General features: G+C 59.9%; 40 protein-coding genes, 1 tRNA gene and 12 pseudogenes. 27 read left to right on the top strand and 26 right to left on the bottom strand.

Annotation, left to right across the window (positions count from 1 at the left end):
• Window positions 1–154 precede the first annotated feature (154 nt).
• A pseudogene (locus GWG65_RS34085) lies at window positions 155–1135 on the bottom strand (IS91 family transposase); the annotation flags it as partial.
• Between the two features lie 969 nt (window positions 1136–2104).
• On the opposite strand from GWG65_RS34085, the pseudogene GWG65_RS34080 reads away from it, so the two are divergent.
• Together GWG65_RS34080 and GWG65_RS34075 are read left to right on the top strand one after the other, a co-directional pair.
• Window positions 2105–3349, top strand: a pseudogene (locus GWG65_RS34080) (tyrosine-type recombinase/integrase); the annotation flags it as partial.
• Between the two features lie 31 nt (window positions 3350–3380).
• Window positions 3381–4415, top strand: a complete 1035-nt coding sequence (locus tag GWG65_RS34075) for a tyrosine-type recombinase/integrase (protein WP_342760695.1) — start codon at window positions 3381–3383, stop codon at window positions 4413–4415.
• Window positions 4416–4496: 81 nt separating this feature from the next.
• On the opposite strand, the pseudogene GWG65_RS34070 reads toward GWG65_RS34075, so the two are convergent.
• Window positions 4497–4691: pseudogene (locus GWG65_RS34070) on the bottom strand (transposase zinc-binding domain-containing protein); the annotation flags it as partial.
• Between the two features lie 9 nt (window positions 4692–4700).
• Window positions 4701–5139: pseudogene (locus tag GWG65_RS34065) on the bottom strand (tyrosine-type recombinase/integrase); the annotation flags it as partial.
• A gap of 184 nt (window positions 5140–5323) precedes the next feature.
• Between GWG65_RS34065 and istA the strand changes: the two are divergent.
• Both istA and GWG65_RS34055 read left to right on the top strand, forming a co-directional pair.
• On the top strand, window positions 5324–6862 hold the full coding sequence (istA, locus tag GWG65_RS34060) for an IS21 family transposase (RefSeq protein WP_275199830.1): 1539 nt from the start codon (window positions 5324–5326) through the stop codon (window positions 6860–6862).
• A gap of 15 nt (window positions 6863–6877) precedes the next feature.
• Window positions 6878–7225 carry a hypothetical protein gene (locus tag GWG65_RS34055; RefSeq protein WP_187436163.1) on the top strand — a complete coding sequence of 116 codons (348 nt, stop codon included), beginning with the start codon at window positions 6878–6880 and terminating at the stop codon, window positions 7223–7225.
• A 174-nt stretch (window positions 7226–7399) separates the two neighbouring features.
• On the opposite strand, the gene GWG65_RS34050 is transcribed toward GWG65_RS34055, so the two are convergent.
• Both GWG65_RS34050 and GWG65_RS34045 read right to left on the bottom strand, forming a co-directional pair.
• Window positions 7400–8557, bottom strand: a complete 1158-nt coding sequence (locus GWG65_RS34050) for a TlpA disulfide reductase family protein (protein WP_342760694.1) — start codon at window positions 8555–8557, stop codon at window positions 7400–7402.
• Between the two features lie 535 nt (window positions 8558–9092).
• A complete protein-coding gene (locus tag GWG65_RS34045; protein ID WP_275199829.1) occupies window positions 9093–9221 on the bottom strand; it encodes a hypothetical protein in 129 nt (42 codons plus the stop codon).
• Window positions 9222–9308: 87 nt separating this feature from the next.
• On the opposite strand from GWG65_RS34045, the pseudogene GWG65_RS40535 reads away from it, so the two are divergent.
• Window positions 9309–9433, top strand: a pseudogene (locus tag GWG65_RS40535) (nucleotidyl transferase AbiEii/AbiGii toxin family protein); the annotation flags it as partial.
• Here the strand turns inward: GWG65_RS40535 and GWG65_RS40530 are convergent.
• Together GWG65_RS40530 and GWG65_RS34030 are read right to left on the bottom strand one after the other, a co-directional pair.
• Window positions 9384–10109 carry a hypothetical protein gene (locus tag GWG65_RS40530; protein WP_342760697.1) on the bottom strand — a complete coding sequence of 242 codons (726 nt, stop codon included), beginning with the start codon at window positions 10107–10109 and terminating at the stop codon, window positions 9384–9386. The pseudogene GWG65_RS40535 and the gene GWG65_RS40530 sit on opposite strands and share 50 nt — an antisense overlap.
• Window positions 10110–10267: 158 nt before the next feature.
• Window positions 10268–10489 (bottom strand): type II toxin-antitoxin system RelE/ParE family toxin, encoded by a 222-nt coding sequence (locus GWG65_RS34030; protein ID WP_342760696.1) that lies wholly within the window; start codon window positions 10487–10489, stop codon window positions 10268–10270.
• Window positions 10490–10753: 264 nt separating this feature from the next.
• Here GWG65_RS34030 and GWG65_RS40525 point away from each other — a divergent pair, with 264 nt between their 5' ends.
• Both GWG65_RS40525 and GWG65_RS34025 read left to right on the top strand, forming a co-directional pair.
• Entirely contained in the window at window positions 10754–10981 is a 228-nt protein-coding gene (locus GWG65_RS40525; RefSeq protein ID WP_342760693.1) for a transposase, read from the top strand.
• Window positions 10906–11187 (top strand): hypothetical protein, encoded by a 282-nt coding sequence (locus GWG65_RS34025; RefSeq protein ID WP_342760692.1) that lies wholly within the window; start codon window positions 10906–10908, stop codon window positions 11185–11187. Before GWG65_RS40525 ends, GWG65_RS34025 begins: the two co-directional genes overlap by 76 nt.
• Before the next feature lie 371 nt (window positions 11188–11558).
• Here the strand turns inward: GWG65_RS34025 and GWG65_RS34020 are convergent, their stop codons facing one another.
• The gene (locus tag GWG65_RS34020; protein WP_148742490.1) at window positions 11559–12938 is read right to left on the bottom strand and encodes an MATE family efflux transporter; all 1380 of its coding nucleotides are present in this window, start codon (window positions 12936–12938) and stop codon (window positions 11559–11561) included.
• Between the two features lie 39 nt (window positions 12939–12977).
• Entirely contained in the window at window positions 12978–19442 is a 6465-nt protein-coding gene (locus tag GWG65_RS34015) for a non-ribosomal peptide synthetase (protein WP_148742489.1), read from the bottom strand.
• A gap of 1317 nt (window positions 19443–20759) precedes the next feature.
• On the opposite strand from GWG65_RS34015, the gene GWG65_RS34010 reads away from it, so the two are divergent.
• The 3 genes and pseudogenes from GWG65_RS34010 (at window position 20760) to speD (ending at window position 22248) form a co-directional block, all read left to right on the top strand.
• Complete coding sequence (locus tag GWG65_RS34010; RefSeq protein ID WP_235940186.1) at window positions 20760–21236, top strand: hypothetical protein; 477 nt, start codon at window positions 20760–20762, stop codon at window positions 21234–21236.
• 13 nt (window positions 21237–21249) lie between these two features.
• Window positions 21250–21820 (top strand): annotated as a pseudogene (locus GWG65_RS34005) (transposase); the annotation flags it as partial.
• Window positions 21821–21870: 50 nt separating this feature from the next.
• Window positions 21871–22248 carry an adenosylmethionine decarboxylase gene (gene speD / locus GWG65_RS34000; RefSeq protein ID WP_148742488.1) on the top strand — a complete coding sequence of 126 codons (378 nt, stop codon included), beginning with the start codon at window positions 21871–21873 and terminating at the stop codon, window positions 22246–22248.
• A gap of 624 nt (window positions 22249–22872) precedes the next feature.
• Here the strand turns inward: speD and GWG65_RS33995 are convergent.
• Window positions 22873–23084: pseudogene (locus GWG65_RS33995) on the bottom strand (CopG family transcriptional regulator); the annotation flags it as partial.
• 242 nt (window positions 23085–23326) lie between these two features.
• Here GWG65_RS33995 and GWG65_RS33990 point away from each other — a divergent pair.
• Both GWG65_RS33990 and GWG65_RS33985 read left to right on the top strand, forming a co-directional pair.
• Entirely contained in the window at window positions 23327–23662 is a 336-nt protein-coding gene (locus tag GWG65_RS33990) for a hypothetical protein (RefSeq protein ID WP_148742487.1), read from the top strand.
• A gap of 171 nt (window positions 23663–23833) precedes the next feature.
• Complete coding sequence (locus GWG65_RS33985) at window positions 23834–25483, top strand: recombinase family protein (protein ID WP_275199828.1); 1650 nt, start codon at window positions 23834–23836, stop codon at window positions 25481–25483.
• A gap of 1348 nt (window positions 25484–26831) precedes the next feature.
• Here GWG65_RS33985 and GWG65_RS33980 read toward each other — a convergent pair.
• Together GWG65_RS33980 and GWG65_RS33975 are read right to left on the bottom strand one after the other, a co-directional pair.
• Window positions 26832–26966 (bottom strand): annotated as a pseudogene (locus GWG65_RS33980) (transposase); the annotation flags it as partial.
• Window positions 26967–27017: 51 nt separating this feature from the next.
• Complete coding sequence (locus GWG65_RS33975; protein WP_235940184.1) at window positions 27018–29747, bottom strand: DUF5695 domain-containing protein; 2730 nt, start codon at window positions 29745–29747, stop codon at window positions 27018–27020.
• Window positions 29748–29786: 39 nt separating this feature from the next.
• On the opposite strand from GWG65_RS33975, the gene GWG65_RS33970 reads away from it, so the two are divergent.
• Complete coding sequence (locus tag GWG65_RS33970; RefSeq protein ID WP_235940182.1) at window positions 29787–30053, top strand: Arm DNA-binding domain-containing protein; 267 nt, start codon at window positions 29787–29789, stop codon at window positions 30051–30053.
• Window positions 30054–30860: 807 nt separating this feature from the next.
• On the opposite strand, the pseudogene GWG65_RS33965 reads toward GWG65_RS33970, so the two are convergent.
• Window positions 30861–30986: pseudogene (locus GWG65_RS33965) on the bottom strand (4-hydroxybenzoyl-CoA thioesterase); the annotation flags it as partial.
• A gap of 361 nt (window positions 30987–31347) precedes the next feature.
• Here GWG65_RS33965 and GWG65_RS33960 point away from each other — a divergent pair.
• Window positions 31348–31719, top strand: a complete 372-nt coding sequence (locus tag GWG65_RS33960) for an SMEK domain-containing protein (protein WP_210250761.1) — start codon at window positions 31348–31350, stop codon at window positions 31717–31719.
• A gap of 34 nt (window positions 31720–31753) precedes the next feature.
• On the opposite strand, the gene GWG65_RS33955 is transcribed toward GWG65_RS33960, so the two are convergent.
• The gene (locus GWG65_RS33955) at window positions 31754–32002 is read right to left on the bottom strand and encodes a hypothetical protein (protein WP_210250760.1); all 249 of its coding nucleotides are present in this window, start codon (window positions 32000–32002) and stop codon (window positions 31754–31756) included.
• 26 nt (window positions 32003–32028) lie between these two features.
• Window positions 32029–32535 (bottom strand): hypothetical protein, encoded by a 507-nt coding sequence (locus GWG65_RS33950; protein ID WP_148742484.1) that lies wholly within the window; start codon window positions 32533–32535, stop codon window positions 32029–32031.
• 308 nt (window positions 32536–32843) lie between these two features.
• On the opposite strand from GWG65_RS33950, the gene GWG65_RS33945 reads away from it, so the two are divergent.
• The 3 genes from GWG65_RS33945 to GWG65_RS33935 all read left to right on the top strand — a co-directional run bounded on the left by GWG65_RS33945 (window position 32844) and on the right by GWG65_RS33935 (window position 35045).
• Window positions 32844–33695, top strand: a complete 852-nt coding sequence (locus GWG65_RS33945) for a type IV toxin-antitoxin system AbiEi family antitoxin domain-containing protein (RefSeq protein WP_148742483.1) — start codon at window positions 32844–32846, stop codon at window positions 33693–33695.
• Complete coding sequence (locus GWG65_RS33940; protein WP_148742482.1) at window positions 33682–34596, top strand: nucleotidyl transferase AbiEii/AbiGii toxin family protein; 915 nt, start codon at window positions 33682–33684, stop codon at window positions 34594–34596. The genes GWG65_RS33945 and GWG65_RS33940 overlap by 14 nt, the downstream gene beginning before the upstream one ends.
• Window positions 34597–34871: 275 nt before the next feature.
• Window positions 34872–35045: a hypothetical protein gene (locus GWG65_RS33935; protein WP_275199827.1), complete on the top strand. Its 174-nt coding sequence runs from the start codon at window positions 34872–34874 to the stop codon at window positions 35043–35045.
• A 363-nt stretch (window positions 35046–35408) separates the two neighbouring features.
• Here the strand turns inward: GWG65_RS33935 and GWG65_RS33930 are convergent.
• From GWG65_RS33930 to GWG65_RS33895, 8 genes and pseudogenes are all read right to left on the bottom strand, one after another.
• A pseudogene (locus tag GWG65_RS33930) lies at window positions 35409–36812 on the bottom strand (ISNCY family transposase).
• A 1-nt stretch (window position 36813) separates the two neighbouring features.
• Complete coding sequence (locus GWG65_RS33925) at window positions 36814–37158, bottom strand: DUF6788 family protein (protein ID WP_275199826.1); 345 nt, start codon at window positions 37156–37158, stop codon at window positions 36814–36816.
• Between the two features lie 349 nt (window positions 37159–37507).
• Window positions 37508–40603, bottom strand: coding sequence for a multidrug efflux RND transporter permease subunit (locus GWG65_RS33920; RefSeq protein ID WP_275199825.1), 3096 nt, complete (start codon window positions 40601–40603; stop codon window positions 37508–37510).
• A gap of 68 nt (window positions 40604–40671) precedes the next feature.
• On the bottom strand, window positions 40672–41862 hold the full coding sequence (locus GWG65_RS33915; RefSeq protein ID WP_148742479.1) for an efflux RND transporter periplasmic adaptor subunit: 1191 nt from the start codon (window positions 41860–41862) through the stop codon (window positions 40672–40674).
• 1 nt (window position 41863) lies between these two features.
• Window positions 41864–42559, bottom strand: a complete 696-nt coding sequence (locus tag GWG65_RS33910; protein WP_148742478.1) for a TetR/AcrR family transcriptional regulator — start codon at window positions 42557–42559, stop codon at window positions 41864–41866.
• 927 nt (window positions 42560–43486) lie between these two features.
• Window positions 43487–43637 (bottom strand): annotated as a pseudogene (locus GWG65_RS33905) (hotdog domain-containing protein); the annotation flags it as partial.
• 155 nt (window positions 43638–43792) lie between these two features.
• Window positions 43793–44218, bottom strand: a complete 426-nt coding sequence (locus tag GWG65_RS33900; RefSeq protein ID WP_148742477.1) for a CBS domain-containing protein — start codon at window positions 44216–44218, stop codon at window positions 43793–43795.
• Between the two features lie 39 nt (window positions 44219–44257).
• A pseudogene (locus tag GWG65_RS33895) lies at window positions 44258–45090 on the bottom strand (universal stress protein).
• A 206-nt stretch (window positions 45091–45296) separates the two neighbouring features.
• Here GWG65_RS33895 and fixL point away from each other — a divergent pair.
• From fixL to GWG65_RS33855, 8 genes are all read left to right on the top strand, one after another.
• A complete protein-coding gene (fixL, locus tag GWG65_RS33890) occupies window positions 45297–46814 on the top strand; it encodes a sensor protein FixL (protein WP_148742476.1) in 1518 nt (505 codons plus the stop codon).
• Between the two features lie 3 nt (window positions 46815–46817).
• Window positions 46818–47435, top strand: coding sequence for a response regulator FixJ (gene fixJ / locus GWG65_RS33885; RefSeq protein ID WP_275199824.1), 618 nt, complete (start codon window positions 46818–46820; stop codon window positions 47433–47435).
• Window positions 47436–47498: 63 nt separating this feature from the next.
• Entirely contained in the window at window positions 47499–47921 is a 423-nt protein-coding gene (locus GWG65_RS33880; protein WP_148742474.1) for a response regulator, read from the top strand.
• A gap of 103 nt (window positions 47922–48024) precedes the next feature.
• Entirely contained in the window at window positions 48025–48705 is a 681-nt protein-coding gene (locus GWG65_RS33875; RefSeq protein ID WP_275199823.1) for a helix-turn-helix domain-containing protein, read from the top strand.
• Window positions 48706–48908: 203 nt separating this feature from the next.
• Window positions 48909–50192, top strand: a complete 1284-nt coding sequence (locus GWG65_RS33870; protein WP_148742472.1) for an FAD-binding oxidoreductase — start codon at window positions 48909–48911, stop codon at window positions 50190–50192.
• 1239 nt (window positions 50193–51431) lie between these two features.
• Complete coding sequence (locus tag GWG65_RS33865) at window positions 51432–52091, top strand: hypothetical protein (RefSeq protein ID WP_235940181.1); 660 nt, start codon at window positions 51432–51434, stop codon at window positions 52089–52091.
• Window positions 52092–52175: 84 nt separating this feature from the next.
• The gene (locus GWG65_RS33860; protein ID WP_148742469.1) at window positions 52176–52667 is read left to right on the top strand and encodes a GNAT family N-acetyltransferase; all 492 of its coding nucleotides are present in this window, start codon (window positions 52176–52178) and stop codon (window positions 52665–52667) included.
• A gap of 643 nt (window positions 52668–53310) precedes the next feature.
• A complete protein-coding gene (locus GWG65_RS33855) occupies window positions 53311–53709 on the top strand; it encodes a hypothetical protein (protein WP_235940179.1) in 399 nt (132 codons plus the stop codon).
• A gap of 550 nt (window positions 53710–54259) precedes the next feature.
• Here GWG65_RS33855 and GWG65_RS33850 read toward each other — a convergent pair.
• Entirely contained in the window at window positions 54260–54493 is a 234-nt protein-coding gene (locus GWG65_RS33850) for a hypothetical protein (protein WP_148742468.1), read from the bottom strand.
• A 270-nt stretch (window positions 54494–54763) separates the two neighbouring features.
• Window positions 54764–54916: a hypothetical protein gene (locus GWG65_RS33845; RefSeq protein WP_187436169.1), complete on the bottom strand. Its 153-nt coding sequence runs from the start codon at window positions 54914–54916 to the stop codon at window positions 54764–54766.
• Between the two features lie 708 nt (window positions 54917–55624).
• Here GWG65_RS33845 and GWG65_RS33840 point away from each other — a divergent pair.
• Window positions 55625–57283, top strand: a complete 1659-nt coding sequence (locus GWG65_RS33840) for a recombinase family protein (protein WP_148742497.1) — start codon at window positions 55625–55627, stop codon at window positions 57281–57283.
• Here the strand turns inward: GWG65_RS33840 and GWG65_RS33835 are convergent.
• Window positions 57240–57316, bottom strand: a tRNA-Met gene (locus GWG65_RS33835). The genes GWG65_RS33840 and GWG65_RS33835 overlap by 44 nt on opposite strands.
• A 21-nt stretch (window positions 57317–57337) precedes the next feature.
• On the opposite strand from GWG65_RS33835, the gene GWG65_RS33830 reads away from it, so the two are divergent.
• Window positions 57338–57619: a hypothetical protein gene (locus tag GWG65_RS33830; RefSeq protein ID WP_275199822.1), complete on the top strand. Its 282-nt coding sequence runs from the start codon at window positions 57338–57340 to the stop codon at window positions 57617–57619.
• Window positions 57620–57671 lie beyond the last annotated feature (52 nt).

Raw genomic sequence — 57671 nt, 5'->3', positions numbered from 1 at the left:
TCGGGCAATGGGGCCGATCCAGCGGGGGATTTGCTGCGCTGGGATGCGTGGCCGAACGATTGGCGGGATGTTTGGTGACGAACGCGGCCACGGCGACATCGGACGTTGCCACCGAGAAAGTGATCACGGAAGGGGTGGATGGTGCAGGCATGGCTCATGACGTATCACAACGAAACGGATGGCCCCGCGCGCCGGCTCGCGGGACGACGTCGACGCGCCGCATGGTGCCGCCGCAATGTGGGCAGACGGGGATCTCGCATTTGACGAGGGGATCGGTGCCGGCTTCTGGATCTGGCGGAAGATGGCGGACAGCAAGGAGTTGGCGGCACAGGGCGATTTTATCACTACGTCCGCCATTGGCGAGGAAGCCATAGTGGCGGATGCGGTGGAAGCCATCCGGCAGGGTGTGCAGGAGAAAGCGACGCATGAACTCGCCGGCATCAAGCGTCATCACCTTGGCTTTGCGATTCTGCCGATAGTCCTTCCAGGAAAAGCTTACCTTGCCGTCGGCGAGTGAGATCAGTCGACTATTGGCGATGGCGACGCGATGGGTATAGCGGCCAAGATAAGCCAGCACCTGTTCGGGCCCGCCGAAAGGCGGCTTGGCGTAGACGACCCAGTCGGTCCGTCGGAGCTGATCGAGGCGCTGGGTGAACACGGCGGGATCGGCGAGATTACCAAAAAAACCCAACTGGCCAGCCGCGAACGCGGCTTGCAGCTCTTGCAGAAACAGGCGGCGGAATAGCCGGGAGAGGACGCGCACCGGCAGGAAGAAACCGGGCCGGCAAGCGAACCAGAGTGTGCCGTCGAGCGAAGGTCCACCACCAGGCACGACACAGTGGACATGCGGATGGTGTTGCAGGGTCTGGCCCCAGGTATGGAGGACGGCGGTCACGCCGACCTGGGCACCGAGATGCTTGGGATCGGCCGCGATGGTGGTGAGCGTCTCCGCCGCGCAGCGGAACAGGATGGCATAGACCACCGCCTTGTTCTGGAAAGCAATCTCTCCGGCCTGCGCCGGCAAGGTGAAGACCACGTGGAAATACGGCACGGGAAGAAGTTCGGCTTGCCGCTCGGCGAGCCACTGTGCGCGTGCCGCGCCCTGGCACTTCGGACAGTGCCGATTGCGGCAGGTAATGGGCGTCGCCCATTACCTGTCTTATGGGCAAAGCCGGTAATGGGGAGCTGGCAATCGCTATCACCGTATTTTCCTGTGTATTGCCGCTCTCGAGCTCTCCATTACAAGTCGCCTGTGCGGCCCCGTCGGGTCGGCCACTGATGGCCGGTCACATACGGGGACGAACATGTTGGAGACGTACTTTTCGGCGGCGAAGATGCTGGGGCATTTGCGCAGCGGGCCGAGCGGGCCTTACCTTGACGGGTTTGCAGCGGCACTGGAGCAGCAAGGCTATTGCCCCGAGACAGCGGTACGCTATTTGCGAGCGGCGGCTCACATCGGCCATGTCATCACCGAGCAAGGCGCGGGCCTAACGGACGTTGATCTCGCCGCGTTCGGCGAGCACCTGCGCACCTGCCGGTGTCCACGCGCCAAAGGCGGCCGGCGCAACCACCACACCATCTACGGTGCCAGGCTCTTTCGTCGGCACCTCGTCGAGCTCGGCGTTTGCCGGTCCGCGGCCGTGGGGGCAGCATCCGCCGAGCCGCAGCTGGTCGCCGACTTCAAGACGTGGCTGCGCAAGCATCGCGGCGCATCCGATCCCACCGTCAGGCTCTACGCCCGCGACGCCGCGGGCCTGATGATGGAGCTTCGATCTGACCCGGCCGGCTGGAGGCCGAACGATGTCCGCAGTTACTTCCTGGAGCGGACGAGCAATAGCGGGAGTGGCACGATCGAGAAGATGACGACGAGCCTGCGGGCTTTCCTGCGGTATCTCGCAGTCGCAGGCCGTTGTCAGGCAGGTCTCGACGGCACCGTTCCGGCCTACGCTCATTGGCAGCTTGCCGACATGCCCCGGTATCTGTCGACCGAGCAGGTCGACCGGCTGATCGCTGCCTGTGACGGCGACGCCGGCGCGCGCCGGCGTGATCGTGCGATCGTTCTTTTGTTGGTGCGCCTCGGCCTGCGGGCCGGTGACGTGGCGCACTGCGCCTCACCGATATCGAGTGGCAAACAGGGTCGCTGCGGGTCTGCGGCAAGTCGCGCTACGAGGTCCGGCTGCCGCTACCGCAAGACGTCGGGGATGCGATCGCCGCCTACCTCGAATGCCGGCCGTCTACCCGCCGGAACGATCTCTTGTTCCTGCGCACGATCGCGCCGTGCCGGCCATTCCGACGAGGCGACGGCATCTCGTCGGTGGTGAAGCGCATCATGAAGCGGGCCGACATCGTGGCGCCGGTCAAAGGGGCCCACGCCACCGCGGCGACCGAGATGCTGCGCCATGGCGTGCCGCTCGACAAGATCGGACTCGTCCTTCGGCATCGCGGCATCGACACGACGGCCTATTACGCAAAGGCCGACGTCGCTGCTGAAGCAGGTTGCTCAGCCCTGGCCGGAGGCGCTCTGATGCTCGACGCCATCGAGACCTATCTCGCGCTGCGCCGCGCTACGGGCTTCGCGATGTCGACCGCGGAGTACCTGCTGAAGAGCTTTGCCGCCTTCGCGGCCGAGCGCGGACAAACGTACGTCGAGACAAAAACAGCGATCGACTGGGCCGCGCTCGGACCATCCGTCGCGCAACGCGATGCACGGCTCAGAGCCGTCTGTCGCTTCGTACGCCACGTCCGGGTGGAGGACGTCGGGCACGAGCTGCCGCCGGCAAATCACTTCGGCGCCCGCAAGAAGCGTCGCACGCCGCACATCTACACGACAGACGAGATCAGTCGGCTGGTTGAAGCTGCGCTGCGGCTTCGGCCAATGCGCGGCTTGCGCCCGCACACGCAAGCGACCTTGATCGCGCTGCTCTCAGCCACCGGGCTCAGGATCTCCGAAGCCCTGAAGCTGACGATCGCTGACGTGACCCGCGACGGTCTGCTGATCCGCGAGACCAAGTTCCGCAAGACGCGACTGGTGCCGCTGCACGACACGGCAGCCGCCGGCTTGCAGCGATACCTGGCACGTCGCGGGCCCGGCGCGGACGATGATCCGATGTTCATCGACAAGCGCGGTCGGCCGCTGCGCTACATTGCCGTCAAGGAGACCTTCGACAGGCTGGTCGACAAGGCTGGCATTAGATCGAGGTCGGCTCACCGTCCTCGCCTGCACGATCTGCGGCACACGTTTGCGGTGCGCGCGCTGCAAGGCAGCCCTACCGGCCGAGGCCGCTGCGGGGCGCACATGGCGGCACTCGCGACCTATATGGGTCACGTCAACATCTACGCGACCTACTGGTATCTCGAGGCCACGCCCGACCTCTTGCGCGATGTCGCCACGGCCGGCGAAGCGTTCATGTCGAAGGGAGGTCCGCATGACGCCGATCGCTCCCCTCATCGAGACGTTCCTGCGCGACACACTAGCTCGCCAGCGGGGCGCCAGCTGGCACACGAGCGACTCCTATGCCTCGAGCTTCCAGCTGCTGTTCGTGTTCGCCGCCGACCGGCTCAAGGTCAAACCATCGGCGCTGACGCTCGAGCAGATCGATGCCGGGCTCGTCAGCGCCTTCCTCGAGCATCTTGAGGACGAGCGCAAAAACGCGGCCGTGACGCGCAACGTTCGCCTGGCGGCGATCAAGTCGTTCTTCCGCTTCCTCGAGTACCGGCAGCCGGCAGCGCTCGAGCAGATCCGCCGTGTACTGGCGATCCCGTTCAAGAAAACTGACACGCGCCTGGTGCCCTACCTTCTGCGCGAAGAGCTCCAAGCCGTGCTCGACGCTCCCGATCCGGCGACACGCGATGGCATCCGCGATCGCGCAATGCTGCACGTGGCCGTCTGCGCAGGGCTGCGCGTCTCCGAGCTGACGGGCCTCAAGGTCGATGACATCGACCTGCCTTCGATGAGCATCCTTGTGCTCGGCAAGGGACGCCGGGAGCGGACCCTGCCGTTGTGGAAGCCGGCGGCCGCTGCACTGCGCGCCTGGCTCGCCATCCGTGGGCAGGTCACGACACCTGAGGTGTTCGTCAACGCCCGTGGTGAGCCGCTGAGCCGATGGGGCTTTGCCTATCTGCTCAGGCAGCACGCCGCGACTGCGGCTCGCAAGCAGCCTGGTCTCGCCAAGAAACGCGTCTCGCCCCATGTACTCAGGCACACCTGCGCGATGGTCGTTCTGCAAGCGACCGGGGACATCCGGAAGGTGTCGCTATGGCTGGGCCACGCTACGCTGACGACCACCGAGGTCTACACGCGCGGCGATCCGACCGAGAAGCTCGATGCGATGCAGGCGATCGTGCCGCCCCACCTGCGGCGCGGCGTCTTCCAGCCCACCGACAAGCTGATCGAACTCCTCAGGCGTACCTCGTAATGGAGAGCGGGGTTAGCGGTGATTAGTACAGGAACGCGATCAAGTTGCCGCCAGCTCCCCATTACCGGCTTTGCCCATAAGACAGGAGTTGTAGGCGACGCGCGTCGCACCGCAGTCGTCGCATTGCTCGACGTGGCCACCGAGCACGGCCGTCCGACACGCGGTGATGGCGCCCATGACGCGTCGCTCGACGCGGCCGAGGTGACCGGCGTGCGCCTGTCGAAAAGCTTCGCCGTGGCGGCGGAATATGTCCGCCAGCTCCAAAGCCGGACCCATGATGCCCGATCAGCCGGGCGGAATGATCTCCAATCGACAACCGGTCAAGCGGACTCGGGGTCTGGCTGATCGTTTTGGTGGCAACCTGGGCGTAGCGCGCCGTGCTCTGCAGGCTGGCATGGCCGAGCAGCACCTGGATCACACGAATGTCGGCGCCGTTCTCGAGAAGGTGGGTCGCAAAACTGTGCCGTAGTGTGTGCACCGTCACGCGCTTGTTCAGACCGGCTGCGATGTGGGCCGAGCGGCATGCCGCGTGCAGCACGGTTGCATCAAGCGGCCGCTCACTGTCGCCGCCGGGAAACAGCCAGCGTGTCGGTCGGGTTAGCCGCCAATAGGCCCTCAGAATCTTCAGAAGCTGCGGCGAGAGCATGACGTAACGGTCCCTGCCGCCTTTGCCTTGTTCGACCCGGATCACCATCCGCTGACTGTCGATATCTGCGCGTTCCAGCCGATCGTGATCACCGATTCCAGGCCATCGTGATCACTCATTCCAGAGCATCGTGATCACCGTTTCCAGCCGATCGTGATCGCTATTTCCAGCGATCGCGATCGGGGGGCAATCAGGAGGCGCGCACCGCTGACAGTCTGCAACCCGGGTAGCTTGGTCTTTTGCCTAACCGCAGAGGATCGAGATGCCGACAGAGAGACTGTCCATGCGCCACATTCGTGAAGTTCTACGCCTGCACTACAGCGTCGGCATGTCGCAATGCGGCGTTGCCCGCAGCCTGGGCTTGGCCCAAGGCACGGTCAGCAAGTACCTGAACCGAGCCCGCCGCGCCGGCCTGACTTGGCCGTTGCCGCCGGAGTTGGATGACGATCTCCGGCTCGAGAACCGCCTATATCCGCCACCCTCCGATCGGCCCAGCGACGAGCGTCCGCAGCCCGATTGGGCGCTCGTGCATCGCGAGCTGCGGCGCCCGAACGTCACGCTGATGCTGTTGTGGGAGGAGTATTGCGATGCAAGCTCCGACAGCTTCAGCTATTCGTGGTTCTGCGAGCGTTACAAGGAATGGGCCGGCCGCCTCAAGCCGACCCTGCGCCAAGTCCATGTCGCCGGCGAGAAGCTGTTCGTCGACTATTCCGGCCACACGATGGAGGTGGTTGACGGGCTCAGCGGCGAGGTGCGCAGCATGCAGATCCTCGTCGCCGTGCTCGGCGCCTCGAACTACACCTACGCCGAAGCCAGCCTCAGCCAGAGCCTGCCGGACTGGATCGCCTCGCACGTTCGGGCATTTTCCTATTTCGGCGGCACGGCCCGGCAGACGGTGAGCGACAATCTGAAGGCCGGCGTCACCCGGGCCTGCTTTCACGAGCCGATGGTCAACCGGACCTATGCCGATCTCGCCCGCCATTACCGCACCGCCATCGTGCCGGCGCGGCCGTATCGGCCGCGCGACAAAGCCAAGGTCGAAGTCGGGGTCCAAATCGTCGGGCGATGGATTCTGGCGCGCTTGCGCAACCGCCGCTTCTTCTCGCTCGCCGCCCTCAACCAGGCGATCCACGCGCTCCTTGTCGAGCTGAATGATCGACCTCTCCGGAGCTGGGGGCGAAGTCGGCGCGACCTGTTCGAGGAGCTCGATCATCCGGCGCTCACCCCCTTGCCGGACGAACCGTACGAATATGCCGAGTGGAAGCGCTGCCGGGTCAACCTCGATTATCACGTCGAGATCGCCAAGCATTACTACAGCGTCCCGCACAACCTCGTGCGTCAAGAGGTCGAGGCCCGCATCACCCAAAAGACCGTCGAGATATTTCTCCGCGGCAAGCGGGTGGCGTCGCATCTGCGCAGCACCTTGCCGCATCGCCCGACGACGATTCCCGAACATATGCCGAGCTCACATCGCCGCTATCGCGACTGGACGCATGAGCGCATTCGTTCCGAAGCGGCCAAGGTCGGCTCCGATGCCGAGACGCTGATCGATGTCATCCTGCGGTCGCGGCCGCATCCGGAACAGGGCTTCCGCTCGGCCATCGGCATTCTCGGGCTGGTCAAGCGCTATGGCCAGGAACGCGTCGATGCCGCCTGCGCCCGGGCGCTGCTGCTCAACGCCCGTTCGTACAAATCGGTCGCCGCCATCCTCAAGAACGGCACCGACAGAACCGCTCCTCCCGCCGAGGAGGCGCCCATCCTCTTCCACACCAACATCCGTGGCCGCAATTACTACAATTGATCAGGAGAGATCAGCATGCTCATTCACCCCACCGTCGATCGCTTGCGCGCCCTCGGCCTCGCCGCCATGGCCGATACCTTCGTCGAACTGCAGAACAATCCCGAGGCGGCCGAGAGCTCACCTGGGCCATCGGAAAACCTCCTGTCTGAAGGGTTGGGCTCTGAAACCCTCGATTCTCGCAGACAGGAGGCGGCCGTTACCATCTCTCCTCAATTGCCGCGCCAGCGGCTTCGTTCAATCCTCAAAGATGAAATTGCAAGCTTTTGGGCAGTCAAAGCCCGAAAGCTTGCAATCTCAAAGCCAATCTCGCCCGGAAAATCGATTCTTGATCAACCGCTTGGACGGTTCTTCACGAACGACTAACTAGACACCCAGCAAAGAAGGGCCGCAGGGCGTCGCATCGCTTGTTGTGGGCTAGGCTTTCCTTGTGACTTGCGTGTCGCAATCGCCTAAATGATCCTAGACGTTCCGCTGGTCGCGAGTGCTTCGAAGGCGCTTACATAGCCCCGATCGTGCATCTTCGATTAACATCTCTCTTCATGTCTCCTCCTGCGGCTGCACTTTGGGAGCTCCAGGAGACTTTTCCTGCGAAATCGAACAAGACCCGCTGCAACAAACCTTCTCGCCCCTGTAGTTGGCCAAGGTTTGGAGCAACTGCGGCATATAATGCTTTTTCATAGCGTCCGGCACTTTCGGATCGTCTAGGTACGTCATTGCCCGCTCGATCAGCTCGATCGCGCGTTGCTTGTCACCACTCTCGTAGTAATACTGAGCGACCACCCTATAAGAAGCAAAGTTGAGGCCACCGCTGGCTTGCACTGAATTGAGGATATGTTCCGACACGTCTCTGGCGATCGCAAAGCGCTCCGCACGCGGAAGGTAGGCCCTATCGTTATCCGGATCAAAGAGTTGCCTCATCACGATATTCAGCCCATACACAGCCTCCGACTGTTTCCCAATCGCATCTCGAACCAGTTGGCGCAAGACCTGGAAGCCGGTCGCCGTGTCGCGCATTTTGTGAAGCAACAGATCCGCATGAATCTCGCGGAACGCGAGATTGTCCGGCATCGTGGCAATGCCCCCTTCGACCGCTGAGAGCGCTGCCGGCCAATCCTTTGCTTTTATCGCCAGTCGAATTGTCCGGCGGATTGAGAGTTCGCGCGCCACGCGTTGGTTCTCCGCAATCCGTTTCGCATCGGCGGCTTTAGCTTCATCGCTGCTGCGCCAAGTGCAGTTGATAATTTTCGGCAAGACGTCGTCGATGTGGATCGCATGACCGATAAAGGCAATGTGGCCGTCGCGGTCGACGACGAACGATGTCGGAACCCCAAGAGAAGAGCTGGCATCCATCCAAAGCTTCTTCATTTCGCCTGTACTGTCGAACCCGATTCGATAGTTCAGATTTGAGAACTTTTCAGTCAACCATGCGTCCAACTTGGCGCGAGCCTCATCCGCCGTTGGTGCTTCTTCCCTATCTGCGATTCCGACGACCTCAAGCCCTTCGTCTTTGTATTTTGCTTGCAGCTCTATCAGATGGGGCATCATCCCCACACATGGGCCGCACCAAGTTGCCCAAAATTCGACGATGTACAATTTCCCTGGCTCGAAGTTCGTGAGGGGCTCGCCACGCAGCCAGTTCTCGACTTTGAGCGAAGGAGCCGGGGACGCCAAGCATAGCATGATGATCTTCTCCAAAGTTACTCGCGACCTTGTCGCTTCACCCGAATTAGCAATCACCGTGCCAGGCTGTCCGCGCGCACTAAGCACATGACAAAGCTTTCATCCACACGCCCAGTAAGGTCCCCTGTAGGTAACCTGACATGCTTTGCGTCGGCGTCGGATTTCGGGCACGCATCGCCCCCTTCGTGCCGCAGATCGTCATGCGAATGCGCATCCGTGAGCCGCGCTGCGCCAGTAGGGAGGCGCGTGAGAAACCCGATGGTGCCCGCTGACCGACAAATTCGAAGGGTCAGGGCGACGATGAGCTCGCTTCGCTTTTAGGATCGGCCGGTCCGTTGGTCGAGATGCGCCCTCTTTCCAAGCCGTTCGCAAGCTGGCGAGGAACAAGTCGATCGGCGGGGCCGCAGTAACTGAATCGCCCGCCGACTGCACGTCGGTAAAGTCGGCAATCTGCGATCTCCTTCGTCTGGCATGTCCCCGCATTTTGCGACGAGGCCGCTAGGATACCTAAGCTTGATGAGTTAGCCGCCTGCTAACCCTTGTAGGGTGCCTAAAGGCAACCGGCCAGATAGCCTTCATCACCATAAATTCGGCACCGGTTGTCGTCCATGCTGATGGCGATGGCGTTGCTGGCGAGCACGCCAGCGAGGCGCGCCACTCGATCGGTCGATATCTTCAACCAGCCGTCATTCCGCTTGGCGGCCTAACCCCGGCAGACGCTCCACTTATCAACCCGGTGAATCTGTTCAGATAACCGGGACCAGCTCTGGTTGCGCTGCTGATCGAGACCTTGCCATTCGTTGCGGCGGTAAAGGATTTTGCTCCAAAGGCGGGACTGCGATCAATCTATTCGTGCGCGATATGCCGCGTTTGTCAGTCGATATCGACCTGAACCCGTCACCGGCCGGCCGGAATCGCTGGCCGCGATCGATGCGGGCATGAAAAGAATGGCTGTCGCCATTGGCAAGGGAATTCCGGGCGTCAAGGTGAATGTCCGAGCCTTTCTGTTCACGATGCCTATGCGCTGGCGCTTGCCGCCGACGGCGGTCACACCATACTCGCGGGAGCGCGCGATATGCGGGAGCTTGGAATCGAGATCGGTATCGAGGTTCGCGGCGTGCTGCATGTCTTCGACATGATCGAAGAAGCTCAGCTTCTCTCGCCCGCCAGTTTGCACACCTGCCTGACAATGGTTTGCCGATCGCGGCGCGTGCGCCTCCTGCAAGAAGAGGTCGATGCCCGTTACGCGAGATACTCGTCGGTAGCTTGGCCGAACCAAATTAATAGTGCGATAGGTTGATCTTGGGTACGGTACAAATCTGAGCGAGCTGCGCAACTCTCTGGACTGGGCGTTTGCGGAATTTTCACTGAGATAAACACTTTCAGCGAACGTTGAAATAGCCATATCGAGTGAAATCGTCGCCCCACTCCAAGCGAATGGTGGGCCTAATCCAATTCCATCCTCAGATGGCGGCCCACGGCCTGCGCGGCGCGTCAGGGTTGCGAGCGTCACGGATTCATTGTTGGGATCCAGGAGCCGGTCGAGCTGCGCACGGCTGGTCTGCATGCGTTCGGCGAGAGCGGATTTGGTTAGCCCCTCGTCCTGCATGAGGGCATCAAGCTGACGCGCAATGACGCGCTTGATGGCACGTGCCGTCACCTCTTCATAGATATTCTCTTCCTTCAGAAAATCGTCAATGGATGATCCGATGCGACCTTTCTTTTTCATGTGATCTCCTTTCGGCGCTTTTGTGCCAAGTCAAGTTCAGCTTGGGGTATCTTCTGCGTCTTCTTTATAGAAGCGTGCAGCAAAACCATCCGGCCTTCGTGAACACAAAACAGTACCCGCGCGATACGATTGCCCTCAAGCTCGCTGCGGACCTCCCACAGACCTTTTCCTAAGGCCCCGCAAAGCCGGCATGCCGATCGGCCAGGAAAACTCCACATCCTTGATGTCTTCACCGACAATCTTGCGGTCTGTCTCCGGCAGAAGCTTCAGCCACTCGCGAACCGGCTCACGTCCGGAGGCTAGCTGATAAAAGGCAGCGGGTACCAAGAATGATAGGTACGACACAAGCAAAAATACGCCACTCAGATCAAGGCCCTAGAACAGATCTACAGGCTGATCCGATTAAGCCGCTGGCCCACTCTTGAACTAGTGGAAATGTTCGTAATCTCTCGAAAAGTTCACGAACTTCTGGGGTCGGCGCAATGCACAACGTTCGATACGTATCGAGAAAGACCCACCACCCCGATGCCGGGCGCCTGATGAGCATTCCGGGTGTCGGTCCCCTCATCGCCGCTACCGTTCGGACATCGGTCGTGGATGCTCGCGGTTTTGCGACTGGACGAGATTTTGCGGCTTGGACGGGGTTAACACCGAGGGCACAGTCGAGCGGCGGGAAAGGGCGATATCAAAGCGTGGAAATCGGCAACTAAGGACGCTCTTGATCGTTGGTGCGACCTCAATCATCAAGCTTGCTAAGCGAGGCTTGAAAGTCCTGCTCTGGATACGGACCATGCTGCAAAGACGGCCGGTCAAGGTCGTAGCGGTGGCGCTCGCCAATAAGATTGCGGCACCATCTGGGCCTTGCTGGTCAGCAGGCGGCATCTATCAGGCGCCGGCTGCAGTGCTGAAAACCTAATCTTAAGAGCTCTCCGGCGGAAGAAGAAAGCTGCCGAGGAGGCAAGGTGCAAATCTGGATGAACCCCGAACGACAACATTCCCGGTAGCGATCAGACCGTCTGAGTCACTGCGCTTCGCGCGCGAGAAATTGATTGGGCGATTGCTTCCGCGGATATCATCGTGGCGAGCGGCCGGGCGCCGCGTTTACAGGCCGAACATATGACCGCACCGTCATCCCCTGTTCAACCAGAGAAAGATGTTGTAGCCCGGGCCGTTCCACATATGAGTCAGAGCCAATATTGCAGGCCGAATAACAATTTTCTTGGAGCGCAACACCTCCCCGGCTATGTAGGCCTAATGCTCTGAGCTCCGATGATGTCCCTTGTCAGGTCAACCCGCGATCCCGATCGCTCTTGAAGTAGGATGCCGGAGCGCTCGTCTGAGCTCAGCGAACTGGTGGAACATGACAAACAGCGCGATCATTCCGGCGCCCAGCTCAGCGATTGCTTGACTGGCCAACAGTCCGTTGAAACCCGATATGACCGGGAATAACAGTACGGCCGGTATGAAGAGATAGCCCTGCCTTGCCCAGGACACAACCGCACTGAGGCGTGCTCTGCCGAACGACTGAAGCATCGTCGCCACGAAACTCTCAACACCAAACAGTCCAAAAAAGAGATGGAAGACGATGCATGTCGAGACGGCAATTTCCGTGACCTTATCGCTATCGCTGAACAGCCTGACCAAAGGCCGCGCAAAAATCACAACGGCCACAGAATACGCAACGGAAAGAGCGACAGTCATGGAGAGCATGAACCTCGCAGCCTTCAATACACGAGCAAAGTCGCGTGCGCCCCAACCGAAACCCAGGACAGCTTGAGAGCCTATGCAGAAGCCGGTGATAGGTAGTGCGCCCATCGTCAAGATTCGCACAGCTATTCCCACGGCCGCGATGGAATCGTCGCCGAACGGCGCAGCAGCTCCGTACAAGAGCATAACGGCAATAGCAGATAAGATACTCGTCATTGTCGCCGGCGCGCCTACCAACGCGAGCTGCCTGATGCGATCTGCTCGCAACGAGATGTGAGATATCCGGACGAGAACTGTCCCGCCAAGCTTCGTAAAATACGCGATATAGAGTCCAACAGCAGCGATCTGAGATACCAGCGTTGCGAGGGCTGCGCCTCGCACGCCAAGGTCAAGTAAGAATATGAAGACGGGATCAAGCACAGCGTTCAGTACGAAGGCGGTAATCATCGTCCACATGCTGAATCGTGTGTTGCCTTCGGCTCTGACGATGAAGCCGTTGACAATGTTTAGAAGCATCAGGGTGTACCCGAACAAAAGCGTCGCCGCGTAGTCGAGCGCCACGGGCATGATGGTTGGACTTGCCCCGAGCGTTACGAAGATCCCTCGCAGGTTTAGAAGCAGAGCGACGGTAACTATGATACCGATCGGGGCGGCGAGCGCGAGTGCAGTACTCGCGCCTCGACTCGCCTCCAGGTACTCACCAGCGCCAAGATGACGAGATATGAACGACGCTGTTCCAACACCGATCCCCTGTCCGACTGCCGCGAGCAGGACCACAATCGGCAAGGTCATGCTGACAGCTGCGATCGCCTGCGCGCCAAGTGCGCCAACAAAGATCGCGTTGACGACCTGCTGTAACGCGTGGATCGATAAGCCAACAACAGACGGAATGGCGAGCCGCAGGATAAGGCTCGAGAGATTGGGATCCGATAGATCGATGTGCTGCTTCTTCTTTGGCATCACATCGCGATCGCTCTCGATGGCGAAATCGCATCCGGCTCATTCATGGATGACGGTGTCCCCAGCTCTTCCGAATTCGCTGATCGTCTGCAACAGCTCCTGTTGCAACACCATACAAAGATTACGGGTCACCTCATAACCGACCTGTGTTGGATCATACCTCGTTTCGATCTGTAGATGGCCGGCTTGATATCCGACATCGAACCAGAAGAGGTGAATCACGGCCCCTTCATCCATGTCTTCGCCGATCCAAAGTGGAGAAGGTTCCTTGGCTAGGAGACGGCGTGGAAAATGGCGCTGCAAACCCGCTCGATAATTCAATCCAATTCTGGGTAAGGGCAGGCGATCGATCCGGCTCCGCACGGCTGGATCTCGGTTTAGGAATTTCATGGCCCGAAGGCCTATTCCTCTGCGCGGCAGGGCATTGCGCTGGCGGTATATTGAACGAGCACGATCGGGACGGGGTTCCGTTCCGGTGAGACTCAAGGGAATCGGAACGAGCTCGCTGATATGGCCGATGATCTGAGATGGATCGAGATCGTCAAACAGCCGACCTCGGGTCGAGGTAAGGCTATCAATCCAGAGCGAATAGTTGCCGAAAACGCGTCCAAAGGCGCCAGAAATGGCGGCAAGAAACACATCAAAGTCCTGACAATGCGCCAATCTGGCTGAAATATTGAGGAGATCAGCTGTCGCTTCTTCGTCGATCTCAAGATGGTACTTGCCCTGATCTTCCCAAAGGGATCGGCAATTCGCTTCATCCATGCGACCTTCAAGGCGTGCATAGTGAAGCTCTCTCGCGGTCATTTTCGAAAAGCTCGCGCCGCCCGATGAGGTGGCGCTGACGTGCAAATTGAGCTGATTGTAGTCAATCCTCTCCCAGTAGTTGAGTTCGGCTGGCGCTTCGCTGTTCGCGTAGTGCTCAAGGCGCTTCAACCATGCAGAGAGCATTTGTATGTTCTCGGGACCACTCACGGCGTGGCCTGAGGCCAGGGCGTACGCCGCATCCAATGCTTCCAGGAACAGTCGATAGCCTATCCCGTCCGCTACAAAATGATGCATCAGGACCAGCAGATAGTAATCGCCGCTTTCCGATGTGCGGAACACCGTGACGTTAACAAGAGGCGTCTGGCCGTCAAACCGAAACATGTGTTGACGTCTTGCTGAGATACTCTCGATTGCCTTACGCTGCTGTAGGTCGGTCATTCCGACAAGATCGATCTCCTCCACGAGGCGTTCGGCCACGGAAGGCCCGATTGTCAGACGTAGACCATCGTCGGTTCGGGCAATACGGAGTCTGAGGCCTTCGTGCCTATCCATGACATGGGCAAGGGCGCGCTCCAGCATTCGGATATTCAGGACGCCGCCGGGCAAGAAGAACAGATCGCCGATGTTGAAATGCTCATCGAAGCCGACAAGACGGTTCCAAGATGAGATTGCGGGGGGAACTGGCAATGAGCCATCCGCGGAAGGGAAGGTATCGATTGTAACTGCCGCTCCGTCTGCCGCCAATTCCCTGATGGTCGGTGTTCGATAGAGTTGGTCGACAGTGAGATTCAGCCCGGCTTTGCGCGCCAGCGTGACGCAGCGCACGCTCAGAAGAGAGTCGCCGCCGATATCAAAGAAGCTTTGATCGAGCCCGACCCACTTGGCGCCTAATAGATCCTGCCAGATCCCAGCGAGAATACGCTCCTTCCTCGTGCGGAGCTCAGCAGATGGAACAGGCTCGACCTCGCGGTAAGGAACGGACGACTGGCAAGCACGATCTATCTTTCCGCTCGCCGTAAGGGGGATACTGTCAACCAACCGGAAGGCGGCGGGAATCATGTAGGACGGCAATGTGTGGCGCAAGTGGGTGACAATATCTGCAGAGCTTAGACCGTCGCGAGCCGGAACCATGCTGGCCGTCAAGCGACGATGGTCATCGATGTCTTCTGCGACGACCGCGGCCTTTGCGATTGCCGGATGAGACTCAATGGCCGCTTCGACCTCCTCCAGCTCGATGCGAAAGCCCCGTACTTTAATCTGGTTGTCCGATCGGCCGCAAATCTCGAGAAGGCCGCTTGTTGAGATGCGCGCGATATCGCCACTTCGATAAAGAACGCTGTATTGCCCGCCGTCATACGGATTCGGCACGAAACAGCGGTTGGTCCGATCTTGATCCCGCCAGTACCCAGCGCTCACGCAGCGTCCCGCGATGCAGAGTTCGCCGGCGGCTCCGACGGGGACTCTCTTCAACTGGGCATCGAGCACGTAGAGTTTGACGTTATCGATTGGGCGTCCAACGGGGACGTGCGACGAGCCGTCGCAGGCATCCGATGTTTCGTAGACTGCCGCATTGGATGCACATTCCGTAGCACCATAGAAGTTCCACAACGGCACGTCGGGGAAATACTCACGCCAGCGAACAGGGAGCGAGGAAGGCATCGGTTCGGCGCTGCTTGTGACCAACCGCAAGGCGGTCGGTCGCGAGTGCCGTTCTTGGGAAGCAATGAGGCCGGACAGGAGTGGCGGCGAGGCAAACAAGTGTGTCACGCGATGTCTCGCCAACGTGCACAACAACAGATCTGGATCCAGCAACTGCTCTTGGGTCAGGATCAGCGCGGGCACGCCTCTCAGAAGGCCTCCAAAGTACTCCCAAGCGGACGCAACAATTGATGCGGACTTCTGGACAACCATCACGTCCGTACTATCGAAGGGAAAGCATCGCCACATCCAGTTCAGTCGATTGAGAATTGCCGATTCCGGTATAAGAACCCCCTTCGCCTTCCCGGTTGAGGACGACGTGTATATAAGGCTCGCAATTCCCTGATCTGATGGTTTGTCGCTGCACCCAAACTCCTGCGCGGGCGCGCCGTACCCTTCTAGGGTCAACAGACAAATCGACGGCATGTCAAACCCAAAGTCAGAGGTATTTGCGTGAACCAAAAGCTTTGCCTGACTATCTCGCAGGATATGTTCGATCCGATCACGCGGATAATCCGGCGATATAGGAACAACAATGGACTGCAACGCTCGTGCCGCAAGGATAACAGCGGCAACGTCAGGCGATCGGTCGACCAGCATGGCGACCATATCGCCAGCCCCCACGTCAGAAGCCCGCAGTAACGACCTGATAGCTGTTACGCGCTCACGCAGGTGGCCGAATGTGATCTCACCGAAATCACCAAAATATGCCACCTGGCTGCGATTAGAGACGCTGATTTGCTCGAACGCTTCGACAAGCGGACATTCGGTCTCATATGATTGCGCCGAACCCTCTAGCGCGTCCAGCATAGTGACGTCTGACTCGCTGAGGCAGCTCAGATCTTGAATGGGCGTAAGCGGCTTCTCAATGCAGGCTGCAATCAGACGGCGCAGATTGTCGGCCATGCGGATAATCAGATCGCTGGAAAATAGGTCTTCCGCGTACGCAAGCTGGAGGGCAATTTCATCGCCCTGATCTTGTGCGTACAATGTCAGATCGAATTTTACGTAGCCGGTCTCGTATTCGCGGAATGTCAGATCCAACTCATGTTGGCCAAGTGGCTCCGCGGCCTCGGAGTACATGTTGAACATAACTTGGAAGATCGGTGATCGTCCCGCTTCGCGATGTAGCCTGGTATCCCTTACCATCCAGCCGAACGGATATGCCGAATTTGCGATGGCATCGCTGACCAGGCCCTGGATGCGCAAGGCATGAACCGCAAAGGACTGGTCGACCTCGACCGCGGTGCGGATTGGCAGCATATTCAAGAAAAAGCCAACAATTTCGGCGCTGCCAGGTTGATCTCGTACGACATGCGGTATGCCAACGATAATTTCGTCCTGACCGCTATACATCCGCAGCAGCAGCTTGAAGCATGCGAGGAGTGTTGTCGACGTGGTGCACCTATGTCGGCGCGCAAACTCCCGTACCTGATTGGAGAGCTCGCTGCCAAGCGCCACCGCATGCGAGGCGCCGCGGTAGGAATTTGTCTGCGGCCGCGCTCGTCCCGTTCCAAGCGAAAGCACCGGCGGATCATCACCAATCTGACGACGCCAATAGCTACATTGGTTGGCCAGCGCCTCTGGAGTAGCGTGTTGTGTTTCCCAGACTGCGTAGGTCGAGAGTGACGCGCGGTTCTCTGGTAAAAACGCCGCGGCATCTACGTACCTTTGTCGAAGGTCCCTGAGCAGAACAGAGATCGACCAGGCATCGATGATAATTTCGTGAGCGGTGATCAGTATGAGATGGTTGTCAGGTCCAAAACTGATCATGCGCGCGCGAAACAGCTGGCCTTGGCTGAGATCAAAGCTGCCGTTCAGCTCGGTTCGCCGTAACTCTGCGATCAGCTCCTCAGCTTCCTGCGCCGTGAGATGAGATGCATCGGTCAATTCAAGACTTGCGCGGTGCGGAGCATCAAAAAGCTGAACCGGACCGTCCTCGTCGATAAAGCGTGCCGAAAGTGCCTGATGGGAATGAACGACATCGGTCCAGGCGCGATTGAACGCGGCCAGATCGATGATGCCCCGCATTCGCAGGCCGCCCTGAATGATGTAGTTCCTGGCAGATGGATCGAGCTGCGAAAGAAACCACAGGTGCTCTTGAACTCGCGTCAGAGGCGATCGTGTAAGCTTTCCGCAAGCCGGTGCTATGCACGGTGTAGATTCGGCTCGCGCCGAGATCGAAGCCGCAAGAGATCGGATCGTTCCATTCAGGACCAGCCTGAAATCCGTTCTCACTCCGAGCTGGGTCTGCAACTGGCCCAATATGAGCATTGCCCGGAGCGAGTCTCCGCCGAGACTTATGAACTGGTCGTTCACGCCAATGTTCTCAATACGCAGAACACCGGACCAAATTTGACACAGCTGGGCTTCGAGGTCTGTTTGCGGCTCCTCAAATGGCGTCGGCAATGGAGGGCGAACACTGGTCGGGTCCGGCAATGCTCCAAAATCGACCTTTCCATTACTGGTCAGCGGAATACCGTCGATGTGGATGATTCTTTCTGGGAGCATGTAGATGGGCAGCGCTTCAGCAAGGAAGTTCTGAAGCTCGCCTTCCGTTACCTCAGCTGGAGCGGACACATACGAGATGAGTCGTCTCGTCCCGCTTTCCCCCTCGGCCCTGGTTATGTCTCTCGCCATAAGCTTTACGCCTGCGCGGACGGAGGCGACCGCGACGGCGCCACGCACCGAATGATGAGCGGAGAGACGAGCCTCGATTTCTCCTAGCTCAATTCTATGCCCGCGGATTTTGACCTGACGGTCCCGTCGACCGAGACATTCCAAAAGACCATCGGAACGAACGCGCCCGAGATCGCCTGTCCTGTATAGGCGCTGGAAGGACGGAACGTTTGAGAACGAGTTTGGCCCAAAAGCATCCTTGGTGCGGACGTCGTCATTGACGTAACCAGCAGCGACGCCAACGCCGCTAACGCAGATTTCGCCGACCTCTCCCGCCTTGCACAGCCGCGGCCCGTCGGCGATATAAACCTCAAGATTAGAAATCGGCTTGCCGATCGGCACATAAGCGTCAGCCAGCGCAGGCGGTGCGGAAACCAGATGATGCGTGACGCCGTCCGCGCACTCGGTCGGCCCGTAGTGGTTGAGAATGGGGACCCGCGGATATAAGGCAAGCCACGCGCGCGCCAGTGCGGGTGTCAAAGGTTCTCCGACCGTCGAAATAATCCGCAAACCGTCCAGAGCTCGATCAGCCGCCGCAAGCGGCTGCAAATATTCAACAAATACTGCAAGCATCGACGGAACGAGTTGAACTACCGTCACGCCGTGTCCCTGAATCGCTTTGAGAAGCGATACCGGCGATTTCAGTGTCGCATCGTCAATGATCGTGATACAGCCTCCGACGCAAAGCCCTGCCAGAAGCTGCCACAGCGAGATGTCAAAGCAGTGCGACGCCGTCTGCGCGATGCAATCGGTTCGAGTGAGGGTTAGGGCATCAATCTTTGCCACCAAATGATTGTTTAGGGCTGCGCGCTCGATCATTGCGCCCTTAGGCTGGCCCGTTGAACCAGACGTAAACAGAATGTAGGCGAGTCCATCCTCGCTCGATGATGGCACAACAGACGATGTCTGGCCCTCGCGCAGCGCCGCCTCTATCGCCATGAATTGCGTGGTGCCTTTGCTGGTCGCCTGGAATAGGCTGAGCGAATCCAGCTGGTCTGGGCCAATAATCAGAGCGCAGCGACTCTGCTCGATCATGAATGATGTACGCGAAGCCGGTAACGATGGGTCGAGCGGAAGGTACGTTGATCCAGCCTTAAGAATTGCGACTATCGCCGTCGCCCAGTCGAGGTCTCGCTCACCCCAATAGCCGACCACCGCGCCCTGAGCGCCCTGCTCTCGTAACGTCCTTGCGAGGGCATCTGATCTTAATCGCAGCGCCTTATAGGTGAGTTCGTCTGCGCCGCACCTCAGCGCAACCCTCTCCGGATCCGATCTTGCAAGGCGATCGATCGCCGTGATCGCGTCGATCGGCTGACGTTCCACAAGCTGATTTTTGCCTGATCGATTTTCCGTAGGCATACGCGTCCCGCCATTCGTCGCCTTCTGCGGCCCTCAAATCAGAACACAGAGGATCCTGATCGAGGTGTGCATTGCGTAGCCGCCCTGGTTCTGCCAGTCATATTGTGCCGTTTTGCCCGTTCTTAGCTTCTCGTCCTTTGCGTTCACTTCGATTCCCTTGATGATCGGGAGCACGACCGGACGCTAGGGCCTCAAGTCGGCGTTGGCATCTACCGGATCTTGTAGTAGACACGCGATAGTCTGCATGGCACCCGCAACCAACGCGCCCAGAGACTCGTTCCGGCTTGTGGTCTCTTGCATTTGTGCTCTCCTCATGAAAGCGAACTTGGCGCCCGGCGGGCTGCAGGTCGCCTGCGGCGCCCAAGCGATGACATCGATTGTGCAAGAACCAACACAGAGGTGTGTTACCGTTTTACACGAGGCCGGCGTTGTTTGCATAGCCGCTGAAGGACAGTCGTTGAGCGCTCATACATTTTGACGTTCGTGGCTATAACGAGATAGCTATGGGCAGCGTAACGAGCCGTGAGCGTACAGAACCATCCGCCGCGAAGTCCTTGGTCTGCTGATGTTCGCAGTGGTCCGCCTTGGTGCACACGAAAACGCGCTCAGAAACGTTTGCTGTGGACGCGCAGGCGACGTCCAGTCTACGCCAAAGGGCGTTCCGATACGGCTTTCCGAACCGGAATTGAAATTGCGGGTAGCGCCTTCGCTTAGCCTTCACGAGATGCATGCTCGGCAACTTCTCTTCACGCGTCAAAGAAGCTTCCGTCTCGGCGCCTACAGCAGAACCGATACGAATAATGTTGCGACAAAGCCGCTTAGCACTACGGCGAAGCCGGAGCCGGACTGTTATTATCGCGCGGGTATTCGTGGTAAGCTGGAAGACGCTGATGATGAGCCTTTCCTGCGCGTGCCGCGTTGCGTGACTGATCGCTCGTCACGATTTTTCCCACGAGCCGGATTTCGATAACCGCAGCGTAGCCGGTGCGATCCCTGTGTGGGGTAGACGGGTCCAGCGCTATGGCCGGCTTCGCTCGCCGGCAATATCCGTTGCGTTTCACCGTTTCGCATGTGCCTCGATAGATCGAAAATCTGTCCAGGCCAACAATTCCTGCTGCGCAGCATACTGTCGGACGCTACAGCCGCGATGTCAGCTTTAAGACCATTGTCCACAACTTGACGCATGCACCCGGTACGAAGCAATTGGAGCCCCCTCAATTTCCAAGCGGCACGCTGCTTGCTTCATTCGCGGTGCCATCACCGATGCCAGCTCGAAGGCGCTCGGTTGTGGATCGGGAAAGCGCCGCGGAGTATTTGATGCGATCTGGAGTTCGTTTTTGGGGAGCGACAACGATTACGCTGGTCGCAAGCGGTGCAGCCAATTCGGCGGACCTTGAGCCAGCAGTACAACTGCCACCGGCTCTGTGGATCTGGTCCGGAGGATATATTGGCGGGCACGCCGGCGGTGGTTACGGCCAAAAATCCTTCAGTAATCCCTGCGGTCCGTCAGTCTATGGCGGCGGCGTCGATACTCCTGTGTTCCTGGCAGGCGGCCAGATCGACTACAACTGGCAGAAGAATAGCTGGGTGTTTGGCCTCAAACTCGAGGCCAGCAGTGCTGTGTCCAACGGTACAAATACCCGCCTCGCCGCCTCCGGCATAGTACTGAGCGCAAACTGCAAGGCGAGTCCAAGCGACTTTGTCCGCGGAGCCGGTCGCCTCGGTTACGCCTTTGGCGCGCAGGGCCACACGCTCGCCTACTTCAAGAGAGGCGTGGCTTGGCAAAACAATTGAGGCGCCGTGACCATTAGCAAGGAGTTTGGCCAATGTCGGCGACGGCGCGCTCGACTTCTACAAGGTGCTCGACGAGGTCTTTCCCGGCACACGCCACCATGATGCTGGGTGCACAAGACCGTGAACGTCCCGGACAAGGTCCGACTCTCGGTGCAGGCCACCATGAAGGATTTGCGCGAGGTCTAGCGGGCGCGAACCGAGCGTCCGCCGAAGCGGCGACCGACGTCTTCGGCGAGAAGTATTGCGCCAAGTACGGCCGGGCGGTCGAATGCCTGGTCAAGGATCGCGAAGCACCGCTGGCCTTCTACGATTTTCTTGGCCGAACGTTGGGGATCACTTGCGCACCACAAATCCCATCGAGCGCGTGTTCGCCACCGGGCGATACGGGACCGTGCGGACGAAAGGGCTCCTTGTCGCCAACACCGCCAGGCCGATGGTGTTCAAGCTGGTGATCGCCGCATCAAGGATCTGGCGGCGGCTCAAAGGCACAATTGCCGCAGGTCGTCGCAATTGTCGGATTCAACGGCAGCATTGAGATCATCCAAGTGCCGGCAAACCAAGCGCCTGATCACGTCGTCACCTAAATCCCGATTAGCTCAGCTTATTGGGCCGATAATTCAATGGAGATTTCTTAATGACTATTGATAACGAGAAGGAAGCCCCACCGGCTCTGTCCACCGGTGCGACGCATATACTCATCGAACTATGGGGAGCGAAGAATCTCGACGATCCGGCCATTGCGGAAGACGCAATTCGAAAAGCCATCCGTGCGGCGAGTGCGACATTACTCCACCTTCATGTTCATAAGTTTTGTCCGGGTCACGGCGTCTCCGCAATCGCATTGTTGGCTGAATCGCACATTACCTTGCATACTTGGCCTGAGAGGTCCTACGCGGCCGCTGATGTTTTCGTATGTGGCGAAGGCGATCCTGCGAGCGCCGTGCCAGTTCTAGTTGAGGCCTTTCAGCCCGAACGGTCTGACGTTCGCAGCTTCCGGAGAGGTGTCACGTAGTGCTGCTTTACAGGCCTGTTTCGAGTTTTCCATGCATGGTACCCCGGCGAGTGGCCATCTTGTTTCCACGCCTGGCCCGTTTGGACAAAGGCAACGCGCGATATCCACATACTCGGCCAGGAGGGCGACATGCCTACCTGCGCCGTTGAATGTCCGCTAGTGTCCGCCTGCGATGTGGCAGTCCACCGAGCATATTTCGGAAGCAATTGCCGCAGGCCACGACGATACCGACACTGTGATTGCGAATATTCGGGTCGCGCGACGGTTTCTTGAGCGATTCGGTGACGACCTTTTCCTCGCAACCGAGCAAGCGGATGATCCGCTCCTTGCATGCGTGAAGGGTGATTACCGGTGGCTGGCAGCTGAGTGCCATGCCCCAATCGCACGCTGCCCGAGGATCTTCACACCCGAGTTCGAGCCCGGACAATGATCGTCTCTGGGATTCCTGTCCTTGCATTCTCTCCAGCCGATGTTGAGAACGATGCATCCCCGTGCGTTGAAGAGATCGGCTGTGCGCTGTCGGTTCTTGCTCAGGAACTGCTTGCGATGCACGGTCTTGAATCTCCGCCGCGGCTGGATTTTCGTCCACGCGGTGAGCGATCATCAGACTCTTAAGCCCTACCCTCACGTCGGCTCGGCCTCCTGAATATCGTCCGGGATCTCCTGTCGCAGCTTCGGCACTTGGCTGAGCCGTCGCCCTAGTGCCGCGACGAAATTGTCGTAGCGCACGGCCGCCTGCGCCCTCGCCGCCTTTGCAGCCGGCTCGGGGAGTGGTGGTGTCGTCGTCAGCCAGGGCGAACGAACAAGGCCAAGGTCTCGACCGAGATCCCAATATCGGAGGCCTGGGCTCTGGATGGCTTGCTATCGCAAGCATCGGCGGTTGCGGGAATACGATTTTTGACATGACCTTCAGGTTGTGAGGCTGAAGGTCGGACTGAAAGCCTGTTCCTGGCGCGCCGCGGCCATTCGAACGGTTCGTCCTATTTGTACGCCACAGCTACCCAGCAGCCATACCGGCTTCTTTGTTGCCGAAGTACGATCTTATTGTCTCAGTCGGATCATGGTGCGGGGCGGAGGTATGAGCGGTAAGGACGAAAAGACTCCAATCGAAGCATTAGCTTCGCCTAGTGGTCGGAAAATGCCTCGCGCCACGAAGCGCCCTCGCAAGAACCGCGGCATCCCGCCGCCCGCGACATTCGACATCGATACGCTGCCAGGCAGCTCGAATTTGACGCCATTGGAGGCGGCCGCTGTCATTCGGCGCACGCCCGGAGCGCTGGAGCAGTGGCGGCGCGATCCAACCCACCCGCTGAAATGGCGCTACGTCGATGGCCGGCCGCTCTATCGTGTCGATGCGGTCCGTGACTATCTGGCCAAGTGCGATAAAACCACTAAGTCCGTATCTTCAAAATAGACCCGGACCTGCATATGGTGGTGGCCGCCGCTGATCGAGCCGTCCAAATTTAGTACCAATAGTCGCTCTCCTGTGCCTTGCGTGGCACTCGGGACGTCAAGTCAGCCGACATGAGGGGCCGCTCCTACACGGCTTGATTTGTCACTCCCGTATAGCATCGGAGTTCGATCGATGGCCAACCTACCCGTCGCCTACCACCCTCATCAACTGAAATCGCAGCTTGCGATCCGAGCGGCACAATATCTCCGTATGTCGACAGTTCGGCAGCAATACTCGATACAAAACCAAGCTGCGGTGATTGCGGCATACGCCCACGCCCATAATTTGACGATCGTTCGCACCTATTGCGATGAAGGTGAGAGCGGTCTGCTGATCAAGAACAGGGCCGGTCTCATGCAGCTTATCGAGGATGTCCAAACCGGAGAAGCCGATTTTGCTCACGTCCTGGTTTATGACGTAAGCCGGTGGGGCCGCTTTCAGGATATCGATGAGAGCGCGCATTACGAGTTTGTCTGTAAGAAGGCAGGCATCAAAGTTGCGTATTGTGCCGAGCAATTTGACAATGATGGCAGCATGATCTCCAGCATGATCAAAAACATCAAGCGAGTAATGGCTGCGGAATACAGTCGTGAGCTTTCGGCCAAAGTTCACGCTGGGCAGTGCCGCCTCGCGCGACTTGGCTTCAAGCTCGGAGGACGCCCTGGTTACGCCCTGTTGCGCGAGCTTATCGATGCGAGGCAGCAGTCGCGAGGCGTGCTGAAGAAGGGCGATCGGAAGTATCTCACCAGCGATCACATCCGAGTACGGCCCGGCATTCCCGAGGAAGTCGCCGTAGTGAGGTTGGTCTTTCAGCGGTTCCTGGAGGTAAGGTCCGAAGCCGTGATCGCTGGGGAGCTGAACCGGAAGGACGTACCGACGAGCACTGGGATACGATGGACGCGCGCCGCAGTTAACAGAGTCCTGAGAAACGAGAATTACGTTGGGAACCTCACCTTTAACCGGCGATCCCGTAAGTTGCGCCAGACTTACACCGACAATCCGCCCGAGGTTTGGATTACCAGCGAGGGATGTATCGAGCCGATCATCGAACGTGACGCTTTCCTGAAGGTTAACAGGATCATTGAGGAGCGACGTGTCGACCTCACTGACGAGGAGATGCTTTCGCGTCTGCGCCGAACGCTCCTCAAGGAAGGACACATTACCTCCGCTATCGTAGACGGCACTATTGGCCTCCCCTGCACGTCGACCTATCAAAATCACTTTGGCAGTCTGAGGAACGTGTATCGGCTGATCGGCTACACTCCCAAGCGAAGTTATGAGTTTCTTGACTCGCGCCCGCAGTGGGCCGAGCAAAATGCCAAGCTCGGCTTGCAAATTGCCATGGCTATCAGGAAGGCCGGTGGCCGCACTGCCTCTTGCGACGGCACGGCTTACTTGCGCGTGAATGGATCCATCAACATCTCAATTCGAGTGGCGCTCTGGTGCGGAAGACAAAACCGCGCGCCGTACTGGTCCATCAAGCGTGAGGCACGCCTGCCTCACGGCTGGATTGCCGCTACCAGGTTGTCTGAGCATAACAGGTCGGTGCTCGATTACGTGCTACTGTCGACCGACGGGAAAGTAAAACGAACCATGTCGTTTTCTGAGAGGGCTCGCATTCGCCGTGGAATAGCTCGCTTCGAAACCCCTGACACTTTGGCACGGGCGATCACCATGCGAGTAATTGGAAGAGACTGTTCTTCCCCCGGCGCCCCCGGGCCAAGCGATCGAGAGCCAAGCAGCCCAAACCAAGAACGCTTGCGCGCGGCGCTGATAGAATGAAGATACGGAAGTCCACGACGTAGTCTGGCATAGTTCTTTCGGAAGCCTCGTCCAGATCTCAGGCGCACCCCTCCTGTGGCGTTCCATCCTCCAGGAGCGACACTTCGCCGAGCATCTTGCCCCGCTACACGTTCAGCCCACACCCTCCCAACTGCACGAATCGGTTTCTCCTGATCTGAAAATTCTTCATTGATCGAACTGCAGACGTGGTGTTCGGTACTCATCGCGGACGTAGAGTATACGCCCTACCTGAACAGCGCCGCCCTTTTAGGCATGACGCTTTTCTCCAAAAACCGTCACACCTTACTCTGTGCTCTCCACCGGCCTCCGGCGCCCGACTTCGAGGCGTTTCCCGGCATGCTCTGCTCCCGTTCTCCTTTCGGAGTCTCAGTCGTTTCCGACACCAGTAAGCCGGGCAAGTAAGAGCCATAACCAGCAGGCTCCATTCTTTCGAACACTCCCTTCTTCTCCACGCCACAACGGCGCACGCCATCCGGCTTCGATCCCTCGCGCAGAAGGATGCGGAGCTCCTCGCCGGGGGCACTCGGCAAAGTAGCCCGCCGTCAATGAAATTTTGCCGGCGTCGCTATCACTGCCACGTTCCCGGGCGCCCTCTTAACCAACTCCTGGGTTGGCACGACCATCCTCCAATCCGCCGAGCTGGAAAAAGCTACCCGGTCGGTTCTCGAAACCAGGCGAACCATGATCTTGGCGGTCAAGCGGGAATCGGCACCGGATGATTCAGACGGAACGCCTGGCCCTTGCCGCGCTTCGATGACCATGGTGAAAGCTGTATTGCCTGAATCCCAGTTTCCAGTTGCCTAAAGGGCTGGCCGTAGCGAACGCGGCTGACACGCTATGCCACGCGGGGCAGGTCGCACCGGCCAATGCGATTTTGCAGTGATGGTCGTCGCGGCGGTGCTGCTTCCGCTATCTGTCGTCGAGTTCATTGCCAGGCGCGTGAGCTTTCTCCGTAGGCCTTCACCCATGCGAGTTCGAGTAGTTCGCAAACAGAGCCGTGAGTCCGGGCTATTTGGAGTTACATACGATTCCTGAGGGGCGGACTAATCGCCCATAGCAGCGGTAGAATGACTGCGTAACCAGAGATCGCCCTAGGGCGTAAAACCGCCGGGTGATCTCATGCGCCCGGCAAGGAGATATCCTATGCCCTCGGCGCAAAGGCTCCAGATTCACCTCTTTGGCTTTTCGGCCTCTGCCAACGGTGAGACGGGCCTCTATTCGCTTGCCGTCGTCGCGCTAGAGGCGATTCTCCCGGGAGAGCGCGGCCAGCGCGGCCACGGCATTCACTTTTTCCATATTTCAACGATTATTGAATTTGCCGCCGATGCCCACCCGGCACGATCATGTGGATGTGCGGATGGTGGGTCATCGCCGAACCCGAGGTATGCAGCACCGCGGTGACGCGGATACGTGCGCCGAGATGCCCGGGATTTGCGGCGATGATCGTCATCGCCTCGGAAGCCGCGTGGAACAGCAGGCCATAAGTGCCGATCGCACCCGATAATCGGCAACACTAGCGAACCTGAACCCGCGGTAAGCGCGCCGCAGGCAAGCGGACGACAATCTGGCTGTCCGTGATGTCGACGACTTCCTTGCGCTTCCTCCCGTCATCGTACCGCAATTCGAACGTCACTCCCGATGCAGATGGGGCAAAGGGCTCAGGCGTAAGGCTGATCCACCCCTCCCCCAAATTCAGAATGATCGGTCCATCCGCCCGGAATCGGGCGTCAAGCAGCACCAGGTCCAATCGGAGAGACTGGAGCCGCACGTTGAGCCGTCGCCGCACGCCATCACGTGGCCAGATACGCAGGGTGTGAGCGAACGTCTCCACGATGCCACCCTGACAAACCTGCCCAAAGATGGGATCGTCGGCAACGATCGTCGCAGCAGCGCGGACCGCCCCACAAAATCCCAGGTCGATCTCGCACGAGTAATACCACGTTCCACGGTGATGCGGCTGACCGAGCCATGTGGTCCCGCTCGGCGCCGGCTCGAAGCCGCCACCGGCCGCGCCGTCATTCTCCTCGCCCGGATACCAATAGCCATGACCGGCCGACGCAGGGCCGCTGTTCAGCAAGGCCCACGCGCTGAGTTGTGACGCATAGCCCAGACGAAGGAGCGGATGCGGGTCGTCTGCATCGTTCAGCGCATGATCAAGCAGCGCCCAGCCGCCCATCTGCGCCATGTAGGTCAGCGTATAGGCGTCGCCCGCAGTCCCGCGATAATCGCTGCCCAGGTAGTAATAAGCAGGTTCCAGCCAGCCACGGCAGAACAGGTTTGCAGCGATCTGACGCTCCGCGAAGGCACGGGCTGCCGCCTTCGAAACCCCCATGGCGACAGGGTCGTCAAGGGCCGAGCGCGCCAGTGCCTGCGTTGATTCGAAGCCTGTGGAATCGAACGGATATTCCGACCCGAACAGGTCCGCCTTCGGATCGACGAAGGCGCGCACCTTACGCGCCCAGTGCGCCTCCAGCGTCGCCGCCTCGCGCATCAAGCCCGCCGTCGTGAGCGCCGAAAGAAGTTCGGGGATCACACATTCGTTGTAGAAGCCGGTGCGGTAGGCAGACCACATCATCACGCGCATCGGCACCGTGAACATGGCCAGCGCCGTACCGTAGGCGCGTACCAAATAATCTCGTGCGCTCTGGCGGGTGGGTATCGCGGGATGGTCACGCGCGATGCGGTGCATGGCCAAATACATCGCGAAGATGTGCGGATAGTCATAAGGCCGCCAGATATGCAGGCGGCCCTTTGGGCCGGGATTGCTGCTTTCCCGGTTCTGCTTCCAATCGGGTATGCCGTAGAGGCCGTAGGGGTGTGCCTCCTGTGTGGTACGTTGCAGCCCGCCCCAGACGAACGTATCGATATACCGGTCCAGCGCCGCCACTTCCGCCGCATCAGGATGCTCGGCATTCTTGGTCGCGAGGTAAGCGGGCTTGCTCAGCCCGGGATCGTCGCACGTCACCTCGTAGATGCGCCCGCCCTTGATCCGGTCGTAATTGTCCGGGCCAAGCAGGACCTGCGTCTCCATGTTCCACTCGCCGAACAAACCGTCGTACCATTTGGACGGGTCACGATGCTGCCGCTTCACGATGAAGGCTGCGCGCTTCTTCATCATCGTCTCGACGGGTTCGGTAGCGAAGAATTCAAGAAAGGTCTGGCGCGCACCCGGCTGGTGCAGGGTCAGCCGGTTCTCGCCCAATCGCGAAAACCGGACCCGCCATAGTCGCCTGCCAGCCCGATCCGGCAACCGTTGCGCCATCGTGTCGCCGGTAAATTCCGCTTCGATTCGCTCCACCGGAATGGAGGACGCGAGCGCGATGTCGACATGCAGGTCGTTGGGAACCGTCATGCCCGGCATTACCTCCACGTCCACCAGACCGGCGTCCGCGATAGCCCTGCGCGCCGCCTCATAATCGGCAACCCACTGGAAGCGGAGACGGTAACGCCGTTCCTCGGCCGGCGACAGGGACAGGAAATGGGTCGGCTGTCGCCAGCGAGTCCCGCCCGCCACTGCGTCGCCGGCGGCCGCCCCGCCCAAGATGTAGGCGCACCACGTCCCACTGGCTTCGGCCGAATCCTTGTGGACATTCCAATATTCCAGTGACGTGTCCGCTTCCGGTAAGAGCATGAGGAAGGGACCGGCGCTGTTGCCGCGAATCCAGAAGATGTGCGATCCATGCCCCGAGACGAAGCTGTGCTTCAAAACAGCCACCGACACCGGTTGCCCTGCCGGAAATTCGGTGTTCATCGGCATAGGCAAATAGAGGTCGCCAACCTCCACGCTCGCCATGCCGTCGTTCCGCAGCAGGATCTCCCACGTCAATCCAGCCTCGTCGACTGCGAGGCGGGTCGTGAGAAGGACGCCGGCATCGCGGGCTGCTAGTTCAAGGGCCGCGCTATGCATCGGCTTCGTTGCATCAACGCCGGTTCGAAGCGTATGCCACTCGGATCCGGCACGCCGAACTCTAGCGTGAGCCCTCCCCAGCACGGCTCCAGGCAGGATATAATCCGTGTCATACGTATCGTTACGATAACGCAACGAGGTAATGCCGTCTTGTGTGCACCCAACGACGAAGGAAGAGTCGGCCGCCTTCAACACCATGGCAACCTTGCGCTGCGGCCGATTGGGTGTAGGCAGCGTAACGCCCCCGAACAACGCGCTACCCAAGAAGCTACTGCCCAACAGCATCGTACGACGCATATACGTCCAGACTTTAGACATGCCTTTGGTCTTCGTCATCAACCGTATCCGGTATTGCCCCATGCGGATGATCAAGGCGTGCTGTTTCCCGCCGTAAACGTCAACGCGACAAAAGCGACATACGTTCTCAAGTACCGAGTGTTCGGTCGGCAGCGCTTCGTCACCATCGGTCCTCACGGCGCCCCTTGGACACCAGAGCTTGCACGCAAGGAGGCCAAGCGGCTTTTGGGCCTGGTTGCCAATGGCAAAGACCCGGTCGACGAGAAAGCCAAGGCGCGCCTGCAGGCGGCCGACCCACTCCGGCAATCGCGGATCAATATCTCCGGAACCCCAAACAAAGGCTGAAGCCCCGACCAATTCGGAAATAGAACGCTATTTGTTGGCCAGTTGGAGACCCCTGCATCCCGTCTCAGTTTTCCAGATCACCCGCCGCCATATCTCGGCTCGTATCGCTGACCTCGCATCAGCTCATGGAGCGGTCCCAGCAGCCCGCTGCCCGTACAGCCCTATCCTCAATGCTCAAGTGGGCAATGCGGGAGAGCCTCGACATTGCTGCGAATCCGGTTCTCAGCGCTAATTAGGCAGGTGACCGGTGAGGAAGCGATCTATCCGTGCCTCGTCTATGCCACCTGCTTCAGCGCCTTCACTGCGCAGCCAGTCGCCGAAGTGAAGAGCGCAAGCGGCATTGGCGGTTGGAAACTTGGGCGGCCGATCTCTTGCTCACATGCCAGGTCGGAGAGCAATTCGACACTTCCCGAGACGAACAGGTGCGCTATTTTCTTGAACGAAGAACTGGACCTATCGGTGCAGCTCTTGCTGTTTCGATAACTCTTCCGGACGGCTGACCTCGACGTTTATCGTTCTGCGGGCCTAATAGATCAGAGGCCGCGCTCAGACTGCGACGGCTACGGAGCGCACGGGTCAAATCCATAAGGACCTGATGGCCAATCAGCGGTTCTTCATCTTCCGCCTGACTGAAAGCACTTGGATGGTGGGGCCGTGGAGTAGGCCCGGTCGCTATGGGACAAAGCAGAATGCCGCGTCGTATGAAAGCGCGGGGAACTCTGATTTGACGATATCGCAGCAGCAGGAGACTAACCGATTGATTCCATTGGGGCGCTGGAAAGCTGCAGCGTGACGAGAGTTATATTGCCTATGCCCCTTTATAGCGAGCCGCAGGGACTTGGGAACGCGCTGCGCCTTTCTACCCGAGATAAATGCCACGCGTACCCGGGCTGTTACCAAAAGATCGTCTCTGCGCCTGCATTCTTGCAGTAGGGTACCGTCAGCGTCGCTTGTGTGCTCAGGATTCATGATCAATCGTAGCCTCAGCGGTGGCAACGAACCGATCGTGCCTATCTCCAAACGCACCGCGTTCGTTGCCGCGCGCCGTCGCACCTATTCCCAGGACGATGTCGCCGCTCGGGTTTGGCGCGTTCCTGAAATTGATAGAGAACCGGATACAGAGGCTGGCAGCATAGTTCGACCAATTCCGCACGTTCGTGCACAAGGGCCGCGTCTGAGGGGGAATACTGCCAGCGAAGAGAACTTGTCGACGGGATGGCTGGCCCGTGGCCCCTGAAATGTTCCCCCTGCGTTCCCATCACTAAAGACGGCCGTTTGCAGATGGGGTGCGCGAATGAGGCAGCTCGAGGTTGAGAACGAGCTCCGGGACGTGGTCAGCCGAATCATCTTTCAGGTTGAGCTTGCGACCTCCCAGGGGCGGACTGACATCAACCTGGCGCTGGAGGACGCCTTCATCCCCATCCTGAAATCAGTCTACAACCTCGCGCACCTTACCAATCCGAATCGGAAGCAGAAGAACTTTCCCGGTATTGATCTCGGCGACGACCACGACCGAGTGGCGTTCCAGGTGACGTCGTCGACGACGCTCGAGAAGGTGAAGTTCACGGTCCGGCAGTTCATGGACCGGGCGTATTACAACACGTTCGACGAGCTCTTCATCCTCATGCTCGCGGGGAAGCAGTCATCCTATAGCCAAGCGTCGTGAATGAGCTTTTGACCGACGAATTGCAAGAAGCACATCATCTCTCGGCGACCTTCTCGGCCAAGTGTCGGGTCTGCGGCTCGCGGCGCCGTTGAAGCCATCGGACGGTCAATTCCTCATGTTTTTTGCCGTCCTCCCAGCTCAGTGTCACCCAATTTGTTGATGTTGGATACGAGATCAGGATTCGGCTCGGTCGATATCTTGCACCGATCAAGGATGGATGCTTGCTCAGATCAGGCGCTTCGAGCAGCAACTCGAAGCGAAAGCCCATGATGTTAATCGCCAAGGCTTTGATTTCGTCACGGTCATCTGTCAGCGGGCTGGAACTGAAAGCGCGGTATGTTTTCCGCGATGTCGCCCGTGTTCATGGTGCAGTAGAGCCCTGCCCCTTCCGGCCAATGCCGGGTGGTCGTCAAGCATGTCGAGAATTGCCTCATCCCGCGAGAACGCACCCGACAGTCGTTGTCTTCCGCGTGCCAGGTTCCGGGACACGGCTGCTGCTTTGGCGGTTCTCAAAACCCAGCGTTCGAGGTCATGCCCGGATAGAATGGCGTGTCGTGAACCGGCATCATGGTCGAAATACGATTTGAGCGACACAAAGAAGTAATGGGCGGAGGCATCGAGCGGGCTCAGTACGCTGTTGTGCTTGGTACAAAGGCATTTTGCCTGAGGTGGCGCCATGATCTTCGTTTCGCCCGCCTCCAGCCACGGAACGCCCGAGATCGAAAACTCACCGTCACCCATCAATACGCGACAGACGGAATCCGAAATGATGTGTTCGGCCGAGATGGGTGCAACGCAGGATCCCAGCTCCTTCATGTAGCATTTTTCGACCTGTCCCGTGGCAGGCAGCGCTTTAAGTCCGAGGGCAGCGGGCGGCTTGTGCCAGCCCTGCCCGTTGAAGCAACAGAGACGCGACGTCTTCTGCGAACCGCATGGACACGGCCCGTTTAAGACGGCTTCCCTGTTTCGCTTCGCTTCACCCATGGTGGCGGATTGGAGATCGAATGTGATTGGCGTGACCTGGCGGGCAGGTTTTGATTATGAGCTTTCTACATAGTCTGGCTTAGCAAATTTACCAATCTATAAACTTGTAGGGGGTTTGACATAGTGCTATATTGCTCAGTATGGCTAAGTATTCTGGCGGAAAGCTAAACTTCCTTGAACACACCCTCCCGGAAGGTCTGTTGGTCGATGCCGGGTGGATGACGAAGCACGGCTATTCGACAGGCTTGCGCAGCCAATATGTCTCGGCTGGCTGGCTGGTTCAGCCAACGCGTGGAACTTTCAAACGCCCGCTCGGCACCCTGACATGGCAGAAGGCGGTCATATCGCTTCAGACGCTGCTTGAGCACCCACTGGTCGTCGGAGGGCGAACCGCGCTCGAATTGCAAGGTTTTTCGCACTACCTCCGGGCTGAAGGGCCGCCCGTCGTCTATCTGTATGGTCCCGATGCTCCGCCCGGATGGCTCTCCAAGCTTCCGCTCAAAGAGCGTTTCACCTTCCGCAAGAGCACAACGCTCTTCAAAGCCGATCCAGTGACGAAGGAGCTCAAGAACGACGCGTGGAATGTCCAGAACAATACCGGCGCAGCTGCCGATGAATTCCAGGCAGGACCATTCAAGCAGATATGGGGCGAGGGCGAATGGCCACTCACCATCTCATCGCCCGAACGGGCGTTGCTTGAACTGCTCGACGAGCTGCCGCATAGCGAGAGCTTCCACCAGGTCGACATGCTTGTTGAGGGCTTGCGCAACCTCAGTCCCCGCAAGCTGCAAAAGCTGCTGGACGATTGCAGAAGCGTAAAAGTCAAAAGGCTGCTCTTCTGGTTTGCCGACCGGCACAACCATTCATGGCTGAAGCAAATAAACCGTGACAAGGTCGATTTGGGGAAAGGAAAGCGCATGCTGGTGAAAGGTGGAAGGCTCGATCCGAAATATTTGATCACCGTGCCGGAGGATCTCAGTGCCCCTATCTGAACGCTATCGGCATCAGGTTGCGCTGCTGATCGAGACCTTGCCATTCGTTGCGGCGGAAACGGACTTCGCTCTCAAAGGCGGGACTGCGATCAATCTATTCGTGCGCGATATGCCGCGTTTGTCAGTCGACATCGACCTGACCTACCTGCCCGTCGCCGGCCGACCGGAATCGCTGGCCGCGATCGATGCGGGCATGAAAAGAATGGCTGTCGCCATTGGCAAGGGAATTCCGGGGGTCAAGGTGAATGAGGTCGTGAACCGCGCGGAAGGCATCGTTACCAAGCTGATACTTCAGAGGACCGACACCCAGATCAAGATCGAAGTCACTCCCGTCCTTCGCGGCTGCGTCTTCGATCCCGAGATGCGATCCGTGCTTTCGAACGTCGAGGAGAGCTTTGGTTTTGCGGAGACACAAGTCGTCTCGTTTTCCGACCTCTACGCGGGAAAAATCGTCGCCGCCCTTGACCGCCAACATCCTCGCGATCTTTTTGACATCCGCGATCTTCTGGCGAACGAGGGCATTAGCGACGACCTGAGGCGCGCTTTCATCGTCTATCTCATCAGCCATGACCGGCCCATTTCGGAGGTTGTGGTGCCGCGGCGAAAGGATATCCGCCAGGAATTCGAGCACGGCTTCGAGGGTATGACTGCAGATCCGGTCTCGCTCGATGAGCTATTGAAGGCCCGCGAGGACTTGATCGCCGCGGTATCTGGAAAGATGCCGAAGGAGCATCGGGAATTTCTGATCGGATTCAAGTGCGGGAAGCCAGATTGGGCTCTGTTGGGCGTCGATGGAGCGGCAGAGCTTCCCGCAGTCCGATGGAAGCAGATCAATCTTGATAAGCTGCGTGCCGCAGATCGCGAAAAGCTTGTGGCTCAGTTGATCGCAGTTCTTAAGTGAGGACCATGTCGGAATGGAGCCGCGGTTCGTTTGGCAGGGCGGGGGTTCGGCCGAATTTCAATTGGAACGTCGAAGGGTCTATCGATGGCATGGGTCTATCGAAGGACCTTTAAGAACGGCCCCGGCCATGGGGGCTTTTAGAGTCTTGGAGGCCGGGGCCGCTGGAGGCGTTCGGACCTTGCGTAGGTCCGGCGACCTGAGCCTAGAAAATTCGACACTCAGCTCGCATCCACACCTTGGCTATACGGTTCCGCTCAAGGAACGGAGTAGCCGCAATGAAAGACATGCAGGCTCAGTTGGAAAAGCTCCGCACGGATGCGGCCGAGTGCGCCCTCATCCGCGACTTGGCCACCGACCCGCAGAAACGAGAGCTTTTCACGAGGTTGGCCGATCACCTGACGGATCTCGAAGTTGAACGCGTAATTGCGGACCGTGTGAAGCGAACGTGATGAAGGCGGGCTGGGTGCGGCCTTTCGAGGACCCGATTGAGGTCGACGGCCGCAGGATGGTGACGCTGCGCGATGCCGGCGAGTAGCCCATATAGACAGCGACTGGATTTACCAAGCCCCTTTGTCAGAGCCTTGCGGTCGCTGCCCGAGAGCGGCCTGGGGTGATGTTTCGGCGCCATCCGGACATCCAAGCGCCTGCGGACCCGCCTGGAAAACGACCGCCGGACGGAGCCGAGCGCGCCCCTAGCTACTTTCCGGCGCAAAATCGCGGTTTTGAAGGACGCGGTCAACCATGCAAGACAATAAGAAGCCCCCGCGGGGGGCGGCGGGGCGATGTGAGGCCAAGATTGCGCTGGAAGTGGACTACCTTTGGAGTGACTGCTGTTCCATCATGCGACCGATGCTGATGAGGTTGTCGGCGACAACGCCGAGCCCGACCCAGCGCTTCATTCCGGCGCTGCCTTTGTAGCGGCAGCGATCGAGCCCGTGCCGCCGTTTGGCGACGCTGATGCGCCCCTCGCATCCGGTCCGCCATTTCTGGCCGTTGCGGAACCAACGCTTCTTCTGCTCGCGCTTGCGGGCGACGCTCTTGGTGGAACGATTGGGGATGCAGACGCGCTTGACGCCGCTCGCCTTCGCCGCGGCTTCATTCCTGGCGGAATAGAACCCGGCATCTGCCGCGACCAGACGTGGCGTGCGACCGAGCTTGGCTTGATGGATTTCGATGGCCAGGGATCAACAGGTCCGAATCGCTCGGCCGCCGATCATAGACTTCGTAGTCGATCACGATCTGGTTTTCGGCTTCCTGCAGCTTGACCATCTTGCCGAACTCGTTGGGCTTGCCGGCCTTGCCCTTGCGAATGATCTCCGTCGAGGGCTCGAACACGCTGAAGAGCTTGTCCTCTGTCCGCGTGTTGCCGTGGAAGATGCGTTGCCGGGTCTGCCGCATCACCTGCCGCACCAGCGGCATCATCGCTTCCAGCTCCTGCCGCAAGCCTTGCAGCGCCAGCCGTTTCAAGATGCCCCTGGCCCGCTTCACGCCGGTTGATATCTCATGGGAGAAGCGCTTCGCTTGCCCCACCACTCGGCTCGTCGAGTTCAATAGCTTACGGTAGCCTTGCTTGAGCCTCTCGTGATTGAGCGGTCCTTTGGCACGCGCAATCCGCGAGATATCGAGCAGCCGCAGTTTTACGCTTCGCGTTCGGTCGCGCAGCTTGGTTCCGGCCGCGCCCGCGATCTCGGTGACCTTCTCCATGGTGCGGATCAGCACCCTACCCCGTCACCCAGCAACGTGCTGTCGGTCGGGTAATGGATGTTGGTCTCCACCACCGTCGTATCCACACGCATTCCCTGCGTCACCCCTTGTTGCTGCGCGATTTGCACGATCCGGTCGTGGATCTGTCTGATTGTCTCCGGATCCACAGCCAGGCCCCAGCGCCCCATCGTCTTGGCGTCCGGCATCTTGCCGCCGCCCACACGGGTGAAGTCGCGATACACCAGATTGGCGCGCACTTCGCGTTCCAGCACGTGATAGCTCCAGTTGCGAACATGCTTCAGGATCAACAACCGCAACACCACCTCGGCCGGCGCGCCCAGCCGACCACGACTGCGGCTCTTGGGATGTCGTCTCGCCAGCGCCTCGTACACCGCACGGACGATCTGTTCATCCGCCAGAACCCGGTCAGCATGGGTCATCCAACCTTCGCGAAGATCGCTCACTTCCCCGGCGATCAAGCCGTCGCCGAAGCTCAGTTGCGCTCTGCGCATCTCAATCACGTTTCTTCCTCCCCCGCGGCACAGCCGCATCAGGGCGCAACAGGTCGTGATTGAACTCGCAGATCGCCTCGATCGCGTCTTTCAGCTTCTGGTAATTCTCCAGCCAGCGGCGCACCTCGGCAACGCGCTCACGCCGCACACTGAACTGGCGCACGCGTCCACCCGCATAGCTCACCGTCAGGACATGCACCTGGTGCCCTTCGCCGCGCGCGCATTTCGGGCAGCCGCTCTTGTGACGAACGGTGCGCTCCAGCAGCGAGCCGCGCAGCAGCTCGCCGGTGACCGGCAGCTTGCCGACAAGCTTCTCGCGCGTTTGAAGGGCTCGCTCACAAATCATTCATAAGAATGAATCAATGCTGCCGCTTCAAGTCAACGCCAATCCGTTCGACCTTGCAGTTTTCGCCACACCAAGCGATTCTGGCTGCCTCACAAGGCCGCCGAATTTTGCGCCGGAAAGTAGCTGACGGCCCGGCGCTCCAATTTTCCGTCGCCGAATGCTCGGCAAGGCGGAAGACATCTAGTACCTGCTGGCTTGAGGAAAATCACATTGTCGGAGTAGATTTCTCGAAGGAGACGCGATACCGGCGTCCATCAAGCGACGCGGAGCAATTGCCGATGGCGACTGTCGCCGCGTCGCTGGACTTGGACAAGGCCCGCCTAGTAAAGCGTTAGAATTTCGCCAAAATCTAGGTCGGCCGCAGCGCCTTGCCGGCGATGTCGAGGTCGGCGACCTGCGTGTTCCGCTCGGAATCGGCAACCGCGCGATGGTCGGTCGCCAGCACCACGTAGACCGCGGGCAGCACGAACAGCGTGAACAGCGTGCCGATCGACATGCCGGCGACGACCACGAGGCCGATCGAGAAGCGGCTGGCCGCGCCCGCACCGGTCGCGGTCAGGAGCGGGATCAGGCCTGTCACCATCGCCGCCGTGGTCATCAGGATCGGCCGCAGGCGGATGCGTGCGGACATCTCGATGGCCGAGCGGCGGTCGAGCCGCTCGTTGACCTGGAGCTCGTTGGCGAACTCCACCATCAGGATGCCATGTTTGGTGATCAGGCCGACGAGGGTGAGGAGACCGACCTGGGTATAGATGTTCATCGTCGCCATGCCGAAGAACAGCGGGATCAGGGCACCCACGATCGCCATCGGCACCGAGATCATGATCACGAGCGGGTCGCGCAGGCTCTCGAACTGGGCCGCCAGCACCAGGAAGATGATGACCAGTGCGAAGCCGAAGGTGACCGCGAGCTGGTTGCCTTCCTGAACATACTGCCTGCTGTCGGCGAGATAGTCGTGGCTGAAGCCCTGCGGCAGCTTCTTGGCCTCGCCTTCGAGGAAGTCGACCGCCGCACCGACGGTCACGCCGGGCATCGGCACCGCCGAGAAGGTCGCCGAATTGAGCTGATTGTAGCGGGTCAGCGAATTCGGGGCAGTCTTCGTCTCGATCGATACCACCGTCGACAGCGGAAGCTGCTGGCCGGTGTTGGTCGTCACGTAGAAGCCGCCGAGCGATTCCGGCGAGAGCCGCTTGCCGCGCGGCACCTGCGGGATCACCTGGTAGGAACGGCCCTCGAGGTTGAAGCGGTTGACATAGTTGCCGCCGAGCAGCACCGCGAGCGCGCTGCCGACGTTCTGCATGTTGATACCGAGATCCTGGGCCTTGGTGCGGTCGACCTTCACCGTCACTGTCGGCTGATTGTAGGCGAGATCGCTGTCGGAGACGATGAACATGCCGCTCTTGCGCGCCGCGTCCTTCAGCTTCTCCATCTGCTCATACACCGTCTGGAATCCCGCGGTGGAATTGATCACCATCTGCACAGGCAGGCCGCCCGGTCCGCCGGGCAGCGGCGGCAGGTTGAACGCGAAGGCCTGCACGCCCTCGATCTTGGAGAGCTCGGCCTGCACCAGCGGCTTCAGCTGAATAGAGGAGCGCTTCCTTTCGTCCCAGGGCTTGAGCAGCATGCCGGCGATGCCGCCCTGCGGGCCACTGATGCCGTTCAGCACGAAGCGCAGATCGGTTTCGGGGAATTTCTCGAATTCCTTGTCGAGCTTCTCACCGTAGAAATCTACATAGTCGATGTTGGCGTATTTCGGCGCCTTGGTCACCGCGAACACGATGCCCTGGTCTTCCTCCGGCGCCAGCTCCTTCGAGGTGTGCATGTAGAGGAAGCCGACCAGTCCGAGGATCGTCACCGCGAACAGGCCGGTGATGACCTTGTAGTCGAGCGAGCGGTCGAGCCTGCGGCCGTACCAGCGCGTCGTGGCGCCGAACACTCTGTTGACCAGCTTTGCAAACCGGCCCTCTTCGGTGTTCTTCAAAAGCACCGAGCACATCATCGGGGACAGCGTCAACGCGATCACGCCGGACACAATCACCGAACCCGCGAGCGTGAATGCGAATTCGCGGAACAGCGAGCCGGTGAGGCCGCCAAGGAAGCCGATCGGCGCGTACACGGCGGCGAGCGTAATCGTCATCGAAATGACGGGACCGACGATTTCGCGCGCGCCCTGCAACGATGCCTGGACCGGCGTCTTGCCCTCTTCCAGATGCCGATGGATGTTCTCCACCACGACGATGGCGTCGTCGACGACGAGACCGATCGCGAGCACCATGGCGAGCAGGGTCAGCAGGTTGAAACTGAAGCCCAGCGCCAGCATCAGCGTGCAAACGCCGATCATCGACAACGGGATGGTGACGACGGGAATGATGACCGAACGGAACGACGCCAGGAACAGGAAGATCACCACGATCACGATGATCACGGCCTCGCCCAGCGTCTTCTCCACCTCGTCGATCGACGATTGGATGAACTTGGTCGAATCGTAGGCGACCTTCATCTTCATCGACGGCGGCAAATTGCGCTCGAGTTCGGGGAACAGCGCGCGCACGCCCTTGACCAGCGTCAGCGGGTTGCCCTGCGGGGTCGCCTGCACGCCGATGAAGATCGCGTGCTCGCCGTTGAAGGCAACGCTCGCATCCGTGCTTTGGGCGGCAAGCTCGACGGTGGCGATGTCCTCCATCCGCACGAAGCCGCCGTCCTTGGCTTTGACGATCAACTTCTTGAACTGGTTGACGTCGGTGAGACCCGTGTTCGTCGAGATGTTCGAGACGATGAGGTAGCCCTTGGTCTGGCCCGCGGCGGACTGGAAGTTGTTGGCGGCGATCGCGGCCGAGACGTCAGCCGGGGATACGTTGCGGCCCGCCATCTTCGTCGGGTCGAGCCACAGCCGCATCGCAAAGGTCTGGCCGCCGAGGATGTCGGCCGACGCAACGCCGTCGACGGTCGACAGCACCGGCTGCACCACGCGCGTCAGATAGTCGGAGATCGCCGAGCCCGACAGCTCCTCCGAGGAGAAGCCGAGATACATCACGGCCGTGGTCTGGCCCGTCGTCTTGGTGACGATCGGGTCGTTGGATTCCTTCGGGATCAGATATTTGACCGAGTTCGTCTTGGCCAGCACCTCGGTGAGTGCCTGGTTCGGATCGAAGTTCAGCTTGATGTAGACCTGGATCGTCGAGGTGCCGAGCACGGAGGACGAGGTGATGTAGTCGACGCCCTCGGCGGAAGCGACCGCCTGCTCGATCGGCGTGGTGATGAAGCCCTGGATCAGGTCGGCCGACGCGCCGGGATAGACGGTCGTGATGTTGATGACCGTGTTCGAAAGCTTCGGATATTGCCGGATCGGCAGCACCATCGCAGCGCGCAGGCCGATCAGCAGGATCAGCAGGCTGACGACGACCGACAGGACCGGACGCTTGATGAAAATATCGGTAAGGGCCATCGCGGCGATCTCGATTTCTATGTCTCAAGAAGCGTGATCCGGCCGGGCCGGATCACGCAATTGTATGGTTAGTAGCGCGGCGGTTGCGCCGGGATCTGCGGGGCCGGATCGGCGGAAATCGACACCGGCGCGCCCGATTGCAGCTTGAGCTGGCCGACGGCGACGACCTTGTCGCCCGGCTTCACACCTTTGAGGATTTCAACGCGACCCTCGACCCGGCTGCCGGTCTGCACGAAGGTGCGCACCGCACTCAGACTGGTCTTGCCGTCTTCTTCCTTCTTCTCGGTGATCACGAACACCGAGTCGCCGTACAGCGTGTAATCGACCGCCGTCTCCGGCACGGTGATCACCGCGGGCTTATCCGGCAGCACCACAGTGGTGGTCACGAACATGCCGGGCTTCAGGATCTTCTCCGGATTGGCGACGGTGGCCTGCACGCGGATGTTGCGGGTGTCGGCCGAAATCTGCGGCTCGATCGTGGTGATCTTGGCGTCGAAGGTGCGGCCCGGATAGGCGTCGACCCTCAGCCGAACCGATTGGCCGACCTTGAGGTTGCCCGAATCCTTTTCCGTCACCGTGAAGTTGGCCCACAGCTCCGACAGATCGGTCAGCGATACGATGGCCGTGCCGGCCGTCAGATACTGCCCGACCTCGACCTTGCGGACGCCGAGATCGCCGGAGAACGGCGCGCGCACCAGCTTCTGCGAGATCAGCGCCTCGGTCTTGGCGATGCCGGCCTGCGCCTGGTCGTAGGCCGCCTGTGCCTGGTCGACGGTTGCCTGCGGACCGAATTGGCGCGACGCCAACTGCTTGGCGCGGTCGAGCGACAGCTGCGCGACGGTTGCCTGCGCCTTGAAATTGGCGAGGTCGCCCTGCTCCGGCGCGTCGAACAGCTGCACCAGCGGCGTGCCGGCCTCGACATGCGTGCCCGGCTCGAACTTGATCTCGGTGACGCGGCCGTTGACGTCGGTGGTGACGTCGACCTGGTGCACGGCGGCAAGCCCGCCGACCGCGGTCAATAGGTTCGGCACTACCTCCGACTTCGCCTCGGCCACGCTCACCGCAACCGGCGGCGGCTTGTTGTTGGCGAAGAACTGCTTGATCATCTGGCCGCGAAAATAATTGAACCAGACGAGACCACCGACGAGCACAGCCAGCAGCGAGCCGACGATGATGAACCACAGCAGCGGCCGAACCGGGCGCTCCGGCGCCTTGTCGATCGGTTCGCCCGATATCTTGTGTTCGGTTACGATGTTCATGTCATGCACTTTCTGCACTCGCCGTCTTGCCGAGATCCGGGGCGCGGCCCAGATGCGGAGCAATTGCGGCGTCGTTAAGTCCGATACCTCTCAGGAGAAACTCACAGAGCTGGCGCTCCAGATCGCTTGCCTTGCCGTAGTCGAGGCAGGGCGTGGCCGGCAGCCTGGTCAGCGCCGCCATCACCAGCGAATGATGCGCAAACCAGAACAGATTGAGCGGGTCGCCGGTGCACGGCCGCGCGTCGCCGGCGGCGACCGCGCGCTCGTGCGAGGCGACGAAGGCCGCTCCGATCAGCTTCTCGACCTTTGCATATAGCAAACGCGCGAATTCGCCATCATCCAACTGGCTCGTGGCCGTTAGTCGCAGGCGCTGGGCCTCTTCCTGGTCGGGGCCGTCGGCGATATGAAGGAAATGCTGGACCATGCCGCGGATCAGCTCGACCAAGGTGACGGTCGAGGGCTCCCGTTCCAGCAGCTCCATCAGCGCCGGGTCGGCCTCGCACTCGTCGCTGAGAATCTCAGCGTAGAGCGCCGCCTTGGACGGGAAATGCTTGAACAGCAGCGCCTCGGAAATGGCAGCGGCGGCCGCCACGCTCTTGGTCGTGGTGCCGGTATAGCCGTGTCGGGCAAAGCAGCGCTTTGCGGCACTGAGGATCAATTGACGCCTCAGGTCGCTGGTCATTCGCAGTGAGCTCATGCGAGTGAGTAAGCACTCACCCACGCCAAAGTCAAGCTAAATGGTGCGATGCAACTGCAAGGATGTCCAAAAAGGTAGCCATGTTCTAAATCGGCCGGAATGCATCGCCACTCTGCGCCAAATACGGGCGAGAGCGACGGACCGAAGGACTTCGAAGAGTCGCTGCCGCTGCCGGAGGACGACTCCGTCACCATACCGGGCACGCTGGTCGGTTTCGTGAATCCTTCTGCGCGACTGTCTCGCCGGCTATCAGAGGACGAGAACCTGCTGCTCGAATCGCCTGCGGCGCGCGCCAGAGTGACCTGGCGCAGGCGGTGTGGAAATTCGGGAGGCGTCTGGCTCGGTCGGAAAGCTTGCACAAAAAGCTCGGCAGCCTTTGGGTTCGCCGACGCGGCGGAGGTATTGAACCGACGTGGACGGTCGTGCGGGGACATTGGGGCCCGATGCGCCATGCAAAGAGGCCGTCGAACACTGAGCGCATCCGACTACTGGATAGACTGGTGGTACGCGACCCGGAAGGGTTCGGACATCGCGCTAGTCCGGGCAAGATCGCCGGTCGACCGGCTGGACCCGTCGCGGGACGGCGGCGAGGGCGTCGAGCGGGTCGGCACCACAGCCCACGACGCGCAAACAAGACAGATCGAGGCGCTGCGCGATGGTCGCTGGCGTCCACTTCGTCGCAAGCGCCAGTGCGAAGTTCGGCGCAAACGTGATCGTCGCGCTTGACGGCTAATCGTTGCTAGCCACGAGCCGGGCTCCGAGACGAACCGCCGTGTCGGCAAGAACACGGCCGTGACGCCGCCGATCAGCGGCGTCAGGACAAACCCGATCAGGCCCATCTCATGGTACATCGGCAACCAGCTCACGCCCTTGTCGCGACCGCGCGGCAGAGCGAGGGCGTGGGCGACTACACGCGCCGCAACAAGGGTCTCCGCGCCTGCATTCCTGCAGCAAGGCAATCGACGCGCCCCTCACCTCTTGCGGGACTGTGACGACGTCAAGAAGGTCATCCAAGACCGCCGGTTTTAGAAAATCGATTGGTCATGGAGCCCACAACGAAGGCAAAGCCGGGCGCATCGACCTCGCGGGGACTTGATTGAAATCAAGGTGAGTGAGTTTCTGTTAATGTGAAGCGGTCACTAATCGGAGCGCTCGCGCTCCGCGCAGTGCGCGCGGCAACCACCGCTTTCGTGAAATCACGGAGCTCAAGTCGACGGATTTGCGGACGCCCTGTCAGTCGCGCGCGGTCGCCTTGAGGGGCGCGATGACGTCCTCGCGGGCGATGATGCCGACCAGCTTCTGGCGGCTGTTGAGCACGATGACGCTCCTGATGCGGTGATCGACCATGATCTGGAGCACGCGCGTCAACCTGGTCTCGGGACTGACATAGATGAACTCGGGCGTCATGACATCGCCGACCTTGCGCCTCATCAGTTCGTGATAACGCGGCAGCATCTGGCTCGGCGTGAAGGCGAAGCTCTTCAGGATGTCGAATTTGGTGACGATGCCGACGACTTGCTCGTCGTCCTCGACTGGATAGCTGTTGAAATCGTCCTGCTCGAACATCTCGCTGAGTTCGAGCATGTCGAGATCGCGCTTCACCGTCCGGACGTTGCGCGTCATGTAGCTGTCGACGGTCTGCTCAAGAAACTTGTACATGGCGCGTCCTCATCGATTGGTTCTGTGGCGGCCCGGCCGTCAATGCGACAGCAACACGCAGCGGGCGGATTGCGTCACCAGATGCTGCGTGACGTCGCCGAGGATCAGCTCGCGGAAGCGCAAATGACCGTAGGCGCCGGCGACGATGAGGCCGGCGCCTGCCTCATCGGCGATCTTCTCCAATTGCGCGGCGGCGGTTTGGTCTGTCGCGGCCTCGGGGATGCGCGCGGTCGCAGCGACGCCGTGACGAGCGAGCCATGCGGCAACATCCGTGGCGCGCGCCGTCGCCGCCGAGCCGTCGTCATCGCCTTCCGGAATCTCGATGATGGTGATGTCCCTCGCCTTGCGCAGCATCGGCAATGCATCGGCGAGCGCCCGCCGCGCCTCGGGCGCGCCTTTCCAGGCCACGAGCACGCTGCGCAGATCGAGCCAGTTGGCCCCGTCGGGCACGATCAGGAGCGGCCGGCCGGCCTGCATCACCAGATCCTTCGGGCTTGCGAGCAAAAAGGCATTGGAAAAGGCCGGCTGTGCCCGCCGCTGACGACGATATCGGCGCACCGCAGCTGCGCCAGGACAAACCGCGTGGGAAAATCCATGGCGCTGCGCCATTGCGCATGTCCGCCGCGCGCCCTCGTCGCGGCGCGGAATTGCGCTTCCAGATCGGCAAGGCGCCGCTTGACGGAGGCCTCACCCTGGTCGATCAGGCTCTGGGCCTCGGCGCCGTCGGTGAAATAGATCGGCGGCGCGAACTGCGCCGCGGCGATGCCGACGATGCTCGCCTCGAACCGCTCGGCGAACTCGCTCGCGACCTGAAGACGCGCCTCGTTGGGCTGATCGAGCGCCAGGCTGACCGTCACGGTCGCGTATGTCATCGGTAGCCTCCGGGCAGTGCGTTGCTATGGAAATCTAGCCGCACCGACGCAAGGCAGGATGAGATAGATCAAATGTCCTCGCACCATGCTGCGAGAAATCCGCCAATGGAGTCGGACATCCGAACTTGCCTCCGGCCCGGCCTTGGGCGAAATTGCCGCCACCCTCGTGGCACGGGGACCCGCTGCGGGAGAATGGGTGCAATAGCTTGTCGCCGAGCCGCGTAACGCATCCGCCAGACGACGCTCGCGACGAGCATTTTCGCTTCCGGATTGAAGGCTTTGGCGTCGGCACCTGGGATCTCGACCTCAGGACGCGCGAGCTGGAGTGGTCGGCCACCGCCAGAATGTTGCTCGGCATCGAAGGGGATCAACCGGCAAGCTATGAACTCCTTCTCTCGCGTCTTGGTCCTGCGGAGCGCGAGCGAGTGGAGAGCGCGATCAAGCACGTCGTCGAGCGCGGCGGCGGCTTCGACGTCTCCTTCAGAGTTGTCAATGCCTCAGGCGTGTGGAGCTGGATTCGCGGCCGGGCAGGTCTCATCCGGGACGAGGCCGGTACCGCCCGCCATCTCAGTGGCATTTTTCTCGACGTCAACGAGGAGAAACAGGTCGAGGAAGCGCTGCGCACCCGCGAGACGCACCTCCAGTCGATCCTCCAGACGATTCCCGATGCGATGATCGTCATCGACGGCCGCGGCATCATCCAACTCTTCAGCACGGCGGCTGAGCGCCTGTTCGGCTGGCCTGAGCATGAGGCCATCGGCCAGAATGTCAGCATCATGATGCCGGAGCCGGACCGATCCCGCCATGACAGCTACATCGCCCGCTACCGCACCACCGGCGATCCGCACATCATCGGCATCGGACGCATCGTGACCGGCAAGCGCCGCGACGGAACCACTTTCCCGATGCATCTGGCGATCGGCGAGATGCAGTCAGGCGGCGAGCCTTACTTCACCGGCTTCATCCGCGACCTCACCGAGCATCAACAGACCCAGGCGCGGCTCCAGGAATTGCAGTCCGAGCTCGTTCACGTCTCGCGGCTGACCGCCATGGGCGAAATGGCCTCCGCGCTCGCCCACGAGCTCAACCAGCCGCTGGCGGCGATCAGCAATTACATGAAAGGATCGCGGCGGCTGCTCGCGGGCAGCAGCGATCCGAACACGGCGAAGATCGAGAGTGCACTGGACCGCGCCGCCGAGCAGGCGTTGCGCGCCGGCCAGATCATCCGGCGCCTGCGCGACTTCGTCTCCCGCGGCGAATCGGAGAAGCGGGTCGAGAGCCTCTCCAAGCTGATCGAGGAGGCCGGCGCGCTCGGGCTTGCCGGCGCGCGCGATCAGAACGTGCAGCTCCGCTTCAGCCTCAATCCGAACGCCGACCTCGTGCTCGCCGACCGGGTGCAGATCCAGCAGGTGCTGGTCAATCTGTTCCGCAACGCGCTGGAAGCGATGGCGCAGTCGCCGCGACGCGAACTGATCCTCACCAACATGCCCGTCGCCGACGACATGATCGAGGTCGAGGTGTCAGACACCGGGTCCGGTTTCCAGGACGACGTGATTCCAAACCTGTTTCAAACCTTCTTCACCACCAAGGACACCGGCATGGGTGTGGGACTGTCGATCAGCCGCTCGATCATCGAGGCTCACGGCGGCCGCATGTGGGCCGAGAGCAACGCATCGGGCGGCGCGACATTCCGCTTCACCCTGCCGGCAGCCGACGAGAACTGATCCATGACGACCAAGGGAATGATCTACGTCATCGACGACGACGAGGCGATGCGGGACTCGCTGAACTTCCTGCTGGATTCGTCCGGCTTTGGCGTCACGCTGTTCGACGACGCGCAAGGCTTCCTCAACGCCCTGCGCGGCCTCGCCTTCGGCTGCGTCGTCTCGGACATCCGCATGCCGGGCCTTGATGGAATCGAGCTTCTCAAGCGCATGAAGGCGCAGAACAGTCCGTTTCCGATCCTGATCATGACTGGTCACGGCGACGTGCCGCTTGCAGTCGAGGCGATGAAGCTTGGTGCGGTCGACTTCCTGGAAAAGCCGTTCGAGGACGACGGCCTCGTCACTATGATCGAAGCCGCGATCCGCCAAGCCGAACCGGTCGCCAAGAACGAGGCCATCGCCCAGGATATTGCCGCCCGTGTCGCCTCGTTGAGCCCGCGCGAGCACCAGGTCATGGAGGGGCTGGTCGCAGGTCTCTCCAACAAGCTGATCGCCCGCGAATACGATATCAGCCCGCGCACGATCGAGGTCTACCGGGCCAATGTGATGACCAAGATGCAGGCGAGCAGCCTTTCGGAGCTGGTGCGGCTCGCGATGCGCGCCGGCCTGATCAAGGATTGAGAGAGGTTAGAGCCCTTTGAGACAGGTCAAAGCCCTTGCGCCGGCCTGTGCTAGCCAGTCAGCATGATCGAGATCGGCTCGCAGCATCAGCAGCTCGCAACGGCGTCGTCGGCAAAGCCAACCGTCTACGTGGTCGATGACGATGCCGCCGTGCTGGGCTCCCTGCGGTTCCTGTTGGAAACCGACGGTTTTGTCGTGCGGACCTTCAGGAATGCCACGGCGCTGCTCAATGCGGCGAGCCCGCCCCGCGCCGACTGTTACGTGATCGACTACAAGATGCCCGACATCAACGGCATCGAGTTGGCCCGCCGTCTGCGCCAATCCGACGGCGACACGCCCGTGATCCTGATCACCGGCTATCCCCACGGGAATATCTCCACCCGGGCGGCGGCGGCAGGCGTGAAAGACGTGATTTTAAAGCCGCTTCTCGATGAAAACCTGATCAAGCGCATCCGCCGCGCGATCCAGGACCGGCACGAAAACTGACCTACGGGATTCTCCGTAAGGGCACCTCCCTAAGATATCGCTCGAAATTTTCAGGCCCCACAATCCCGCGTAGCAATGCGCCATCACAACGGAGATGGCGCAGATGCTGACCCAGACGCTCAAGACCGAGGCGATTAAGATCGCTCCCGCGCGTCCCGTTTCCGACCAGTTCGGCGCGATCGCCCGACATGTCGGTCTCGTCGCCACCGAGTTCTCCTATCGCAAGGACGAGGAGATCTACGGCGAGGACGAGCTCGCCGAATATGTTTATCAGGTCGTCTCCGGCGCGGTGCGCAGCTATAAGCTGCTCTCCGACGGCCGCCGTCAGATCGGCGCGTTCCACCTTCCCGGCGACGTGTTCGGCCTGGAACCCGGCCAGACGCATCGCCTCGCGGCCGAAGCGATTATCGTCACCAGCGTGCGCCTCGTGGCGCGGGCCAGCCTCGAAAGGGTCGCCGGCACCGACGTACAGGTCGCGCGCAAGCTCTGGGCCATGACGGCCGGTGAGCTGCGCCATGCCGAGGATCATATGCTTCTGCTCGGACGCAAGACCGCAATGGAGCGCGTTGCAACTTTCCTGCTCGAAATGGACCGCCGCCTGGCCGTCGCCAGCATGATGGCGCTGCCGATGTGCCGGCGCGACATCGGCGACTATCTGGGCCTCACGCTGGAGACCGTGTCCCGCGCGCTGTCGCAGCTTCACGCACAGGGCATTTTGGGCTTCTCCGGCGCCCGCCAGATCGTGCTGCGCAACCGCCAGCGTCTGCACAATCTCGACGCCTGACCGCTTTCTCCCCACCGACGTTTCTCCTCCGCGATTTGGCCGGATGTCGGCTATTCATCGCGCCCGAGCATGATGTAATGAGCAACAAGCGATTGGCCGGCGTCAGTCTTGCAGACTAGAGAGGTCCGCTAGAGCGTACCGGTATTGGCGACTACCGCTGGACCTCGGGCCGATCAAAAAGCTAGTTGTAAGGGGATTGGCGGATGCGAAACAATCGACGATCACACGGATTGTGGGCGCTGACTGCGCCACCAGCGCCAGAAACGGCTCCCCTCACCGGTGAAACTGCAGTGGATATCGTCGTGATTGGCGGTGGATATACCGGGTTCTCGGCGGCCCTTCATCTTGCTGAAGGAGGAGCGCGTGTCGCGCTGTTGGAGGCGTCTGAAATAGGATTCGGCGGCTCCGGGCGGAACGTTGGGCTCGTGAATGCGGGCATGTGGCTCATGCCTGACGCGCTTGCGGACGCGCTCCGCGCGCCGTTTGGAGAACGGTTGCTTGAACAACTCGGCAACGGACCGCAGAAGGTGTTTGAACTCATCGAAAAGCACGACATCGAATGTGAAGTGGAACGAGCCGGCACCTTGCATTGTGCGGTCGGACGTAAGGGCTTGGAGGAGATTGAGACCCGTGCCGAACAGTGGCAGAAGCGTGGAGCGCCCGTTTTGGTGCTAAATGCGGAGGCAACACGCAGGAAAGTAGGCGGTGGCGACTACACCGGCGCGCTGCTCGATAAACGCGCCGGCACCATACAGCCATTGGCCTATGTGCGAGGGTTAGCGCGGGCCGCGCTTGCGATGGGAGCCAGGATATTTACGCAAAGCGAGGCAGTCATGGCGCAACACAACGGTTTGCGCTGGAGAGTCGGCACCGAAAGCGGATCTGTAGAGGCCGACTGGGTGGTCGTCGCGACGGATGCTTATAGCAAAGGACTTTGGTCTGAGGTACGGCAGGAACAAGTTCGACTGCCCTATTTCAACTTTGCCACGCCTTCTCTGCCCGACGATCTGAGAAAGTCGATCCTGCCTGAGCGGCAAGGTGTCTGGGACACTCGAGAGGTCCTCTCTTCATTTCGCCTCGATCGCTCCGGCCGACTCGTGTTTGGCAGTGTTGGTGCGCTTGAGGGGATTGGGCAATCTATTCACCAGGCCTGGGCCCAAAGATCGTTGCACAAGTTTTTTCCAGGACTTCGGGGCGTCCAGTTTGAAACCGGTTGGTTTGGCATGATTGGAATGACCTCGGACAACTTGCCCCGGCTTCACAAGCTGGACCGCAACGTCATCAGCTTCAGTGGCTATAACGGCCGCGGAATCGCACCAGGCACAGTGTTTGGCAGTGTTTTGGCTTCGTACGTATTGGGGCAGATACCGGAGAACGGTCTGCCGTTGCCGGTCACTGCCGTTGAACGCCAGCGTTTTCGTGCAGCGCAGGAAGCCTTTTATACGGCGGGCTCCCAGCTTGTTCACCTGATGGATTCCTGGTTCTGATCACCCGAGCAACTCGGTTGGCACTCTTTGTTCGCAGCAGTATGGAACGATGCCCTGGTCTGAGGACCGAAGCCATCGACGACATGTATGTTTGACCGACCGAACGAACGAGGAAATTATGTGACAGTCCTTCTCTGCCGCGGAGGGTTAACGTCGGCATTAATTATCCCAAGCTGATCGATGCCCTAAGCGAGACATTGCGGTGCGGCGGAGTTCGGCACAGCTACGACGTCGGTCCAGTTGCATTGCCTGGTCACCTCTTGGCCATGCCGGCCTGGCAGCGGGGCAAGGCACTCGGCGTGAAGCTGGTCACCGTTTTCCAGGGAACGGCGTGACGAATCCTGCCGTTTCCTCACTTTACATGCTGTTCGACGGCGCAACTGGCCGGCCGCGCGCAATGATTGATGGCGAAGCGCTCAGTAGCCGGCGTACGGCCACCGCCTCTGCGCTCGCATCACGGCATCCATCACGCCCCCGATAGAAGCCTCGGCGCATCAGCAATTCGGGCGATTGCCTTACCGATGCGGCTCGCCTCATCCGACGAAAGCTTGCCAGCGCCAAAGTTCTAGCGCTGCGCATCATCGCAGCAGTAGAGCCGCGCGAGGTGGCGAAATCAGTGTTTCATAGACCTTGAGGCAGCTGTGTTCGAGGCAATTCCGAACAATGTAAAGCTCTTGCGTTAGGGTTCGGCCGTCGCTTGAAGCTCCGGATCGAAGAGATCCCTGGAAAACCAGCAGAGCCCATGCAGCGGCCAATTCCGGGAGTTTAGGAATTCCTTGCGGATGCCTCGCTTCCAATCCTGGTTGCTGTACCAAATCGTTTGAAATAGATCTGCTTCGGATTGATATTTAGCTTCGCGTAGTCATTGAGAAAGAACGCGATCTTGTCGAAGACCGAATATGCGCTCGGAATGCCGCCTTCACTTTCTGAACGGCAATGGAGTAGCTCGGGTAGCCTCGCGTACGGGTCTCACCCGCGCTGCTGTGACGAACTAATCGCAAGGCAAGCGAGGCAAACCCCGAGTGACATCCGACAGTCCTCTCTGGGACTTGTCGAACGTGGCAAAATGGCTTCACTTCTTCGTTAATGAAAGAAAGTTCGAGACTGACCGCTCGTCAGTGTCTGGCGCAGACATCAAACGGATCGCAGGAATCGACGCGACCTACCAGCTGTTCCTCGAAGAACGATCCGCGCGTATACTGCCTCGGCGCGGCCGGGGTCGAGGAGCGAGATTTTTGCTTGGGCCATCAGATCATCGAGAGCGAATTGCAGTCAGCAATGGACGCTCTGCTTAATTTGCGTGATGTGGCCGACGCGGATGCGGGGCAATGTCTTGCGCTATGCCTGGCGCGCCTTGAGTCAGCAAACTATGTTCTGACGCGCTTTTATGAACATATGTCGCCGGACTTATTTGGCCAATTTCGTGTGTTTTACGGAAAGAATCCCTACAAGAATACGCTTGGTCCAAGCGGCCGCTTCTCGGCACGTATCGTGGCAGTCTCGGTGCTACTGATCGGTGAACAACTCTTCCACCAGAAACCGCAATTTTATAGGGATCTATATCGACTTTCCGAATATTATCCGCAGAGATGCATCCGCGAGGTATTCCGCTGGCTATCGTCCGACAAGGGGAGTGCACCGCTCAAGCCGGGTTGGCTGGAAGGGAAAGCGGACTTTCCTAGGATTGCGACCATTTCGCCAGTCATGGAGCATCATGGCGGCGAAATCGGAATGCTGCGCACGTCCTGTATTTGTGCACGGGATCGGTTTACCCGAATGCACCGTAGTACGGCGTTAAAGTATACCGTTGAGCCGGGTCGTCCAATCGTCGGAGTTGAAGTATCGGAGAATGTTGAGGCTGTCCTTTCTCAGCGGCTGTTGACAGAGGAGCGTCGGTGAACTGACGGTGGTCTCTGCCTGGCTAAAAGCAGCCAACGATGCCAGAGGCGCAGGCGTCCGACATCGGTCGAGAGGTGTTAGTCGATGTCTCAAGACGAACTGATCCTTCGTCGCTTCGAGTCCGGGGATAGCGATGGTGTATGGCATCTGCACAGAACCGCATCGCAGGATGTTGGTGTGTGTGGCCCCGAAGGGGCCTGGGAGGATGATTTACGCCATATCGAGGAAGTGTACGTCGGGTCGGGCGGAGACTTCGTCGTTGCGCATATTGGTGCCCGACTCGGTGCCATGGGTGGGCTGAAACCTGTTGATGATGATGTCGCAGAACTCAAACGTATGCGGGTCGATCCCGTCTTTCAGCGGCGAGGGCTTGGAAGGAGGGTCCTTCGTGAATTGGAGTCGCGAGCTGTTGCTCTCGGTTTCAAGTGGATAGTGCTCGACACAACAACGATCCAAGTGGGGGCTCAAAGACTTTATGAGACCGCTGGCTATGTTCGCTGCAGGGAAGGGATGTTGCACGGATATGCAGTGATCTTTTACGAGAAGCGGCTCACTGGCCAGGATGACCCCACATGACCAAATGAGGATTGAGAGCCCGGATAATCCAGTGAAGGTCTATGGACGCGCAACGAGCACAATTTCAGTCACTTGCCCCTGATCGCCCACACTCACTCATTGGGAATGATGTCGAATGCGCTTAGTCAAAACCGTCACCTCCGCGAAGACTTCCTTCATGCGTCCCGCGGGATCTGCGATCGGAATAATCCCATGCCACTGTAGCTGACAAGGACGTGAAGGTTTCGCGATCGGCAGGCCTCGAACGCACGCACAACTTCACGCCGGGCCGAACCAGCGTTGAATTCAAAACGAGAGCTGAAATGGTACGCCAGCGGCGGATAGGCGAAGACGCGCTGGAGCGTCGTGGGCTCGCGACGTGAGCGGATGGCGCGAAGCGTCGACAAAATCAGCGGAAGTCGGGGCCGCCTGTTCAGACGGACGGTTGCTACCTGCATAGCGTGGGACAGACTCGAAGCGTCCCCGGTGAAGATGCGATAGCCCAGTCGCTTGAAATGCCTGGACACGGTGCATGTGCCGGCGAACGGATCCTAGAGTGAGTGGCCCCCCGGCGTCATGCGCGCGACAAAGCTCTCCAACCAGAGCAGCGTTGCGGTCTTCGAGCGGATATAGCGCATCAGGTCTCCCGCCTTGTCCGAACCGCATGGTCGGCCTCGAATGCCTCAACTGCACGCAGCAACAAACGGAATTTCATGCATATGCGACATCACGACGGCCGACCGATCCGACCGAGAGCCGTCCCAATCCAATCATGAGACGCGCTGCATTCGCCTCTTTCTTTCTTGCTGCAGCAGCTTACGCCTTATTGCCTCACACCGATCATAGTTGGGGCGGAGGCATGAGCGGCAAGGACGAAACGCCTCCGATCGAGGCGCTAGCGTCTCCAAGTGATCGGAAAACGCCTCTTGCAACCAAGCGCCGTCGCAAGAACCTTGGCATGCCGCCACCCGCGTCCTTCGATATCGAAACGCTGCCGGGGAGCTCTAATTTCACCGCATTAGAGGCGGCCACGGTTATCCGGCGCACGCCCGGAGCGCTGTAGCAGTGGCGGCGCGATCCGAACCGCCCGCTGAAATGGCGTTACGTGGATGGCCGCCCGCTCTATCGCGTCGATGCGGTGCGCGACTAGCCTTCAATGATCCGGTTGCTAGCTCGTGCACCGCTTCTCGGCCAGCTGTTGCCGTTTAGCCTCGCGTTTGAGTTGGTTCGGATCGCCCCTCTTGACTACCTCGCTGGCCGCGATGGTGACCGACTACGATGAGATCCGTATGGCAACATCGTAAAGCGGTAAGGACCACGGAGCCGGGAGTTCGCTTTCGGCATCGCAACGAAGGACCCGCTCGCACCCTCCTGGATCAGGACCGAGTACCAAACCTGCATCGAGCAGCTGCGGATCGGGTCTCACCAGTTTCGTGGTGCTCACGCCCGCATTCGGATCAACTGCCATTCCGTAGTCTCATTCAAGCAGCTCTCGCAGGCGCTCAATGCGAGCGAACCGGAATGGATGGACCGGTTTGACCATCGGACCAAGCGCCTCGGCTCGAATGCGAACAATCGGATGATGAAAATGACGAGCGTGCGACGGGTGACGTTCATGAGTCGAGCTGTCGGTTCTCCGCCGAATGCCAGTCCGCGCCGTGGAGGCGGATCATCTCCCGACGGGAACGCACGATGAATATGCGCTCAACGCAAAAGCCGGCTGTAACTGAAGCCGCCAGCGCAAGGCCGCAGACTACATAGTCATTCATGAAGTTCCATAAAATGTTGCAGCCGGCAACTCCTACAAAAGTAAGTGCCATGACTGTGTTGCGAAATGCCTTAACCATGTTGCCCCCGTCAGTCGGCGAGGGACTTTTAGCATTGCAACCATGGCGATTGGCAGCGTTTGACCCTTGTGATGCGCCGTCTTTCTGCTCGATCAGCCTGGGTCCGGCCGCGCTGTCGACCGCCGTGGGTTCCCCATTGCCGGGCGCAGTTCATCGATCGCGCCCGGCGTCGGCGCGTCCACACTATCTGCGCGTGTCGCTCGATAACCGCCTCTATCACTTCCAGCCTACCTATTCCGGATGGCGAGGGCACAAGCGCGAACCGGCGTTTCACACTGGCACAAAAGCTTGCCAAGCTTCGGTTAGCTCTTCCAGAGCATGCAGGTAGAGCTCAAAAATGCGAGCGTCGAATCCAATCGTCTGGAATTGTTCCACGAAATTTCCGTCGGCGTCATGGAAGTCAGCGAAGACCGCCTGCATCATCGCCCGACCAGGAGCTGGTCGCGAGACCACGAAATTGCGGATGCAACTCGTTCTCGGGCCGCATTGGAAGGAAGAGAGACTTCTTTGACATTGCGGTGCAACCTCGCCGAAGGCAGCGTGCTGAAAGGGCGCCAACTGTCATATCCCGGTTGACATTAGCCGCGGCCAATTTTCGGCCAGGACGCGAAAAAGCGGAGTTCCAGCCGATGTCCCATTCCGGATGGTTTCGCAGACCAACAGCCTTGGACCTAAGGATTATGGTTCATAAGGTCGGGCTGCAGGTTCGTTTCAGGTCAAACTAGCCACGGAATCGATAGATGGTCAGAATCTCTTTGGTAATAGTCCCGGAAGCTGGCCCCAGTATCAGTTGCTAACGAGCCGGCCGACCGCTTCCTAGCACTAGCACTTCAGCGAGCGAAGCCCTTCAGGCTCCATCGGTTTCTTCGCCGCGGCATCCGATTGCACGACGAGCTCATAGCGGCCGTTCCGCTTACGCACCACTCGAGCATAATGCTCGGTATGATCACCACCGCTGACATTTTGTGGATTGTCGCCAGCGCAGGTGCGTGCAGGTCGTTGACTTGCGCCATGACCTAGAGGTTCGATCGTTGCGGGACGCGCATCACAAATTGTCCTTGCAGACGAATCCAGACAAGGCGATCTTACGCCTCGCGCGCGTACTTGCTCGTCTAGCCGCGAGGGAAGATCATGAAAGTGAGCTCGCCAACCGAACCGACAGGGAAGAGAGCGACGATCTATGCTCGTTTCTCCACCGATCTTCAGAATGAGCGATCGATCGAAGATCAGCTCTCACTTTGCCAAAGCTATGCCGAGCGTGAAGGCTTAACCGTTATCAGCACCTATGAAGATCGGGCTCGTTCAGGCGCCTCGGTGATGGGACGCGAAGGCCTTCTCCGGATGTTGGACCAAGCGCGGGCGAGATCCTTCGACGTCGTGATCGTTGAAGCGCTTGATCGCCTCTCTCGCGACATGGAGGATCTCGCAGGCATCCATAAGCGGCTATCTTTTCTCGGGATCGAGATCCGGGCGGTCCACGAAGGCGTCGTTAATACCGTGCTGGTCGGCCTTCGCGGCCTAGTCGGACAACTCTATCGTGAGGACAACGCGCACAAGGTGCGTCGTGGCCAAGCAGGGCGGGTCAAGCAGGGCTTGGCTGGAGGTGGCCTGACATACGGATATACCGCGGTCGCCGGGAGGAGCGGCGAACGAGTCATCGTCGAGGCCGAGGCACAAGTGATCCGGCGCATCTTTCAGGAATACGTCAACGGTCGAACGCCTCGTGAAATCGCGCACGATCTCAACAAAGAGAAGATATCACCTCCCCGAGGGCGGACATGGAACGCCTCAACAATTAATGGCAACCTCGAGAGGGGTGCCGGCATTCTGCAGAACGAGCTTTATGTAGGGCGCCTCGTCTGGAACAAAGTCAGAATGGTGAAAGATCCCGATTCGGGAAAGCGTCTGTCTCGACCAAATCCAAAGAGTGATTGGCAGGTTGCTGAAGTGCCGCATCTAGCAATTGTCAGTCCAGAGCTGTTCACAGCCGCTCAGCAGCGCAAAGAGAAGCGCGGTCACGTCCACCCAAGCCATGAACGTCGTCCTCGTCGGATGCTATCTGGCCTGCTCCGTTGCGGTTCATGCGGCTCCGGCATGGCAACTAATGGGAGGGACAAATCGGGGCGCGTTCGCATTCGCTGCTCGGCGGCCACGGAGAGCGGCACGTGTCCTGACGCCAAGACTTTTTATTTAGACGCCGTCGAGAGCGCAGTCCTCAGCGGGCTAAAGGCCGAATTGCGCGCGCCGAAGGTCATTTCGGAGTACGTACGCACGTATCTCGAGGAGCGGAAGCGCCTGGCAGCTACATCAAATGCAAAACGGCAGCGCCTTGAGCAGCAGCTTGGGCAATTAAGCCGGGAGATCGAACGACTGGTGGATGCGATCGCAAAAGGACATGGCGATCCATCCGTTCTCGGACCGAGATCAACTGCCTTAAATGCTGAACGCAAGCGGATATTTGAGGAGTTGCAAAGTCAACCGCCCGCTCCGAAGGAAGTCGCGCTGCATCCGGCCATCCTCAAGCGCTATGAGGAGCAACTCGGTCGGATTGAAGAAGCACTAGGGAAAGGTGTGAGTTCGGGAGACGGTGAGGCCGCAGAGGCCATCAGAGACCTGGTCGAGACGGTCACTGTTTTCCGTGATCCGGGGCGCCGAGGTGGTGTAGCCGTGGAGATAGCAGGCCGACTAAATGCCCTGCTCGGGGAAAAGGCTTATCCAAATCAGGTCAAAGGAGTGTGGGGAAAGGTGGTAGCGGGAGAGGGACTCGAACCCCCGACCCCAGGATTATGATTCCCGTGCTCTAACCAGCTGAGCTACCCCGCCACAGGGCTCGCGGGGGCGCAAATGGCCGATCTCGCGAACGCGCGGCATATAAGGAAGGGGATCGGGGGCTGTCAATCCGCGTTTGCTGAAGCTTCCGCCTTCGCCAAGGCTTCCGCCTTCGCTGAAGCTTCGGCGGACAGATCGGCGGGGCCCGATTTGGCCGTTTTACGCACCGAACCCGTCATGGCCGGGCTTGTCCCGGCCATCCACGCCTTCATTCGCCGACCCAAGAACGTGGATGCCCGGGACAAGCCCGGGCATGACGGCGGGATTGGGCTGCGGAACGGGCCTATTTCGGCCTGACCGTCGGGTCGCCGCCCGGGCTGCCGGGGGGCGGGATGACGGGGGTATTGCC

Source organism: Bradyrhizobium sp. CSA207, from assembly GCF_029051685.1.
Taxonomy (GTDB): Bacteria; Pseudomonadota; Alphaproteobacteria; order Rhizobiales; family Xanthobacteraceae; genus Bradyrhizobium.
This window is presented reverse-complemented; position numbering and strand designations above follow the sequence as displayed.

Excerpts from the sequence above, each read along its gene's own strand:
- GWG65_RS34075 (WP_342760695.1), top strand. The coding sequence starts at position 3,381 with ATGTCGCCACGGCCGGCGAAGCGTTCATGTCGAAGGGAGGTCCGCATG.
- istA (WP_275199830.1), top strand. The coding sequence starts at position 5,324 with ATGCCGACAGAGAGACTGTCCATGCGCCACATTCGTGAAGTTCTACGC.
- GWG65_RS34055 (WP_187436163.1), top strand. The coding sequence starts at position 6,878 with ATGCTCATTCACCCCACCGTCGATCGCTTGCGCGCCCTCGGCCTCGCC.
- GWG65_RS40530 (WP_342760697.1), bottom strand. The coding sequence starts at position 10,109 with ATGCAGACCAGCCGTGCGCAGCTCGACCGGCTCCTGGATCCCAACAAT.
- GWG65_RS34030 (WP_342760696.1), bottom strand. The coding sequence starts at position 10,489 with ATGTGGAGTTTTCCTGGCCGATCGGCATGCCGGCTTTGCGGGGCCTTA.
- GWG65_RS40525 (WP_342760693.1), top strand. The coding sequence starts at position 10,754 with ATGCACAACGTTCGATACGTATCGAGAAAGACCCACCACCCCGATGCC.
- GWG65_RS34020 (WP_148742490.1), bottom strand. The coding sequence starts at position 12,938 with ATGCCAAAGAAGAAGCAGCACATCGATCTATCGGATCCCAATCTCTCG.
- GWG65_RS34015 (WP_148742489.1), bottom strand. The coding sequence starts at position 19,442 with ATGCCTACGGAAAATCGATCAGGCAAAAATCAGCTTGTGGAACGTCAG.
- GWG65_RS34010 (WP_235940186.1), top strand. The coding sequence starts at position 20,760 with ATGCGATCTGGAGTTCGTTTTTGGGGAGCGACAACGATTACGCTGGTC.
- speD (WP_148742488.1), top strand. The coding sequence starts at position 21,871 with ATGACTATTGATAACGAGAAGGAAGCCCCACCGGCTCTGTCCACCGGT.
- GWG65_RS33990 (WP_148742487.1), top strand. The coding sequence starts at position 23,327 with ATGAGCGGTAAGGACGAAAAGACTCCAATCGAAGCATTAGCTTCGCCT.
- GWG65_RS33985 (WP_275199828.1), top strand. The coding sequence starts at position 23,834 with ATGGCCAACCTACCCGTCGCCTACCACCCTCATCAACTGAAATCGCAG.
- GWG65_RS33975 (WP_235940184.1), bottom strand. The coding sequence starts at position 29,747 with ATGACGAAGACCAAAGGCATGTCTAAAGTCTGGACGTATATGCGTCGT.
- GWG65_RS33960 (WP_210250761.1), top strand. The coding sequence starts at position 31,348 with ATGAGGCAGCTCGAGGTTGAGAACGAGCTCCGGGACGTGGTCAGCCGA.
- GWG65_RS33950 (WP_148742484.1), bottom strand. The coding sequence starts at position 32,535 with ATGAAGGAGCTGGGATCCTGCGTTGCACCCATCTCGGCCGAACACATC.
- GWG65_RS33945 (WP_148742483.1), top strand. The coding sequence starts at position 32,844 with ATGGCTAAGTATTCTGGCGGAAAGCTAAACTTCCTTGAACACACCCTC.
- GWG65_RS33935 (WP_275199827.1), top strand. The coding sequence starts at position 34,872 with ATGAAAGACATGCAGGCTCAGTTGGAAAAGCTCCGCACGGATGCGGCC.
- GWG65_RS33925 (WP_275199826.1), bottom strand. The coding sequence starts at position 37,158 with ATGATTTGTGAGCGAGCCCTTCAAACGCGCGAGAAGCTTGTCGGCAAG.
- GWG65_RS33920 (WP_275199825.1), bottom strand. The coding sequence starts at position 40,603 with ATGGCCCTTACCGATATTTTCATCAAGCGTCCGGTCCTGTCGGTCGTC.
- GWG65_RS33915 (WP_148742479.1), bottom strand. The coding sequence starts at position 41,862 with ATGAACATCGTAACCGAACACAAGATATCGGGCGAACCGATCGACAAG.
- GWG65_RS33910 (WP_148742478.1), bottom strand. The coding sequence starts at position 42,559 with ATGAGCTCACTGCGAATGACCAGCGACCTGAGGCGTCAATTGATCCTC.
- GWG65_RS33900 (WP_148742477.1), bottom strand. The coding sequence starts at position 44,218 with ATGTACAAGTTTCTTGAGCAGACCGTCGACAGCTACATGACGCGCAAC.
- fixJ (WP_275199824.1), top strand. The coding sequence starts at position 46,818 with ATGACGACCAAGGGAATGATCTACGTCATCGACGACGACGAGGCGATG.
- GWG65_RS33880 (WP_148742474.1), top strand. The coding sequence starts at position 47,499 with ATGATCGAGATCGGCTCGCAGCATCAGCAGCTCGCAACGGCGTCGTCG.
- GWG65_RS33875 (WP_275199823.1), top strand. The coding sequence starts at position 48,025 with ATGCTGACCCAGACGCTCAAGACCGAGGCGATTAAGATCGCTCCCGCG.
- GWG65_RS33870 (WP_148742472.1), top strand. The coding sequence starts at position 48,909 with ATGCGAAACAATCGACGATCACACGGATTGTGGGCGCTGACTGCGCCA.
- GWG65_RS33860 (WP_148742469.1), top strand. The coding sequence starts at position 52,176 with ATGTCTCAAGACGAACTGATCCTTCGTCGCTTCGAGTCCGGGGATAGC.
- GWG65_RS33855 (WP_235940179.1), top strand. The coding sequence starts at position 53,311 with ATGGTCGGCCTCGAATGCCTCAACTGCACGCAGCAACAAACGGAATTT.
- GWG65_RS33850 (WP_148742468.1), bottom strand. The coding sequence starts at position 54,493 with ATGGTTAAGGCATTTCGCAACACAGTCATGGCACTTACTTTTGTAGGA.
- GWG65_RS33845 (WP_187436169.1), bottom strand. The coding sequence starts at position 54,916 with ATGATGCAGGCGGTCTTCGCTGACTTCCATGACGCCGACGGAAATTTC.
- GWG65_RS33840 (WP_148742497.1), top strand. The coding sequence starts at position 55,625 with ATGAAAGTGAGCTCGCCAACCGAACCGACAGGGAAGAGAGCGACGATC.
- GWG65_RS33830 (WP_275199822.1), top strand. The coding sequence starts at position 57,338 with ATGGCCGATCTCGCGAACGCGCGGCATATAAGGAAGGGGATCGGGGGC.